Genomic DNA, 57,671 nt, shown 5'->3' on the forward strand with positions numbered 1-57,671 from the left:
GACGTTGTTGGCACTGGGCTGATCGGCCGTCAGCAGCTGATCAAAACTGTCTCGCGCCAGCGGTGCCTGCACTTCGGCAGGGGAGCTTGTGTCCCCTCCCCCAGGACTGTCGGCCCCCCCACCGCACGCGGACAACAGCAACGACAGTGATAACAATAAGATTGCGCGTAACGTCATGCCAACTCTCTGTTCCAGGTATATCTGCCAACAAAAGCACACCAAAATTAAACATGAGCACAAGTGACCTACAGATCCCGGATGTTTTTTCACCGGGTTCTGTCACTGTGCAATATGGACTTCATTTACAGAGATTTTCTGATATTTCATCCTTGAAAACTCTGGCATTTACGAATCCAGTTTGACTTTTAACGAAATGGCATTTTTTATGGTGTCATATGGGTAGATTATAAAAATCCTAGAATTGTTTTTGAATTGCCAACATCAATTCATTGATGCTTTTCCCATCCATCCATGATACCCGCCCCCCCAGCATCAGTTTGCTGGCAGGTGTCATTCCAAACGACATGGCATATTCGACAAAGGGATCAAGATCACTTACCCCTGCCGCCATGATGAAATCGATATCCTTGGTGACAAAGAATGGTCTGGCAAGTGACAATTCAAGCGCAGGATCGAACCGCATGTCATCATGCTTATAATAGCGCCCCCCTGCTCCCCACAATAGCACGCTATCATCAGCTTGATATTTCAGCGTCACGCCCAATGTTGTATTGCTCCCCGCATAGAGGGCAGGTTCGATAAACCAATTTTCTGCCAACGCACTCATGGGCATGACAATCAAAGAAAACAGGGTTCCCAAAAATAATTTCATAAATTCGGCTCAAACATCACAGTGAAAACATCAGTGTATGTACCAGACTCTATACTGGCTGCTGGAATATCATTGTAACCAACATCAAAATGAAATTGCAGCATGGTCACATTACGCCCAGGAACCGTATTATCTGCATTTTGCAGCATGCCATTGTTCACAACCTGCGGTGATTCACATTCAGGACAACTAATTGAGTATGGAATGGTAGCGGCCCCTCCTACTTGCTCTAATTGATAGTCATCGGTCACGGAGTGGTTATCAAACACCATGTGCAAGCCATTACTGAAGTAGCCGTTGGCAGTAATCGTATATCGCGTAGTGCCAGATACAGTCAGTGCAGCCTTGTCATATACGGGTTCAATAATGCCAAAACCACTCACACTGATCGATGTGAGCATAGCGGGACTATATTGGATAGAAACATCCAGAGGAATGGCACCATTTCGGTATGTCACAGCACCGGTTGGGCTGATATAGCCATAAACACCATTAACGATAACACCACCACGATAAGTTCCCTCACCGACGCCGGCACTCGAAAATGCAGCGGCCAAATCAGGCAGCTTGATAATCGGCCGTAAAAAGCTGAAGGGAGTATAACTGCCAGTATCACTATAAAAAGCAGTATCAGATGTACAGAAGCCACTGCCCGACTTCATCAACCTGATCACGCTACCCATCTCCTGCGTGATGCAATTACCGTAACCTACCCAGGATGGCTTTGGCTTCGCCGTGAATAACGAGGTAGAAGTACCCCGGTTGTATTCAAGTCCTTCGACCGAGAGCGCTACGGTAACCGATTCCCCACTGGCATTATTCAATACAATACTCGTAGGTGTTGCCCCCCTGAACAATCCAGGGAGCCATGCACTGGTTGGCGTCAGATTACTGAGCGGCTGCCAATAACTTGTAGAGATATAATCCCCTTGGGTGACAGCATTTCGCCAACGCAATTTATCCCCTTTCAAGTTGCCATTCAGGGTAAAAGCCGAGGCTTGGCTGGCAATGCACCACACCAGTAAAGTAAACAGGCTATTTTTTAGTAGTGTCATGAAGCGTCATCTCTTTACTATAACTTTCATCATGGTTCACAATCAGTAAATTAATGGACTCTGATGCCAACCCGGCAGGCAATTTGAAGTCACGGGTGACGCCGGCCAATGCATAATTGGTGCTACGGCATCCGCTCTTGTCTGCCAGCACTTCACAGCGGTTAACGTGCAACTTCAAAAATGTGTTCCCCTTGTTGTTGATGTGAATCGTACCCGCCCGATAACTCACATCATAATCAACCTTGGATACCGTTGCCGGAATGATATAGTAAGGAGAAAATCCAAATAGAAAGTTCACCTTGCTTGCTTTATCTTCAGTGTTCTTCTTATATGGCTGGGGAATGAAGTTAAGCTGATACACTTTATCCACAGGTGAATCACAATTCTTTTCACAGAGGCTTTTTACTGCAAAAGTCTTCGCCTCGTTAGACTTGAGTATTGTCTTGCCAGGGCTGACAGCCAGATCCCACAGGGGGAAATTGGCTTTGGTCAACGGGATTTTTTTCAATGTGTTATTTTCAACCTTGACTTGACTGACCGTCGCCAAGACAAAAATAGGTTCCCGATTGTCATTGTTTGACAAGACAAATGTCCCATTACCATGTTTGTCACTGGCAAGCATCATATCGCTAATGGCAAATGCATTGGCATAATTGCAAATCAGCGACATCAATATGAATGGTATATATTTACTCATTTTTTATCCTCTATCAATTAAGTACGTATGTTGAACCAGGCTTGGCTTCAATTGCATAGGCCTTCATCGCATCAAGTTTAGAACCTTGCTCAGCCGTCAAGAAGCCGTCCAGTTTCAGAAACAGAAACTCTCGATTCCCTACCGTCTTGGTAATAAATTCAAACGGTTCGTCCTGTAAACCGGCGATCAATTTTTTCATCAACCCTTTATCATCATACTCTCCGACATAATAGAAGTTTTTGTCACTTCCCTTGGCAATCTGATAGCCTTCATCATCTATATCAAACTGCGGCATACAGAAATTCTCGCCCAGGTTGTGATTCCCGACCATGTTGAGATTCGGGATCAGGCAGCGTTGATTGTTAGCCTGCAGCTCATAAGGCATGCCCATTCTGACTTTGAATTTGAAAACACCATCTGATAGCTCTTCTACACTGACACACCCGACACCTTTGCATGTCACTGTATCAATTGCACGCCCCTCAAGATCATTAAAGATGGAAATGTATGAACGCACCTCATGCAGGTCTACATCCAGATTGACCAGAGTGCCAGGATAACTGCTGGCAATAGTACTGGACTCACCATTGTTGTAATAATCTGAACTCTCCATATCCAGTGACACCTGATACTCTTTATATTTTGTTAATGGATATAACTTGACATCATCATCCAGAATTACATCAGCCTCAGGGTCTCCATTCCGCTTTACTTTCACTACAGAGGAAAACAGGCGATCACTCTTTTCAGATAATGATGAGTCCAACGAAGTATTTTTCACCAATAAATAAGAATCAGCTCTGTCTGCGGTGGAAAATATATTATTCGAGGTAACCACCTGCGTTGTATGGAGACCACCATTCAAGCCTGCCTCACCACGACTATCAACATAGGCATAAGCGTTACTGGTCAATAGTTCATTATTGTAGCTACCATTGACAGACAGGTCCGTGGCCATATTGGTACTCTGATATCCGTCGTAAGACACACCAACTTCTCCAGACAGCGATGCGTTTTTCGACGACATAAGCTCATCTCGTGTATACGCCGTTCTGAATGAAGATCCTCCGGAACGCCCCGTATAGGCATTCATGCTAATAGAGGCTTTCGTTGTGATTGGTATCGATACATTCAAACCAAATGTATAATCGCTCTCAAATGTTTCATTTTTGTTGTAGCCAACGTTAATATCAATCGTGCTGTCTGCCAGCCAATGAAATGTATAGCCAGCACTGTAACTTTCATAATTGCTGGCCAAGCCATTGTCTTCATTAAAGATGTAATCGGTGACCAATATCCCCTTGCCTTTCGTGTAAGTGACGTAAGCATTGCCTGTACCGATCGGCTGATAATAACTCGCTGATATGTCATTATTAGAACCAAAACCGAATAAGTAGTTATCCAGCTCATCAAGGGTGTTATCCCCTCGATCATTGTATTGCGACCAGTCGACAGAGATATTATATAGTCTGACCCCTGCCTGGCTATAATTGCTGCTATTATCAAATTGGCCATATAATGCATGCGTTGAAAAATTTTCATTAAAATCAAATTTCAATGCAGCTTTGGCATACCAGGAATTTCGGCTGTTCAATAATCCGGCGGCAAGCGTGGTACCTTCACTCAACTTATAGGCCAGATCGGAGCGAAGAAATACCTGCTCATCGAATTCATCACTGAATTGATGAATCATCTCATCAGAAGTATCACGAGAGTCCCCCCCCATAAACTTTCCCAAGGTGAATTGATAATCCATCTCACCAACGGCAAGATTGTAATCATTATTATTATAAATCTTGCGATGTTCTTCCAGAATAACTTTGTCACCAACATAAACACGGATTATTGCGTCATAATTCCCTTTGGGAAGACGATAAAAGGAAATAAAGTTTTGACCTGCAACCGCATTTTCACTCAGAATAATTTTATCACCCTTGAGGACTTGAACACGCCCTGCCGAGGGAGATGAAAAATAAAGTCGCTTACTATTTTCTTTATTGTCTCGCTCCAATTCATTGGATGAACCAATCTTCAATGCGAGCTGATTGTATCGGCTGTCATCGGCCAACAACAAAGTACTGTTGAAAGCATAGAGAGCATCTTCACCAAAATAACCAAGCTGAACTTTCGATTTTGGAATCGCATAGGTATAACTGAATTCATTATACTCAAGCTTGTTATCACCCGTGGTGGATGATGAAAAATCACTGAAGAATTGCCCCCCCATCATGTGAAGTGTGCTGAGGTTATTCCAAGTGAGACTGCTATTCGCCGAACGATCCAGTGATGCATATACATCGCTACTGGAGATCAGTGCAGAGCGCCCGACTTTATCGGATATATATTGTTTTTGTCCGTTCTGGGTGCTCATCAGTTCAGGTGAGATAAAAAGTCGAACAAATTGATCATCCTGACTATACACAATGTCAAAACGGGAGCTGATAAACTGGCATGAATCGGTACTACCGACGCACTTGTCAGAAGAAGTCATGCCATTGACCAGTTCCTCGGAAAAACGTTCTGCACTGGCCTCATCGACAAAATGCAGCTTCATAAATTCCGTGAGCTTGTCTTTTTCTGACGCAGCCAAAAAAACACTGTCAAATGTACCTTCTATACTGGCTTCAATGAAATCCGAGTCACCAATATAGAACTTGGCCACCATTTCCTGACGTTCATAAAGATCAGCAAACCCCGCTGGCGGCACAATATCATTTGCCAAGCAACTGGCGGATGTAGCCATTAACATAGCCAACATAACTGCAAGATATTTCATATGTTCAGCTCCGCCAAAAGCACTACGCTACCGCCACAACGCAGTCCCTGTGCAATAATCTCTTGACTGGTCAGTTTGACCATATTTTCATTTTTTAAGTACCCATCACCGGTTACCAATGGAAAACTGTCAAAATTTATATGTCCATTGACAAATGGTTGTTCATCGATGAGTACACTGATGAAGTTCTCCTGAATGACAGTACCATCTCGCTGGCAGGTTGAAATATTGCTATCCAATGTGAGCTGATAGCCAAATCCAGTCTCTGCCTCGGGGATATTTGTCTCAATAGTCAGGGGTATCATCTTGTCCTTGAACTTGTTCTGAGCCTTGTCAAACTCCAGCTCCACAAAAGAATCCTCTAACTCAAAACGGGTAATGGTGTAATCAAAGAAATTTAACTTATTGAGATGGGTGACAGGTCTGAAATCATGGTTCAACCCGGCTGATATAACTGGCTTGGACACCAGAAAAAAGCATACTAGCCATAGTAGTCTCACGATAAACCCACCTATTGTTATCCGAATATGTTTTACATTTAATCTTTTGTGTAACCATTGAATTGATTCAATGTAAAAATTCCCAGCCAAAATGAGTCACGATAATACTCACTTTGGTTTCAGAACCTTTATTTATACTCATGCCCTCAATCGAGGGCATGAGTGACTGACTTGTCAGCTCTGGAAATGTAATTACAGACCCAGCTCGGCAGACACGACAGCGCTAACCTGAACTCGCTCACCGGCCTGGATACCGGGAATAACAGCATCGTTGGACACGTTGACAGCCAGTGCATAATCGTCATTTACCTTGGTACCGATATCCAGAGCGTTGCCATCGGCAACAAACTTGACGTTGGCACCGCTCATATCGGTGGTAGAGGCATCGACTGCATAGGATTGCAGCGTCCAGTCGACAGAGGTTGCGGTAATCGGGAGACCCACGACCGGTGCGGTCGCATCACCATCATTTTCGTGAGCTTCGATATTGATCGCGGTGGAGGTGAAGGTACCGTCTGTTTTCACATTCAGAAAACCAGCACGGATCGGGCCACCCAGTTCACCGGTGATGACAATGTCGTCGCTCGCGACAGAAAACGGCACCAGGCCTTTCCAAGTCAGAGTCTCCGCAGCCTGAGTCGGCAGCAGGGCCGCATTGGCACCAGCAGACATGATCAACAGACCGGCGGCCATAGTGATGACGCTTTTTTTCATTATTACACCCTCTTTAAAATTAGATACATCCAAAAATATATTCACAAAAATAGTATCGAACAGAAACATGCATTCAATTTGCTGCCAGCGTTTCGATGGCAGTATTTTCTGTCATGATTGATTTTGATTCATGACAAAAAGCGAAAACATTAGGATGGTTTACGAAATCACTTATATGGATTGATAGCCAACAAAAAGCATGTAACATCATAATTTATATGACATTTATATGATGAAAAAGCCATGGGAGGTGACTATTTCTGTTGTTTTCAACATTGTATTTTAAGGATTCAAATTCAATACTACATTCCCATACACGGTGGATAATCAATGCATGAACCAGGGTAATCACCATGAAGTCAAACTTGCCACAAATCACTTTCACAATACATTTCATTACATTAAGCCTAGCCCTTTCAGCTTCTGGTTATCTGGCTCATCGGATTGCAGAAGATGACATCAGGTCTCAATTGAACAGTTTTTCTTCGCGAGCCTTGGACAGAGCAGAAAAAGTATTAATTGATGCTCAGGTGGCTCTAATACAGGCTGACAAGATCAGCGAGATTAAGTGTTCAGCACCGTATTCAGAAAGGCTAAGAAGTATATCGCTGCAACATAGATATGTTCAGGATATGGTATATATGAATAACTCCGTAGTAGAATGCTCTGCTCTCAGGGAAAGTATGCAGATTGCCGTTCCAAAAGCAGACTGGAAAAACGAGAAGCATTTCTCTGCTTGGTATACCATGCCTTTTCAGCTCTACCCGGCATTTAAAATGTTTGGTCTCGGCTATAATCAATATCTAGCAATAATAGATCTCAGATCATTTATAGATATCGCACCTATGCATGATGAGAATGAATTAATGATGCTTGATACCAAAAATAATGCTGTCATTGCAGCATGGTCTGGCATGGACAAAATAGCCCTTCAGAAAGTATTAAAGCATGGTGAGAGTTCATTGTATAAAAATGACAGGTATTATACTATTCAACGTAGCAATTTATTCCCTGTGGCAATAGCAACGTCTCTGCCCGTAGATAAATATCAATCCGTGTTGCTAAAGAAATTGAAGCTATGGCTGCCACTCTCCGTCTGTTTAAGTGGACTTGCTTCATGGCTTATCACGAGATTATTAAGATACCGCTGTTCTCTCACCTTTCAACTCCAAGATGCCATAAAACGGCATAAATTGAGCGTCAGCTATCAACCGATAGTAAACTTGTCATCTAATATACCCGTTGGCGCCGAAGCCTTGCTACGCTGGCGAAGAACAGATGGCAGCATGATGTCACCCGATGTGTTCATTCCTCTTGCGGAGAGAAAAAACCTGATCACAGATATTACTCACGAGTTACTTAACCTGGTTTTTCTTGAAATGGGTGACTACTTGATAACACATCGACAAAAATATATCTCGCTGAATTTTTCAACTATTGACATACAGAATAAAAAAACCATGAACCTGCTTGACATGTATCTGAAAAAATACGATGTGAAGCCGAAGCAAATATGCATAGAGGTGACTGAACGTAGTTTTATGAACGTTAGTGAAATGAGCGAGATCATATCAAAAACAAGATCGATTGGTCACTGTGTATATATAGATGATTTTGGCACCGGATATTCAAACCTATCCTATTTGCAAGACCTGAATGTGGATGTAATAAAAATTGACAAATCATTCATCGCCACAGTACATCTTGATGCAGCGTCCAGTCTGGTCGCACCACATATTATTAATATGGCGCATTCATTGAATGTAAAAATGGTCGCTGAGGGTGTAGAAATACCTGCACAGGCAGATTATTTGAGAGCGAAAGGCGTACAGTTTGCTCAAGGCTGGTTATTTGGCAAGGCTATGCCATCAACTGACATGATTCGCCACTTTGACGAAACTGACCTCGGCAACGCAAGCGCGTCATCCAATCTCTTTCAACAAACACTAAAACAGATTTCATAATATATACGTTTATATTTCTTGTATTTCCAATAAATAAAATACCCCACCAATAAAACATGATAGTTTTATCGATGGGTATATTTTAATTTTATAAAATCGTCTTCTATCCAATGACTGCCATCATGGGATCTGACACGCTATGCTTGCCGGTCTCGATACGCCCTGCATAACGGCGCATAAGACCAGCATCAGAATGAATGGTAAAGTCATACCATCCCGCCTGTTTGATACAGTCAATCCGTTCTTTCCGCTCCTCTCGTGGTGTCAATGTCAATGTCGATTGATTACCAAGATATACGCGGTTATCCAGTGTCAGTGTGAGCGGATTATCTGAATGATTGGAGAGAGTCAGTAACAATGCAGGCTCCGTCAGGTCGTAACAAACACTCACTTCCATATAATGATCAAGACTGGCGGTTCCTGCAAAAGCACGATGGTAACCATTGGGACCCAATAACCAAAGATCATAACCCAGCTCCGGATCGATCAGCCACTCATCTTCGAGTGTTTCCTGGCTATCGATGGCATAGCGCCGAGGCACGGCATCCAGCTCAAGCTTGTTATAAACATGAATAAGCATCCCTTGTGACCCAGTGTTACTCATCTTCAGCATCACCCTGTCTGCCGTCAACTGCTCAGCATTGACATGCAACTCGTAGGGCAATGCTCTGGAAGGTCGAATACCAATGGTCTGTATAGGGAGCTGCTGTTTTTCTACCGCAGGCGGCAAAACCTGAGCCATCGCTTCTTGTTGTTTTACTAACGCATTGGCTTGTGATTTTTCGATCATTGGCAGGGTGGGAATGGTTTCATCATTGGGATTGCTGAAATTGAGCGTCGACTGCATATCACCACAAATAGCACGACGATACGGGCTTATATTCTCTTCTGCCACACCAAAACGGGCCTCTATGAAACGCAACACAGAGGTATGATCGAATACTTGAGAGTTGACCCATCCGCCACGACTCCAAGGCGACACAACGAGTGCCGGCACCCTGGGACCCGGACCATAAGGACGGCCGTCGCCATGATATTCATCTTTTGCATCCAGATTGCAGATACCCTGTGCATTGTCATCGAGGATAGTGGGTGGTGTAGGCGGCGGCAGATGGTCAAAAAATCCATCATTCTCATCAAAATTGATGATCAGTACCGTTTTGCTCCACACCTCGGGCCGTTCGGTCAATGCATCAAGCACTTCTTGCATATACCAGCCACCTTGCACCGGGCTTGATGGCCCAGGATGTTCAGAATATTTTGCCGGTGCGACAATCCAGGAAACTTGCGGCAAGGTTCCCGCGGCAATATCTTCACGCAAAGATGCCAGAAACCCCAAATCAGGCATAGTGTTGCTGACACCTTTCAATAACGGGCTTATCCCCTCGTCATCTGGTTTCCAGCCAGGGTAGGGAAAACCGTTTGCCAAATTACCTTTTTGCTTGTTTGCCAAACGATAGTTAACAAACCCGGAAAGGGCATTATCTGTGAAGTTGTCGGGTAAATTTTGATATACTTTCCACCGGATCCCCGCATCTTCAAGACGCTCCGGATAAGTGCGCCACTGATATCCTTCATTTGGGCTTCCAAGAGAGTCAAAACTGTTATCTATAGCTGGTGGATTTGGATCATCGGCATGATGATTTATCCCTGTCCATAAAAACAGGCGATTAGGATTGGTACCACCATGGAAGGAGCAATGATATGCATCGCAGATTGTAAATGCATTTGCCAATGCAAACTGGAACTGGACCTCGGCCTCATTATAATAGCCCATGGATTGTTGCTGTTTATATGTTGGCCATGCATCCATCCTCCCCTCATGCCATGCTTGCTGAGCATCATTAAATGAGTGAGGTGTACCATCCACACGTTGAGCATTGCCAAGGCGACTGTCCAGATGATAAGGCGTGAGCAAGCGAGTATCTCCTTCTTGCTCAAAACGTTGCCACCAGATATCCCCATTGACGGTAGGTATCGGGTGGCGATCGCCAAACCCGCGAACCCCCGTCATAGTGCCAAAATAATGGTCGAAGCTTCTATTTTCCTGCATCAGGACAATAATATGCTCTACATCCATAATCGTCCCGCTTGAGTTATTAGCTGGGATACTCAATGCCTTGGCAATCGATGGATGAATAAAACTGGCTGTAGCCGCCATAGCTGCACTGACGCCGGACAACTTCAGAAATGCACGTCGACTCTTGTTTGTATCATCTTTCATTTAAAATGCCTCTTTGCAGACCTTTAGTAAATGTTATTATTGTGGTGGACAATGCACCTCATTTGGCTCAATAATTATTGGTGGTTCGATGGTTTCCGGTTGCTCAGTGCTATTTTCATTACACCCCCAAAAAAATAGCACTGAACCTACGACCACCAATAAGCGCAGTAAGATTAAAAACCTTTCCGTTACATATTTCATGCTATCCAATCCAATTATCAATTCACCCTCAATGGTGACAACAAACACTAGCGTCTATTTATGAATGGGCGATGACAAAAAAATTATCATTATGCAAACAAGCCTCTACCAACATAATCATCAATATCGAACCATGACTTTTATTTCATGTTTTATTTCAAGTCTTTATATGAAAAGAGCAGATATTTCAACTGTGGCATCAATGTGACAACCTGAATGCTAGCTGTATGAACATGATTATTTATTAAGTGAGGTAATTATAATTAAACTCGAGTGTGTAGTGCCATGCGCAACTGTGGAATAGATAATAGTGGCGGATGAGCAAACCAATACGCCTGGAAATCCAAAGGCGAATCTATCAAAAACACATCGAACAAGCATATCCCACGCACTATGGTTCACGATGCCCTGGGTTCCCAAATTCGGATGGCTTTAATGAGACAACTGAATGCTGGATTGATCTGAGCACGGCCTCCCCTTCCATAGAATGGGGCGATTGGAGTCGCACTCGGCAGGGATGTGAAGAATGATTCTCAGACCACGACAACCCAGAGGAAGATCCGCACACTGGCGTTACAGGTTGTAACGCCATCATATCTCGTTACCGCGAACACCATCTGGCCCATAGCCCCGAGCCGCAAAGACAGGCCCTCTTCTTTTATGATGGACCTTGTCAATTTCGTTGCCACGTCACATTTGAGCGAGGTATATCCTTGTATATTCGACATATTTACTTCGAAAAAGCCTGATTGGGCAGGTGCCGTTGCCACTTTCCCCAGTGACCTTTCAGCATGGAGCATGCCAAATGAAAATCACCCCTATCGCCATCGCATTGCTGGCGGCCAGTTCAGCCAATGCCGCCAGCCCAGCCAAACCCACCGCCCAGACCATTTATCTCGGTGGCGATATCGTTACCGTCAATGATGCGGCGCCGACGGCGCAGGCGCTGGCCATCAAGAATGGCCGGATCCTGGCGCTGGGCAGCGAGCGCGATATCCTCAAGCTGCGAGATGGTGAAACCCGCGTGATCGACTTGCAGGGAAAAACCTTGATCCCGGGCTTTATCGATGCCCATGGTCATGTCTTCAACACCGGGATCCAGGCGCTCTCCGCCAATCTGCTGGCCCCACCGGATGGGGCAGTGACCAGCATAGCGACCCTGCAACAATCGCTACGAAACTGGGTCGCCAAGCCGCAAAACAGGGAGCACGGGATCATACTGGGTTTCGGCTATGACGACTCCCAGCTCAAGGAAGGGCGCCACCCCACCCGTCAGGAACTGGATGCCGTATCACAGGATCTCCCTGTGCTCATCATTCACCAGTCTGGGCACCTCGCGACACTCAATAGCAAGGCACTGGCGCTGGCCGGATTCGAACCCGACAGCAAAGATCCGGAAGGGGGCAAGATCCGCCGTGAGGCGGATGGCAAAACGCCCAATGGGGTACTGGAGGAAACAGCCTTCTTTGGCACCTTGCTGCCGATGTTCGCCAAATTGAACGACAGAGAAAACGAGGCGATTTTCAAGGCAGGCATGACACTCTATGCCAGCTTCGGTTACACCACGGCTCAAGAGGGGCGAGCCTCTACCTCCGCAGTCAAGACCATGTACCAGCTAGCCCAGAAAGCCAAGCTGCCCCTGGATGTCGCGGCCTATCCCGATATCCAGATTGCGCGGGATGTCATTGCCCCGCCCTACTACTCCAACCACTACCTGAACGGGTTCCGGGTAGCGGGGGCCAAACTCAACCTCGATGGCTCCCCCCAAGGCAAAACCGCCTGGCTGACACAACCCTATTTTATTCCGCCTGCCGGGCAAAAGGCCGGTTACAAGGGTTATCCCAGCATGAGCGATGAGCAGGCCGCCAGTTATATCGAACTGGCTCAACGCAATAGCTGGCAACTGCTCACCCACGTCAACGGTGATGCCGCCATCGATCAGTTGATCAAGGGGATTGAAGCCAGCGAAAAGAAACATGGCAAACCGGATCGTGGTTTTATCGCCATACATGCACAGACCGCCCGCAAGGATCAGGTCGCCTCGTTCCAGCGGCTCGGCATCTTCCCCTCCTTCTTCCCGATGCATACCTTCTACTGGGGGGATTGGCACAGTGACTCCGTGCTTGGCAAAGATCGGGCACAAAATATCTCTCCCACCGGATGGGCTCGTGAACTGGGGATGATCTTCACCTCGCACCACGACTCTCCCGTGGCATTGCCTGACGCCATGCGGGTCTATTATGCGACCGTCAACCGGATCAGCCGCACCGGGCGCGCCATCGGGCCGGATCAGCGGGTCTCAGCTCTGGATGGGTTGAAGGCGCAAACACTGTGGGCGGCAACCCAATACAAGGAGGAGCGCAGCAAGGGGTCGCTGGAAGTGGGCAAACTGGCGGACATGGTGGTGCTCTCGGCGAACCCGCTCAAGGTGAAACCGGAAACACTGGCCGACATCCGGATCGAAGAGACGATAAAGGAGGGTGTCTCCATCTACCATCGTGACGGACAGACAGCTCAGGAGTCGACCGGCTGCACGGACTCTGCACGCTGCAGTGCGGTGGCCACGACAGCCATGGTGGCAGCAGGCCTATTGCATCATCAGCCACACTAGACAGAAGCATGGCCTGACACACCTATACGCCCACGCCAGAACAAGAAATGCAAAAAGCCCGGTCGAATCATCGACCGGGCTTTTTCAAAAGATGGCGGAGAGACCGCCCGCCATAATATAGTCTAAAACCAGTCATGCAATTTCAAATAATCACTTTAAATCAAAATGTTATAAATAAACACCGTTCAATCCATTTCAATCTCATATCATCAAAACGGCGTTGTTTCCTAAATCAGCAATCAGGTTACAACGCCCCCAGCCCCAGTGACAGCTACTCTCGGGGCTTTCTGACAGGCAGACCAAGGGTGTTCAGTTTGTTTATCGCGCTCACATACGCCATCACTTCTCCTACCTGGCCGTTGTATTTTCGCAGTCTGATTTTGCCTGCCATTAGCTGCTTGAACCACGACATCGCTGTTTCTGCCGACGAGCGACGGTGATACCCCGATATCTTCTTCCAGTGCGCTTGTACTTCCTTTCGCATCACCAGCAGAGCCTCATTTCTCGGATGTCCCTTTTCCCATAGCCCAGCGTTCTTGCGAGGCGGGATACAGGCTGCCGCCCCTTTACGCGCTATCAACTGATGGCTGGCTTTGCTGTCATAGGCGCCATCCGCATAAACACGGCCCAGCTTGCGACGAAGTGGGTTCAGTAATGTTGGCAGCACCTCAGTATCATGAACATTCTCCAACGACACTTCCGCCGCCACAATATCGTGAGTCTCCGGGTTTACCGCCAGATGCAACTTGCGCCAGACTCGGCGCTTTTCTGCCCCGTATTTCCTGACTTTCCACTCGCCTTCTCCAAATACCTTGAGGCCGGTCGAGTCGATAACCAGGCCTGTGATACGCCCCCTGGATGGCTGCCGATAGGCCACCTTCACTTTACGGGCCCGCTTGCTGACACAGCTACCGTCCGGGGCACACAGCGGCACATTCATCAGTTCGAACAGGGAGTCGAGTAGCCCCTGAGTTGCTCGCAGAGTGAGGCTGAAAATCCCTTTGAGCATCAGGAAGGTTGAGATGCTCTGGTCGGTGTAGAGCTGGCTGCGGCCCCGTCACCCATGATGGTCGTGGTGGAACCAGTTGTTCATGGCGGCGGCATCCACCCAGAAGGCGAGAGAGCCACGATAAATCAGAGACTTGTTATATTGAGACCAATTAGTGATGGGGTGAAGCGCCTTGCCCATGAATGCTGACTTGAAGGGAATGGTGGTGATCAGATCACCGCCTCCTCAGTTAGTTCCATTCAAGACATGTGGATTTGGGAAACAACACCCACCTTAGCACGCAGAACCCCATTTTGATCACCCACAATTATCCTGTTAACACCCTTATTATCTGCTGAATAACGAATAAACTCACCCTCATGAATATTAATTCCACTAGCCAATATATTGCAGCAAAACTATCAAAACCTTGGTACAACGCACCGATTTTTATTTTTCATCATTAATATAGATGACTACTGACATCAATATAAAATGTATCACAACCAAGCGGCAACAAACTCATCGATTGGGATAGGCTTTCCAATGAGGTACCCTTGCATCATGCTCACACCTTTAGAGGATAAATAATTTTTTTGCTCTATTGTCTCGACTCCCTCAGCAACCAGTATCATGTCCAAATTTTCAGCCAAGTCGATCAATGTATCCAACAGAGGCGATGATATGGCATTGGAGTCAATCATTGAAACAAATTGCTTGTCTATTTTTAGATAATCAAAAGAAAATTTCTGCAAGTATGCCAAACTCGATTGGCCGGTACCAAAGTCATCGAGGGCTAGCTTGATACCCATCCCCTTAACTAATGAAAAAAAATCTCGTGTCTTTACATCATCTTCCAGCAAGGTTCGCTCGGTCAATTCAAGAAATAATATGTTACTGTACCTTGGAAAGTGAGATATAAACCTTTTGCAATCAACTAATAAGTCACTACTATGACACTGCTGTGCGCTTATGTTGAATCCAATATGAAAGCTGGCAGGTAAATCGTCAACTCTTGTCGATAGCTTGGTCGATACCTGTTGCATAAGACTCGATGTGATTGTATTGATGAGCCCAGATGTCTCGGCCTGAGAAATAAAAAAGTCGGGAGTGATCAACCCTGTTTGGGGGTGCATCCATCTGACTAAAACCTCTGCTCCAACCAAGGCCCCCGTTTGGCCATCAACCAATGGCTGCAAGTAGGGCACAAACTCGTTATTTTTAACTGCTCGTTGCAGATCCTTCTGGAGTGACAGTGGCTGTCCTGTGCGATACCATGTATATGCAGATAACAAGGCAGAAATAAAAACAAGCAACATCACAACATATCCATTGTTTTTTATCAAATAATCTAAAAAATTAACTTGACCATAAGTTGCATATATTGAATATGGATATTTTTCGGATTTTTTGTTCATGCCAAACATGTCATAAATGTTAGGTTGTTCATCAAAAAATGCCCCTGACATATCTATCCATGCATCCTCGACATTAATGAGAAGAGCATTGTTATGCACTGCCATCCCAAGGAGAATTTTGATGTAGATGGCGTCAATAACACTGACAGCGGCCATGTCTTGAGCATGACTTTTGATGACCAACCCTCCCCTGGTTGGCATCATGGGAGTCCCTGACACCAGCTTGATATGGTAATCACCCGGCATATATATTTTCTTGTCACCTGTATACGACCCACAATAGATAAAATCATCTCTAATGACATTTACTGTTCTGACGTAAGGAGTGGTGGCCACTGCGTCTCGTAGAGTAGGTCTGACCTCATCACAACTTAAATTGCCAAGGCCTAACATTTTTTCATTGATACCGATGGAGTAATCCAGTGCTTGGTCAATAATTGAAATGGCTTGGGACACTGAGGTTTCAGACCAGCGTTTGAAGTCATATATTTGCTGATAATATAGGGCGCTAAAGCCCACTATCAAACATGATGCCGCTGTGGTGACGGATACTGATATTTGACGAAGCGTACAAATTGATGCGAGCATATAAATCTCATTTCATCGAAGTTATAACAATAAGAGAATGACGGCTCTCATGATAGAGAGCCGTTTATTACTGTTTCAGGTCGGGATATGTAACCGAAAAATGCTTATTGCGGCACGTTCAAGCCGGCTGAAGGGAGAGTGAAATAATCAGGGAAACCATCACCATTGATATCATCCAGGCCATCATCCCCTGTCACTTCATTACTCCCATTAAACACTGTGGTGTTGCGCTGCAAGGGATTTTGACCGAGGCGGATTTCAAGGCCATCCCACACCCCATCATTATCACTGTCCGGGCGGCCGGGTATGGTGCAGGGTTGCTGACCAACTGTGGAGTAGGGCACGACGCAGCCAGCCATTTCATCGCGGTTGCTGATGCCATCCCGGTCGGTGTCGATAGCCGCGTCATAAGGGACAAACTTGGCAGTCAAGATTTCATCGGCCACTGCCGAGCTGTCGCTGTAAGTGCTTTTTCCCCAAGTCACGACCGAGCCATCTTTGCGAATGGCGGCTATGGAATTGTAATTATTTTCAAAGGTATCAGTAACCGTCCACGCTGGGTTATCGCCGTTGAGCAGTTCGGCTACTGCTTCGCTCATATAGCCGTAACTGGAACTACCAATAGTCATCACTGAACCATCTTCGGCAAGAACACTGATATTTTTTGAAACGCCATAGAGCTTGACAGCTCGATGACTGGCATTAAATTCGCCCAACAGACCGGTGCCTTCACTACCCCAAGTGACGACGGACCCATCTTCTCGGAGTGCAGCTTTGATCCAACCTCCCCCAACTACCTCTACCACCTTGACTGAGCCATCCAGCAGATGGGCCACCGTAGAAATATCATTATCAAATCCCCACGCCACCACGGACCCATCCTGACGCAAAGCAACCGCGGATTGACTAGTCGAGATCAATTCAACTACTGGCACGGAGCCATTCAATTGGTTCGCTACCGCACTGCTATCACCTCCTTTGGTTGCATCTCCCCAGGTCACCACCGAGCCATCCTGGCGCAGGGCTGCAAAGGCAGTGGTGCCAACATGATGAATCGAGACTACCGGATTGGTGCTGTCATTCAGCTGAGCGCTGACCGCACTGCTGTTGCCTCCATTGGTAGCATCTCCCCAGGTCACCACAGACCCATCCTGACGCAGTGCTGCCATAGCATAAGCCGTCACGGTAAGTTGAGTCACCGGTATCGTGCCATCTAGTTTGCTGGCCACACTGCTACTGTCGCCTCCACGGCTTGCATATCCCCAGGTCACCACAGAGCCATCCTGGCGCAAGGCAGCAAAGGCGCCACCAAAGGAGTGATCAGTGGAGATGGAGACTACCGGGATCGTGCCGTTCAGTTGGTTCGCGACCGCGTTGCTGTTTCCTCCATTGCTTGAACTCCCCCAGGTCACCACAGAGCCATTCTGGCGCAAAGCAGCAAAAGAACTCTGACTGGGAGTGATGGAGATCACTGGGATGGTGCCGTCCAGTTGGCTAGCGACCAGACTGCTGTCGCCGCCACTTGAACTGCTGCCCCAGCTCACCACTGAGCCATCGGCCCGCAAGGCTGCCATCGCGTAAGCGCTCGCTGCTACCGATATCACCGGCACTGAGCCATCCAATTGGCTGGCCACTGCACTACTATCGCCACCAGAGCCTGCTGTGCCCCAGGTCACCACAGAGCCATCCTGGCGCAAAGCGGCTTGAGCAGTACTAGTACCGATGACAGAGACCACCGGCGGAGTGCCCTTCTCGGCGACGACCTGATCGCAGGCCATGGCACCGTAACTGCCGTTGTGGGCCACCGGGATGACGCAGGCATTAATGGTGCTGTTTTCCAGCGCGGGGGCCACGGTCAGCTCGCACGCGACGCCCGCCCCGGATGCGCATGGCAGGTAGTGCACCATGCCGCTGTAATAAGCCTGGCCGTAGTAGGCAAAGACCGACTCCCCTTCAGAGGTATCGCCGCCGGTACCCGGCGCATAGCTGTAACTGGCACTCAGGGTGTTGCCCAGCACCGGCACGCCACTGATGGTCACGGTGGCGCTGGGTGGTGTCACCCCAGAGGGGAAGGAGGGCGCCTGGGAGTTGAAGTCCGCACTGACGGTCGCACCGTCGGTGATGCCACTGATGGCGACCGGCGTTGCCTTGACCGTCAGGGTTTTCCCTACCATGTTGGGCTTCACATCCAGCACGGCATTGGTCGCCCCCGCAATATCCACCCCCTCCAGCTGCCATTGGTAGCGGCTGATGCCTTGCACATCCCCGTCTGCATCTTCGTATTGCGCAACGGCAAACAACTTGGCTTGGGTTCCCGAGGCGCCGCCATAGACCTTCAGGGAGGTAAAGGCTGGCGCCGTGTTGTAGTTCAACTTGAGCCAGTCGATATCGCCATTGCCATAAGCACCGTTGCTGTCGGCAGGGGCCACCGCAGCGCCCAGCTCATAGCCATCCATCGCACTGGTGACGGGCATCTCGCACGCCGCGCCGGGCGTGCAGTGCTTGAGGACTTGTATCATGCCGGCAGTATCCCGCTGCAACCAGACGAAGCGACTACTCCCTTCCGGAATACCAGTGGGGGAAAAATAGGTATAGCTGGCGGTGACCCACGTCGGGTTGAGCGGCTGGTCACTGCTGGCCGAGACATCCGCACTGGGCGCCTCACTGCCGGGGGCCTGTGTCTGGGGCACAAAGGCGGTGCACACTTCGCTGCCCACCAACTCCCCGGCCAGCGCCCTTGGTGTCACACACCCCTGAATATTGGTGGAGCTTGCACCGGTAAACTCCGCCAGCGACAAGCCCAAGGAAGCATGGGTCTCTCCCGGGATGGCCACGCCATCACGCAGCCAGCGATACAGTGGTTTATCGGGGGCATCACCTTCCGCATCGGCATAGCGCCCGGTCAAAAACACGGTGGGGATATCAAGCAATGCCGAATAGGTTGAGACATCCAGCGCCTGTGGTGCCGCGTTGACCGCTGGCGGGGTTGTGCCGCCGTCGCCAGTACCGAGCAACCCGGTGTCCCCATTGCCGCAGCCCAACAGCAGGGCCGAGAATGCGGAGGGTAACAGTACCTTGATGGTGTCAATTTTCATTACATCGCATCCTTATCTTGCAATACGGTGGTGGTAAAGGAGACCTCGACCCGACGGTTGGCGGCTTGCCCTGCTGGGGTGCGGTTATCCGCGACGGGTGCACGTTCTCCCATGCCTTTCACCGTTATCCGCTGGGGAGATACCCCTTTGCTGACCAGATAATCGGATACGGCCATCGCGCGAGCGGCAGAGAGTTGGTCGTTGTAGGTCGCAGAGCCGCGACTGTCGGTGTGACCGGTGATATAAATCCGGCCCGTATCGTAGCGGGTCAGTTGTGCGGCCAGCGGGGCGAGCGCATCTGGGTGGCTCAGCTCACTGCTGTTATCGGCAAAGGTCATGTCGCCGGACAGCGTCACTTCCCTAGAAGTAGGTGCTTTTTCCATCGCCACAGGAATGGTGGCCGCCACGGGCGCCGCCGCACCTTGCTGACCGAAGTGATAGCTCATGCCCAGCGAGGTGTAGTGCAGGTCGGATTGGCCCAGCAGGTCGGAGCCAGCCCCATCGATGTATTGATACTCGGCCCTTAGGGACAGCTCGCGTGACAGCGCCCACTCCATGCCAACGGCCAGCATCGGATTCCAGGCAATATCGGATTGATGGATTTGGCTGGTGCCGTGTTGGGTATCTTTCTCCATGTTGAGGTAGGAGACACCTAAGCGGGTATAGGCTGCCAGCGAGTCGGTCAGGCCATAATCGAAGCGCGCAGTCAGTTCACTCCCCCAGAGGGATGCAGCGGCGGTCTGGTCGCCATAGCGGGCATCCGGATTGCCGTAATCCGTCAATGCCCCTTCAATGGCCAACCAATGATTGAAACGGTAACCCGCCAATATGCCAGCCCCCAGCGTATCATCCTGACATTGGGTGGCATCTGCATTGCAGGCGTCCTGAAAATGGCTCCACCCCAGTCGAGCCCCAAGATAGGCATGTTCGTTGGACTGGTTTGTCGCCGAGGCGGAAGGGCTTATCAGGGCTGAGCTAAGCAATACCGTGCTCAACACACTGACCGCAGGGAGTGGGCTTTTTATCATATTTATCCTCTGTATCATCAATATCAGGGGTCATAAACACGATATGTGCTTACCCCATAAAGATGCATCTGTGATGCGAAGATGAGGATTATATGAGCTAACAATGCTCACTTATTGAGTAATTACGAATGGAGTTGGTGATATTTGACGTGGGTGAGGGTGATCACACTGGCATACAGACAGCATTCAGTTTTGCTTCATTAATGTTGCGTATTCTGGCGAACTAAGTTTTCCAAAATTGAACACTGCTCGTTGAGGGTATACACATTCAAGCCTCTGGATGAAATAGACAGCTCTGGGACAAGCAATGGTCTATGTATCAAGTTCTGAGCCAATAGCAGCAGAGACAGGAGATAAGGATACCCCCTTGTCTACTTGCCGATGGCGTTGTTACGTCAAGCTTTTCCATCCGATAGTGGGGATGCCTTGCACCACAAGGCTTCCGACAAGATGTAGCACTATCAGGAACAGTTATTTAGCATAGTCGCTGTCTGGCAGCGACCATCCAGCTGTCCACCTACAAGAGAAGAGCAAGCCACGGCCTCAAGTAGTAGTGGTGCCCATCAAGATAGGCCGTAACGAACCGAGCTCCTGTGGCAGCGGCAATAAATACAAGCAGTGTGTTTGCACTGACCTGCAAAACAAATAGCAAGAGATGGCCGTGGGCCCTCTCTAATTAGACAACGTGCAGAGGATAAACCCAACAAGGAGTCCAAAGCAGTCCAAAGAGATCGCAGCCAGCACCCAATGGCATACCAGGAAAACCACTAAAACAAAAAGCCCAACCAATTTAATTGGTTGGGCTTGGTATGTGGCGGAGAGACAGGGATTCGAACCCTGGGTGGTATTGCTACCACAATTGATTTCGAGTCAATCCCGTTCGGCCACTCCGGCATCTCTCCATGGGCTTCATTCTTACCGAACCCGGTCTGGTAAATCAACCTGAATCTCTTTAAAGATCAACCAACTGTCTATAAAACAGGCAAGGATCGCCATTTTTACCATCGACCAGCAATGGCACTTCAATGGCACTTCAATGGCGCTTTTATCGCAGAGCACAGAGTCCGAACCAAGCACAAGCCAGGTGAGTATGATGATGCGCCACCGCTCGGCTCACTGGTTTGCAGGTTGTGGCATGCCCCATTACCAATGGGGTTCATCCAAGATTATCCGGCACTGTATTAAAAAGGTGTAAGAAGCCGTCAAAAGGCCCCTTCTTCGTGACAAGACCCTTCTGTAGCCCTTGTGGGACGGACTGGTAATCAGGAGTGGATTGGTTAACAATTTCACCTCTCTTTTCAGGGCGGGCAGTGACCGGCCCTCACGCCATTTGACAGGAAGTACCATGTTCAATGCACAAATCGCCTCACTGCTGCTGATGACAACCAGCCTCTGGAGCGCGTCAATCTGGGCCACGGCCTATTCCTTGCCACCGGCAGACAGCCGTTTGATCGGCGAGCTCGAGGACTACATAGTCCAGCAGAATGAACACCTTGAACTGATCGGCAAACACACCCAGATTGGCTTTTTGGCACTGCTCGAGGCAAATCCCGGAGTGGACCCCTATTTACCCAAACCGGGTACGCGCTTGACCCTGCCGACCCAGATGTTGCTGCCGGATGTACCAAGAGAGGGCATTGTCATCAACCTGCCCGAACTGCGCCTTTACTACTTCCCCAAGGGGAAAAATGAGGTGATCGTCTTGCCCATCGGTATCGGCGACATAGGGCGGGAGACCCCGGAGATGACCACGACGGTGATCGCCAAGAACCCCAACCCGACCTGGGTACCCGGCCCCATGGTGCGCAAATCCTGGCTGGAACAGAAGGGGATAACCCTGCCTGCTGTCGTGCCGCCAGGTCCGGACAATCCCCTCGGCAAGTTCGCCATGCGTCTCGGTTACGGCAAGCAGGACTACCTCATTCACGGTACCAACAAGGAGTTTGGTGTCGGATTGAGGGTCAGCGCGGGCTGCATTCGCCTGCGCCCCGATGATATCGAGGCCCTGTTCAACATAGTTCCCCTCGGCACTCAGGTACGGGTGATCAACCAGCCGGTCAAAACCGCCAGCGAGCCCGATGGCCACCACTGGCTGGAGGTCCACTCCCCCCTATCCCGCACTGAGCTGGAGCTGGAACAAGGCGCCCCCCTGATCCTCTCAGCCGAGGTGGAAACCTTTATCGCCATGCCCGAGGTCGATGCTGACAAGGTGGCCAACGCGCTGAACCATAAGAATGGTATTCCACGCCCCGTCAGTGGTTAACGGCAACCCTGTGTTCATGAAGGATCTTCCATGAGAAACCGCGTCTGGTTCTTGCTCACCCTGTTGCTCAGCCCGCTGGCACTGGCCGACATCCTTTGGATGGACAACGGTGACCGGCTGACCGGCACCATAGAAGAGATAGGTGATGAGCAGGTACGCATCGCACTCCCTTACAGCTCGCCGATCACGGTCAAGCGCGAGGCAGTCAAACGTTGGCGTCTGGAAAAACAGGACAAACCGAAACCGACAGTGAAGACGGGTATCACTCTGCTCGCACTCACCCCGGATGATAAAAAAGCCTGGCTGTGGACAGGCAACAGCGACCTGAACGTGAAGCTCAAGCACAGCGACAAGCAGACCAACAACGTCAACCTGAAAGCCGCCACCGAGCTTGCCAACCTCGACTGGCGATACAGCCTGGATGGGGAATATATCTACGAAACCGCCAACAACGTCACCAACAGCCATGAGTATCGGCTCAAACCCATGCTGGACTTCTTCTTTGACCAGAACTGGTTCGTACGCTCCTCCATCGACTATGAATATCAGATGCTCGATGCAGAGTATCTGGATCTGGGTTATGCCTCGGGCCCGGGGTACAGGTTCTGGAACGACAAGAAACACCGCCTTGAGCTTATCTCCCAGGCGGGTCTGGAACGCGCCTATTTCAGGCCGGGTTACTGGGACAATTTTGTCATCGCAGACATATTCCATGACAGGATCATCAATTATCCCCTTCTCAACCTCGGCTGGGATTACCGCCAGCCGATCTCCTTGTGGTCAGAAAACATAGAGTTGTTCAGCAAAGGGAACTACAAGAAATATCTTTCCCAACCCTCCGCTTACCTGACCCGTGAGCAATCCGTGCAGGGAAGTCTGGGAGTTCGTTACTACTTCAACGACCATTTGCGCCTTTCCTGGTCAAGCGAGTTGGATTGGGAAGATGCCTGGCTGGACTATCAGGGCTTCCACCAACAACTGGCTGACAAGGAGTGGCGCCACCTGATAAGCCTTGGGGCCAGCTTCTAATCATCGGGGCAAGCCATTCATGAGCGAATGGCTGAGCTACAAAGCAGTACAACTGCCATAAACAAAGCAGGCTCACCGAGGCGAGCCTGCTTTGTTTCAATACGATTCATGCCACAAGGGTAATGGTCTTCACGGCATCAGAAGTAGATCCGGGTGACAGATTCAATGACACAGCCGGGGCGACGAATGCCTTCAATCTCGACCTTGATCTCCTTGAGCAGCTCAAGCCCCCCCTTGATGGGCGTCACTCGCAGCAGCTTGGTGCGTGCGCGGATATTGCTGTCCACCTTGATAGGATACGGGAAACGCACCTGATCCAACCCGAAGTTTACCACCATACGGGCGTTCGGAAACTCGGGCGTCGCCTCGTTGATACTGCCCGTCAGCCGCGGCAACAGCGCCAGAGTCAGAAAACCATGGGCTATGGTGGTCTTGAACGGCGACTCGGCAGCGGCACGCTCAGGGTCTGTGTGGATCCACTGATTGTCGCCGGTCACGGCGGCAAACTCATTGATCATCTGCTGACGGACCAGCAACCATTCCCCCACGTGGGTCTCCGCGCCTATGCTGGGCTGCAGAGTGGCAAACAGAGCCGCAGCCTCACCACTGAGCTCGACTGACGGCTCATCAGCCTGCAGGGACTGACCGTTGGCAACCTGCGCCGAGCCCGCTTGCCGCTGCACGGACTGACTGTCAGCTTGCAGGTCCAGCACTCGACCCAGCAGAGGGTGGAGGTGTGCCTTTTGCTGAAACTCACGCCAGTAGTCGCGGATCGCCGGAGAGAGCCAATCCTTGAGCTCAAAGGGGTGCTGCGCCAAAATTTCGCGCTTGCGCTTCAGAAAATCGACAACTTTCATCTACCGATCCCTATTCGATTCAAAGCCTGTAAAGAGGTCTAACCAGTCCTATTTTATGAAAGTTTCAACTGCAAGTGCAAAAAAATCTCAGCGTACAGCTGTACCATGGAGAGAAGTGGTCACTAACTTACTGGTTACAAGCCTGATGGCACAAGGGGGAAAACGATTGTTATGGCGCGTCAACCGGCAAGGAGCGCCGCGTAAATCAGGGCCCGAAACAGCGGCCACACCGTCTGAGTGCCGCTGTTTATACCCTGCTTGCCCCGTCAGTCGTCGTCACGCTGTGCCGGTTGCCACCACTGCCCACAGGCAGCCTCATCCCGAAAACACCAGGCCAGGATCCGGCTCACCTTGTTGCCCTGCGCCATGTCGATCACCCGCACCTGACGGGCCCCAACCTGGGTCAGCGCCCTCTTTGCGGCCGGCAGGTTTTCCTTCTTTGACACCAGCGAGCTGAACCAGAGGCACTGGTTTGCAAACTCCTTGCTCTGGGCAATCATGGTGGCGAGAAACGCGGCTTCACCTCCTTCGCACCAGAGCTCTGCCTTCTGGCCGCCGAAATTGAGCACGGGCGCACCCTTCACGGTTTTGCCCAGATTGCGCAGCTTGCGCTCGCTGCCCTTGCTGGCCTCATCGAGCGATCCATGGAATGGCGGATTGCACAGGGTCAGGGCGAAGCGCTCCTGCGGGCTTATGATGCCGCGAAAGACGTGTTTGGCATTGCCTTGATGGCGGCACTCGATCTGTCCGCCCAGCCCGTTGCTCCTGGCCAACAGGTTCGCCGCCTTGACCGATACCGGATCGATATCGGAGCCGATGAAACGCCAACCATACTCGCGAGCCCCCAACAGCGGGTAGATGCAGTTCGCCCCCACACCAATATCCAGCACCCGGACCCCCTTGCCGGTCGGTACGCGTCCCGCACTCTCGGCCAACAAATCCGCCACCCGATGCAGGTAGTCCACCCGTCCCGGGATCGGTGGGCAGAGATAACCCGCCGGCAGATCCCAATGCTGGATGCCGTAATGCAGGGCCAGCAAGGCCTTGTTCAGCGCCTTGACGGCGGCCGGTTCGGCAAAATCCAGGGTCTGGGTACCGTGCTCGTTGACGAATACGAAGGGTCGCAGCTCGGGGGTTCGCTGGCAAAGCGCATCGAAATCATAGGGAGCCTGATGGCGATTGCGTGGATGCAATCCGGATTTGCGATCGGAGTGGGTCTTCATGCTGGGCCTGCCGAGGGAAAACGGGCCCACACTATAGTGATTTGGCCCCGTAAAGTCTAAATTGCGGCCACAAAAAACCGGGCTTCAGGAGCCCGGTTCAAGTGAGGTTGGAAAAACAGTTCGTACTGCGAGCTGTTTGTCCAGCCTGACTCAGATGTCGATCCGGCGTGCTTGCCAGAACTTGCTGCGCCAATAGGAGCTATCCAGCTTGGAGCGCGTTACCCCGGCACTGGTCGAGGCGTGGATGAATTCGCCATTGCCTACGTAGATACCAACATGATTGAGACGACGATTGATCTTGAAGAACACCAGGTCTCCTTCGACCAGATCTTGCTTGGAAACACGAGTGCCTTCATGGACTTGGGAGCGAGTGTCACGGGGTAATTCGACACCGACGGCATTGCGGAACACTTCACGGGCAAAAGCGGAGCAATCTATGCCTCGCTGGCTGCTGCCTCCCATGCGGTAAGGGACGCCACGCCACTCTTTATATACTGTCAGGATTTCATTCACATCGGGTGTTTGCGAAGCTTCCGGTTCAATAATGGGTTCCATCATGGAAACTTCAATCTTGCTCGCGACCTCGGGCTGGGGTGCCGAGGCACAACCCACCATTCCGAGCGCGACCAGCAGTAGCATCAGGTGGCGCAATCCTTTATCCCCGCAAAATAGTAAAACTTGTTAAAATACGGCCCGGAAGGGCAATTTATAAGGCAACAGCACCCGACTATATCCAAGAATCCTATCGAGGCAAGCGAAAATCCCTATCGACATCACATTTCTGCAAGGAAATGCATTATTTTTCATGATTAATGTGATCATGGCCAAACAATATACAATCTCGAAAGCGACCGTCCTTGCTCGATCAAACTGACTTTTATCGCTGTTTCATCCCTCTTTTAAAGTGAAAAATTATGTTCTCAGTGGATCTCTATTTGTTAAAACCGGCAAATGTCAGCGCCGACCAGTTGGCTCGACTGCCGGACGCACTCTCCTCGGCAGAGCGGCAACAGTGGCAGGAGATCCACCACCCGGGACGCCGCCAGGAGTTCCTGATCAGCCGTGTGTTGCTCAGGTGCCTGCTGGCCGATCGCCTGCAATGTCAGGCCAGTGAACTGCTGTTTGGCACCAATCCCCACGGCAAACCCGAGTTGTGCGACCAGCGCTGGCAGTTCAATCTCAGCCACAGCGGCGACTGGCTGGTGATCGCGCTTTGTGCAAAGGGGCCCCTTGGGGTAGATATCGAAATGGGCCAGCGTCGCCGCCAGCCCCTGCCACTGGCCAAGCGTTTCTATGCAAGCAGCGAATATGAGTGGCTGGCCGCCCTGCCGGAACATGAGCAAGACAGCGCCTTCTATCGACTCTGGTCACGCAAGGAGGCTGTGCTGAAGGCCCATGGTGCCGGCATTGCCGCCGGGCTCGACAAGGTATGTTTTGTGCCGCAGCAGGGGTGGCGGCTCGACAACCGGCTCGATGAGCACGACTATCGGGTACAGGATTGGCCCCTTGGCGGCGGCTGGCTCAGCCTCGCCGCCCCGACCCTGGCCGTCAACGGCTGGCTGCTGGATGACAACTTGAAATTCACCCCCATCAACCCCATGTTAACTCACACCATTTTCCAAGAGTCAGCCTCATGATCGTCGACATCAATCCCCAGAATTTCCAAGCCGCACTGATCGATGCTTCCATGAAAAAGCCGGTCGTCATCTATTTTCACGCCCCCCAGATGCCCGAGTGTCAGGAGATGACCCCGCTGGTGGAGTCACTGGTTGGCCCGGCCAACCCCCAGGTGACCCTGGCCAGGGTCGACATGAACGATCCTCAGCTGCAACCGCTGGCTGGCCAGCTCGGCCTGCGCGCTCTGCCCGCACTGGTATTGTTCCATCAGGGTCGCCCGGACGAGCAGGCCATTCTGGAAGGGCCGCAGGACGAAGCCACCCTGCGCCACTACTTTGCCGCCTTCGCCCCCAAGGAGGAGGAACTGCTGTTCGAGAAGGCGCAGCAGGCGCTGACAGACGGCCAGGCCGATGTGGCCTATACCCATCTCACCAAGGCTCACCAGCTGGCACCGGAGCGCCACGACATCAGCCTGTGGCTCATTCAGGCGGCGCTGGATCTCAATCTGCTGGACGAAGCGCAGGAACGACTCGGCAAGATCCCCATGATCGCGCAGGATGACCACTATCAGACTCTGAGTTCCCGGCTGGCGCTGGCACTGCAGGCCGCAGACAGCCCGGAACTGCGGGCGCTGGAGGCGCGTCACGAGCAGGAGCCTGACAATTTCACTCTGACCCAGGAGCTGGCGGTGCAATACAACCAGGCGGGTCGACAGGAAGAGGCGTTGGCCTTGCTGTTTACCATTCTCAAGCGCGACCTGGCTTTTGGCGATGCCAAGAAGACCTATCTCGACATTCTGACCACCATGGGTACCCATCCGGCGGCACAAAGCTACCGCCGCAAGCTCTACAGCCTGCTCTACTGAATGATGAAATGATTAAAAACCGGGGTGATGCCGAGGGTTCGGCATTGCCTTGGCAAGGCGGGAGAATAGTGATGAAGTGCGGGGAATTGACGAATTTCAGGCAAAAAAAAATGGCGCATGAATGCGCCATTTTTTCGCATGGATTACTTCTTGTAGGAAGTAGCCATGTTGTCGATGCGCTGGTTAGCACGCATAGCTTCTTGCTTGGCTTCTGCAACATCAGCAGCGATCTTGGATTGATCAGCACGAACTGCGCTAACATCTTGAGCCAGTTGGTCAACTTTGTTAGACAGATTCTGAACGGAGGTTTCCAGTTCGCTGGTGTTTGCACAACCGCCCAGCAGAGCGGACAGACCAACAACACCTACCAACAACAATTTTTTCATTTTTAAAAGCTCCCTTTAACTCGCCAGACGTTTAGCAAGCGGCGTGATTATGGCACAAAAGAATCATACTTTGGATAGGCCCCATCACAGATAAATGCATTAAAACCCTCATTTTTTTTTAGTTGCACACTTTATGTGCAAACTTTAAGCAAAAACGAGTGCCTCTGGATGAGGTTCGCACAGAGCGTAACCAAATTTTGGGCTTATTACAATTTCGTATGAGGCTCAGGCTGAACGCTCTGACAACAATTGACGATATTGCACCAGATCTTCGATGGTCAGCACAGGCATCTGATGCCGGCGACCAAAGGCAATCAGGTCAGGCAGACGGGCCATGGATCCATCTTCCTTGGTCAGTTCACACAAGACCCCAAAGGGCTTGAGGCCGGCCAGCTGCATCAGATCGACTGTGGCTTCGGTGTGACCGCGACGGGTCAGCACACCGCCGGTACGAGCCCGCAGCGGGAAAACATGGCCTGGGCGATGCAGATCTGAGGGCTTGGCACCATCGGCGATGGCCGCGCGAATGGTGGTGACGCGATCGGCGGCAGAAACCCCCGTGGTCACGCCTTGAGCCGCCTCTATGGTGACGGTGAAGGCGGTCTGATAGTGGCTGGAATTTGCCTCCACCATCATGGGCAACTCAAGCTGGCGGACACGCTCGTCGGTCAGACAGAGGCAGACGATGCCGGAGCACTCGCGGATCATCATGGCCATCTGTTCATTGGTCATGGATTGCGCGGCGAAGATAAGGTCGCCTTCGTTCTCCCGATCTTCATCGTCGGCCACCAATACGCCACGACCGGCCCGCAGGGCCGCCAACGCCGCTTCGACGCGAGCAAGGGGATCACCGAATTCACTGAGTAGAGACTGATTCATGGTAAGACTCCTAAACAAGACAAGGACCAGAATCAGGGCATGGAAAGGCAGACAGAGATAGGTATGCAGCGGCCAGCCCAACGGGGGCCATGCCTGCAATATCTGTCTTATCCTCTTTCATCCGGACTATGACCGTCGGCTCCGGCATCTCACCGGATCTGCTGACCCCGACCCTGGTTACAAGGTCGGGCGCTCGCGGGCTCCCCGAGTCAGATCGGGATACCGCCGGTGGGGAATTTCACCCCGCCCTGAGAATAAGCGCAGACAGACTAAAGAAAAAAAACGCAGGATACCAGCCCAAAACCCATCGATGATGAATATCGAACCGACCAGCCCCCGCAGCCCGCGACTTGGCTCACGCACGCACGGCGCACTGTCTTTTCTGATTTTGTTTATGGCATAGTGCCTGAAAAAACGCGCAGCCTGCGCAGACTCAGGCGCCAACACCACAAACGGAATCATGACAGAGATGGAAAAAAAAATACTGCTGACGGACTGTCCGGACGCCAAGGGCCTCATCGCCAAGATCACCAACATCTGCTACAAGCACCAGCTCAACATCAACAAGAACGACGAGTTCGTGGATCACGAAAACGGCCGCTTCTTCATGCGCACCGAGCTGGAGGGGCGTTTCAATGACGAGACCCTGCTGGCGGATCTGGATGATGCCCTGCCCGCCGGTGCCCAGCGCCGTCTGGTCAAGGCGGGCAAGAAGCGCATCGTTATCCTGGTGACCAAGGAGACCCACTGCCTCGGCGACATCCTGATGAAGAACTACGCCGGCGCGCTGGACATGGACATAGTGGCGGTGATCGGCAACTACGACACCCTCGCCGAACTGACCGGCAAGTTCGACATTCCGTTCCACACCGTCAGCCACGAGGATCTGAGCCGCACCGAGCACGAAGAGCAGGTACGCGCCATCATCGACGGCTACCAGCCCGACTACGTGATCCTGGCCAAGTACATGCGGGTGCTGACCCCGAGCTTCGTCGAGGCCTATCCGCGCAAGATCCTCAACATACACCACTCCTTCCTGCCAGCCTTCATCGGTGCCCGTCCCTACCGCCAGGCGTTCGATCGCGGCGTCAAGCTGATCGGCGCCACCGCCCACTTCGTCACCGACGATCTGGATGAGGGCCCCATCGTCGAGCAGGACGTGATCCATGTCGGCCACGCTTTCAGCGCCGACGACATGGCAAGGGCCGGCCGCGACGTGGAAAAATCCGTGCTGAGCCGGGCGCTGGAGCTGGTACTCAACGAGCGGGTGTTCGTCTACGGCAACAAGACGGTGGTGTTCAAGTAACCCGCCTCTGGCACCACGCCAGAAACAACAAAGGCTCCCGCGGGAGCCTTTGTTGTTTCTGCATTGCCTGTTGTTGCACTCGGCTTACAGCGGCAGACCATTGATGGTCATGGCACCCTTGTCGAGCTTCAGCTCGGCGGTCAGCTGGGCCTTGTCCGCCTTGAGATAGCCCATGGCGGCAAACTGCTCCAGCATGGGAGCCAGTTGCGGTACTGCCTTGCCCAGCTTGTCGCTGAGGTTGGCGTGCAGCAGGCCGGAGAGGGCGTGCATTCCCTGTTCGCGATTGAACAGCTGTTCCAGCGAGGTGGCCGCCAGCTTGACGTCCCCCTTCATGGAGACAGGCTCGCCGTTGAGCTGGGCGCTCAAGTCCACCAGCTCCAGTGTGGCGCCGCGCTTGAGCAGCTTGTCCAGCGCCTGCTGGATGGCTTGATCTTCCACCCCCTGGCCACTGGAGGCCTGCAGCGCCTGATAGCCTTCCAGATCCAGTCCTTTGAGATTCAGGGCCAGCTTGCTCTGGGTCAGCGCCAGGCTGTCAGTCTCGTTCTCCAGATTGAGGGTGTTCACCTTCATCTGATAGCTGCTGGACAGCGTCTGGGCATCATCCCCCACCAGCTGGGTCTCGGTGGTCAACCCCTGCAGTGACACCTTGGCGCTGTCCGGCAGTTGCACCGACAATGCAGAGAGGGTCATGTCACTGCGGGGAGATAGCCAGATCCCGCTGATCTTGGCCATGTCGGCGCTGCCCTTGAGCTCAGCCAGCACCATGTCCATCTTGCTCTGCTCTTCGTGCAACGTCATGCCCTGCCAGTTGAAGGTGACGTGACCATTGCCTTCCAGATCGCCGTGATAGTCGCCCTTCATCGGCAGGAAACTGAACTCGTTGAGCCCCTGTTTGACCTTGAATTCGTTGGCCCAGAAGCGGCTGCTGTTACTGGCGGTCCACAGGCTGCTGATGGACTCGATGCCAAATTGCCACTGCTCCATCTTGAACGTGCTGAACACAGGGGCCAGCGAGCCCTGTTTGGTATCGAGCAGCATGTTGCTCTTGATATAGAGCGGCAGAATGCGACTGTTGACGATGAACTGCGCCTCAACCGGTTCGCTCCCTTCCAGCTGACCATCCAGGCTGGCCAGGGTCTGTGGCGTGACCACCACCTTCAGCACGCCATCGCGGGTGAACAGGTTGCGGGAACCTGGCAGCCAGGTCATCTCGACGCCGCTCTCCTGCTTCACCTTGGCAATCTGCTCGGCCATGATGCGATCGAAGGTATTGCCCGTGTACCAGCAGGCACCCAGCCCACCCACCATCAAAGCCGCACCGACGGCTAGCGCTACTCGCTTCTTCATCTTTATATGATTCTCCAAAGGCTCATTGCCGCACTCTACGGGGCCATATCGGGGCGAAGCAAGTCCAAATCGGCATCGGAGGCAATTAAGTCATGTCACAACAAGGGACTGAACAGATAGAAGATGTTCTCCATCACCTTCTTGTACCAGGGGCGGGCGCGCCACTTGGCCAGCGACATGGGGGTGGCCTCTATCATGTAGCCCTGTACCAGCTGGGTCATCTCGGCGACAAAAACCGGGTTGTCGATGAGCAGGGTCACCTCGAAGTTGAGCCACAGGCTGCGTCTGTCCAGGTTCACCGTGCCCACCAGCGCAAAGTCGTCATCCACCAGCACACTCTTGGTGTGCAGCAGTCCGGCATCGTAGCGGTAGACCTCGACCCCGGCCCCCAGCAGCTCCTCCATGAAGGCGTTGCAGGCATGGTTGGCCATCAGGGAATCGTTGCGGGCGGGCAACACCAGTTGCACCTGCACCCCGCGCGCCGCCGCCGAGGAGAGCGCCGCCGCCAGCGGATCGTCCGGCACGAAGTAGGGGGTGGTCAGCACCAGATGGTGACGGGCCTGATAGATGGCCAGCAGCAGGCTCTGTTGGATGCAGTCACCGCCGACGAAGGGGCCGGACGGAATGAGCTGGGCCCGATAGTTGCTCTGAGGCCAGGCCTCCGGCTCGTGCTGCAGGCTGTCGAGCAGCCGCTCGCCGGTCTCCATCTCCCAATCCCAGACGAAGATGGACCACATCAGCGGCACCATGGGTCCCTGCACCCGGATCATGATGTCGACCCACTGGCCGACCCCGGCGTTCTGCTTGAAGAAGCGGGGATCCACCATGTTCATGGAGCCGGTGTAGCCAACCCTGTCATCGATCACCACCAGCTTGCGGTGCATGCGCAGATCCTGGCGCTGGAACGGGATGCGCCAGGCACCGACCGGCAGCACCTCGACCAGCTTGACCCCCGCCTTGCGCAACTTTTTAGGCCAGGGCGAGCGGAAGAAAGTCTTGCTGCCCATGGAGTCGAGCAGCAGACGACAATCCACGCCGCGCGCCGCTACCTCCATCAGCGCTTCGCACACTTCGTCGGCATCGCCACCCGGGTGCCAGATGTAGAACTCCAGATAGCAGGACTGGGAGGATTGGCGGATGTCGCGCACTATCTCGCGCAGGATGGCTTCCGGCTTGCTCAACAGCGTCATCCGGTTGCCGGAGAGCATGGGCATGGCCAGCCGACCCTGAATAAGATCGTGTAGGGGTTGTGCCTTGCTGCCCACCTCGCAGCAGTGCTGGGGGAAGAGGCGGGCCAACTGGCGGATCCAGATGGCGTAAGGGCGATACATGGCTTGAGCCCGTTCGGCACGACGGCGACCGAGCCGGATCTCGCCAAACAGCACATAGAAGCCGACCCCGGCAAACGGGATGGCATAGATGAGCGCCAGCCAGGCGAGCGAGACCCCGATGGGGCGCCGCTTCATCACCACCCGCAGGGAGATCCCCGTCACGATCACGGTATGAAATAGCAACAGCAGCCAACCAAGGAACTGGGAAAACAGCAGCTGGATGTCGTGCTCCAAACCATTGATCAAGAGGACTCCTTAGTACATCAGGATGAAATGCGGTGGGCAGACCCCACGGGGCCAGGATGGTATGCTGTCAAACACATCCATTCTATCAGGTCGTTAGCATGATCTTGCAATCTATGCTGCTCAGTCTGGCCATGCTAGGTCAAGGCTCATATGACATCAATGAGCAACAGATAAACCAGTACCTGCAATCCCAGGTGCAAGTGAACAAACAGCTGGAGCTGCCCGGCATCATCAAGGCCCATGTTCAGCTCGAGCAGAGCGACGTCCAGATCGGGCGCCAGAGTCCGGATACCGCCCGCGTCTATGGCAAGGGCAAGCTGAAAATCGCTCTGCCGGACAAGACCGAATACGACGCGCGCCTGAACATGACCTACGAGGCCAGACCACGCTACGACAAGGCCCAGAGCGCACTCTTTCTCGATAACATGAAGTTGATTGAGTACAAGCTGGAGCCGGAGGCGGCACAGCAGAAGTTCGGCTTCATGCTCGGCATGCTGCTACAGAGCATGGAGAAACGGCTGGAGACCCAACCTGTCTATCGTCTCAACGACAAGGATCCGAATCAGGCCTGGCTGAAAGAGAATCTACTGGGGCTTGAACTGTCACCGGGCAAGATCCACCTGCTGACCAAGCCCCAGTGACCCGTCAGTTATAGACGGGGGCCTTGGCCTGACGCACCAGCAGCTCGATCTGGTAACCCTGTTCGCGCTGCTGGTCATAGAGGGAGAAGAGCGGGCCATCCAGCTCGTGCAGGGGCAGGTCGGCAAAACCGGCTTTGAGGTAAAACGGCTTCTCGAACGGCAATGCCTGGCACACCACCGGCTTGTCCAGCAGATCGTTGCAGGCGTGCTGCAACAGCCGGGAACCCAGTCCCAATGACTGGTAATGGGGCAGCAGGCGAAAGCCGCACAGGTGGTAGTAATCCTGTTCGTCGCGCAGACGCACGGCGCCCACCAGCCAGTGAGCGTCGCGCACCACAAAGATACGCTCGGCCAGATCCGGCACATAATGGGAGAAAGTGGTTTCGTAGTAGTCCCTGATCAGGGAAAGATCCGCATCACAGTACTCTTCGAACGTGAGCTCCATCGCCCGCTTGCTTATCACACCCGTTCCATCCTTGGCCACTCGGCCCAGTCCTCAACATTCAGTCGCAGATCGGCAAGAGATCCGACCAGATTAACCAGCAAGATATCATGCCTTTTAGTAACAAAAAAGCCAGTAACAGCCCCCGCTTGCGCACTTTTCAACAGACAACTGGCCACAGGAACCCGGGGCAATCCTATCACGCTATCCCCCGCTCGGGCACTGCTTGTGCGATCCGCTGGATTTTACGGCGAGGCACAGCTCAATCGTTAACAAATGGCTGATTTAGCATCAGAAACTTGTTTTGTAAACATTTGTTAACAATTGATATGAACCACCCTTTGCAGAAAAAAGCCTCAATCGAATAGCATTTTTGGCCGGCCACCCTATGGTGAAACCTCGGTATAGCGTCGCGCTGTCGTTGCCTGAGTGGGCTCACTCCCACGCTGACACCTCACCACTTTGCCAAGGAGATACCATGTTCAGACCCATTCCCTCACTGTTGATGCTGGCCTTGTTCCCCACCACCAGCTGGGCTGGCGACATCCACACCCCGCTTGCTCCCTACCACTTCACCCGGCAGCAGCTCAACGCCACTGACGCCATCACAATACCGCTGGACGAGGCCCACTTCGTGTTTGGCGAGGCGGCCATGGCGTTCGATCTGCACGACTTTCTGCTGCAACAGGCGCCCCACCTGCTGCCCAAGGAGGAGGTGATCCTGCACTGGAGCGGCATCACCAGTCTCAACCCCCAGCTGCTGCTGGCCCTGATGGAGGCGAGCAGCCAGCTCATCTCGGCCCCCTCGGAGCAGGCCATGGCGGCCCCCTTCGCCAAGCGGGTCAAGGCCCGGGGATTCGATAACCAGCTCGAGCAGATGGCCCGCCAACTGTCGGAGCGCTTCTATCAGGCCCAGGCCCAGTTGCGGCTGAGCCCGCGCAGCTCACCCGCCCTGCCCCCGCTTGCCGCGCATCAGGCCGCCCTGGCCAGCCTGCTTGGCCCGCACGAGCGGCAGCAGCTGAGCGAGCAGTGGCAGACCCTGTTTGGCAAGGAGACTATGATCTCGCCCAAGGGAGAGGCCGCCGCCCCCTCGGCCAGACTGGCCGGTGGCCAGTTCCAGCTGCCCTGGCGCCAGGGCTACAGCTGGAAGGTGAACGGGGCTCACTCCCATTCCGGCTCGGGCTACCCCTACTCCTCCATCGACGTCTCCTATGACTGGCCGGGCTGGGGCGGCACCACCTATACGGTCACCGCCGCCAACAGCGGGACTGTCACCGTCTTCTCCCGCTGCCAGCTGCGGATCACGGCCCCCAATGGTTGGGCCACCAACTATTACCACATGAGCGGTATCTCGGTGCGCAGCGGCGACTACGTGGCCGCCGACACCCCCATCGGCACCTACGCCAGCAATCGCAACGAGGCCCTGTGCGAGGGCGGATCCTCCACGGGCCCGCACCTGCACTTTTCCCTGCTCTACAACGGGGTATTCCAGTCCCTGCAAGGGCAACGCCTGAGCAGCTATGCCGTCAACGTCGGCACCAGCAACTACGACGACAACTGCAACCGCTTCTGGCTTTACAACCAGCGCAATGGCCAGCGCCACTGCGCCTGGCAGCCGCTCTACAACAACGGCCTCGACTGAGTTTTAAGTCAACCGATAAAATGATGAAAAAGTCAGTAATAACAAGGGCTCAACGGTTTTATGCCGCCGTCACAGATCCGTATACGCCCCTTTGAAAACGCTCACAAAACGGCCAAAAGGAGATTGCCGGCCCGGAGGGCCAATGTGAGGCTCTGGGTGCCCATCTGGGCACCCAAACAAGGACTGACAATAATGAAAAAAACAGCGGGAATCTGGGTGGTCGCAGGCATGCTGATCGCCCCCTTGGCGCACGCCGACGTCATACTGCACGCCTTCAACTGGAAATACAGTGAAGTCACCGCCAAGGCCGATCTCATCAAGGCCGCCGGCTACAAGCAGGTGCTCATCTCGCCGCCCCTCAAGTCATCGGGCAACGAGTGGTGGGCACGCTATCAACCGCAGGATCTGCGCCTCATCGACACCCCCCTTGGCAACAAGCAGGATCTCGAGCAGCTGATCGCCGCCATGCAGGCGCGGGGTATCGCCGTCTATGCGGACGTGGTGCTCAACCACATGGCTAACGAGAGCTGGAAGCGCCAGGACCTCAACTACCCCGGCAGCGAGCTGCTCGGCCAGTATGCGGCCAACCCCGCCTACTTCGAGCGCCAGAAGCTGTTTGGTGATCTGGGCCAGAACTTCTTGGCGGGATCGGATTTTCACCCCGAAGGCTGCATCACCGACTGGAGCGATCCGGGCCACGTCCAGTACTGGCGCCTGTGCGGCGGCGCCGGTGACAAGGGGCTGCCTGATCTTGATCCCAACAACTGGGTGGTGAGCCAGCAGCAGGCCTACCTCAAGGCGCTCAAAGGGATGGGGATCAAGGGTTTTCGGGTCGATGCGGTCAAGCACATGAGTGATTACCAAATCAACGCCGTGTTCACCCCCGAAATCAAACAGGGCGTGCAGGTGTTTGGCGAAGTGATCACCACGGGGGGCGCCGGCAGCACAGATTACGAGCGCTTCCTCAAACCCTATCTCGACAGCAGCGGTCAGGGCGCCTATGACTTCCCGCTGTTTGCCTCCCTGCGCGGGGCGCTCGGCTATGGCGGCAGCATGAACCTGCTGGCGGATCCGGGTGCCTACGGCCAGGCCCTGCCGGGCAGCCGCGCCGTCACCTTCGCCATCACCCACGACATTCCCACCAACGATGGCTTTCGCTACCAGATCCTGAACCAGACCGACGAGAAGCTGGCCTATGCCTATCTGCTCGGTCGCGATGGCGGCTCGCCCCTGGTCTATTCCGATCACGGCGAGACCCAGGCCAAGGATGGGCTGCGCTGGCAGGATTACTATCAGCGCAGCGACCTCAAGGGGATGATCCGCTTCCACAATAGGGTGCAGGGCCAGCCGATGCAGCTGGTCGGCAGCGGCGACTGCTTCGTGCTGTTCAAGCGCGGCAAGCTGGGGCTGGTCGGCATCAACAAATGTGACTACGAGCAGGAGTACTGGCTCGATACCGCCAAGTTCGAGATGAACTGGTATCGCAACTACCGGGACGTGCTCGACAGCAGCGCCCTGATCAATGTGCAGAGCCAGTGGGTACGGGTCGCCATTCCCGCCCGTAGCGCCCGGCTCTGGCTGCAAGAGTAAGGAAGCGACACCCGACAGGGGCCGCCACTGTGCGGCCCCTCTTCTTCCGGTTTATTTCAGGCGCGGTGCTCATCGGCCGCTTGTTCTGCCGGCGCCATGATGCTTTACTCAACAAGGCTAACGAGGCTAAGGGAGCAAGCCGTTGAAAGCATGGATGTTGATGGGATTGATCCCGCTGTTTTCCCCGCCCGGCTGGAGCCAGACTCCCCCGCCGGCCGAGGTGGTGATCCTGACCACAGAGGCGCAAGCTCCCCTCCCCGTTCCCCTTGCGGCGCCCAAGACAATACCCGTCCCCAGCGCACAGCCCGAACCCACCCGGTTGACCGCCAGCCTGCCACCCGGCACACGCCAGATCCAGGTCTACAAATCGGTACAGAAAAACGGCGTGATACGCTACTCCGACATGATGCCGGAGCAGGGCCACTACGAGCTGCTGCTGTTCAACGACTGCTACGCCTGCGACCCGGCCTCCAAGGTCAACTGGCGCACCACCGGCCTCTTCCTCTACGACTACGCCAGCACGATACAGGCGGCGGCCAAGGCCTATCAGGTGGAGCCCGCCCTCATCCGGGCGCTGATCCACGCCGAATCCGCCTTCAACCCGCTGGCGGTCTCCCGCAAGGGGGCCATGGGGCTGACCCAGCTGATGCCGGCCACGGCGCGCGAGCTGGGGGTCGGCGATGCCCTGATGGCCGAGCAGAATATCTTTGGCGGGGTGAAATACCTGGCAGGCCTGCTCAAGCAATATGGCGGCAACGTGGCGCTGGCGACCGCAGCCTACAATGCGGGGGCTGGCGCGGTGCAAAAACATGGTGGTATTCCGCCCTATGCCGAAACCCGCGCCTATGTGGAGCGGGTGGAACTGTTGCATCAACGCTATAAAGAGATGCTGAACGCCCGGGGGCTGTGACCACACACCCGTGGCGCAGCAGCCTGGCCTGAAATCCCCCCAGCTCCCGCCCCCCGTACCTGTCCAACCCGTGCACAACCTCTGAATCCATCCTCCTGAAACGAAAAAACACGCCCGGGGGCGTGTCGATACCACACTTTTTCGTCACGGATCACGCTTTAGGGGCGATCACGCGATAGGCCAATGCACCCAGAATGGCACCGACGATGGGCGCAACCCAGAACAGCCACAGCTGGCTGAGCGCCCAGTCACCCACGAACAGAGCAACCCCAGTGCTGCGCGCCGGGTTGACCGAGGTATTGGTCACCGGAATGCTGATGAGGTGAATGAGCGTCAGGCACAGACCGATGGCGATGGGGGCAAAACCGGCCGGGGCCCGGCTGTCGGTGGCGCCCATGATGACGAACAAGAAGAAACCGGTCATCACCACTTCGCACACCAGGGCTGCCAGCAGGCTGTAGCCGCCCGGCGAGTGCTCGCCATAGCCGTTGGAGGCAAAACCGGCGCTTAAGTCAAACCCGGCCTGACCGCTGGCGATCACATAGAGCACGGCCGCAGCCGCAATCCCGCCCAATACCTGAGCGACTATGTAGGGCAGCACACCGGAGGCAGGGAAACGACCACCGGCCCAGAGCCCGACGGTCACGGCAGGGTTCAGGTGACAACCTGAAATGTGGCCTATGGCATAGGCCATGGTCAGCACAGTCAGACCGAACGCCAGCGCCACGCCCAACAGGCCAATTCCCACGTTCGGGAAGGCGGCGGCCAGCACTGCGCTGCCACAGCCCCCCAACACCAGCCAGAAGGTACCCATAAACTCAGCTGCAAAAGGTTTCACTCTCAACTCTCCCAATGATGGATGGAACATGAGCCAGGGCTCATGAGGTCGCCGTTATTAAACGGCGCCACATTATGGGAGCGTGACATGGCGAGGCGAAGTGAGCCCGCCGGCCAATAAAACGTGATCAAGGTCACAAGTGATTGATTCATCAAGAGGATTGTCGTCACTCCCCAGCCAGCCTCGAATGGCGTCCCGCCATCTGGTACGACAACTTGTGACTCTGTTGAGGCTTTTAACAACAGCGCAGCGCGCACCTGAGCGGCAAGCGGCAACGGATAAACAAGGAGGGCGCCCGGGCGCCCTCCTCTCACATTGCTCCTCCGACGCAGTCAGCGTCGGCAGGGTTCAGCGATAACGGCCGCGCACCGAGCTGGTGGCCCGCCCCGCCATCTTGATCAGGCTCTGGCGGGTATGGAAGTGGCAGAGTGCCACCCCGAGCGCATCCGCCGCATCCGCCTGGGGCGTGGCCGAGAGCTTGAGCAGATGGGTCACCATGTGCTGCACCTGCTCCTTGGCCGCGCCGCCCGTGCCCACCACAGCCTGCTTGATCTGGGTCGCCGAGTATTCGCTCACCGGCAGCAGGGCATTGACCGCCGCGACGATGGCGCTGCCGCGAGCCTGGCCGAGCTTCAAGGCAGAATCCGCGTTGCGGGCCATAAAGACCCGCTCTATGGCGAACTCGTCCGGTTTGAACTGGGTGATGATCTCGCTCACCCCGTCATACACCTGCTTGAGGCGCGACGGCAGCTCGCCCAGGTCGGTGCGGATACAGCCCGAGCCCAGATACTCCGCTTTGCCTGCGACTATGCGGATGACGCCGTAGCCTGTGATGCGCGAACCCGGGTCTATCCCCAGAATAATGCTCATGGCCGCTTCGCCATGCTGGCCTGGGGACGGCTCACAGCCTCATCACCCGTGAGCCGGTGGCCCGGCTCCATTCCCAAAACAATGCTCATGACACTCTGTTGCTCTGAAGGCAGTTCATGGCCGCCAAGATAGCAAACAAGCGTCCGCTTGGCTCGCGCGGCGGCGCCCTCGCCGGCTGACTGCGCAGGGATCCGCCATCTTGTACAGTGGTCTGCCCGTTTCCTCACCCGTGCGGGCCCGCCCAATCAGGTGCCACAGGCGCAGGAGAAGGATCAAGTCGCCAGCGCTACCAACCGCTCGGCCAGTCGGTGGCTCTGCAGATAGCTCTCGATGAGTGCCCCATCGGCCTTGCCCACCCCGATCTGTCGATACCAGTGATCGAGCATCGCCACGAAGCCCCGCTGGGCCAGCACCGGCTGCCAGTCGTCCGTCGCCAGGGTCTGCAATGTCTTGTCTCGGGCAATCGTGCCCCGGGTGCAGTTCTCAAGGTGCAGTGAGAGGTTGTCGCCATAGGCATCGATGCGCTCCTCCGTGATACCGGCGCTGCGGTTCATGCTGCCGCTCACCGCCGTCTGCCCGCTTTGCCAGGCGACGCTCACCCCGGCCAGCAGTTCGGGCTGCTGGGCACTTCGCCGCAGCACCGCATGCAGATCCCCGCTCGGAGCGCCGCCATAGAAGCAGAGGCTGTCGAGCACATGGATACAGTCGTCGAACAGGAATTGGCGCGGCAGCCCCGGCAGGGCGTGTCTATGCTTTTGCCAGTTAAGCTCGGTGAGCAACTGATTATCTGTCCGGGCCGCGCTCATGGCGGGCAGATAGCGGCGGTTGAAGCCGACAAACAGCGGGCAATCTTGGGAGATAGCGAGATTGGCGAGCACCTCCACCTCGGCAGCGTTGTCGCAGAGCGGTTTGTCGACAAAGGTGGGGATACCGGCGCGCAGGCACTGCTCGGCAATCTCGCGGTGAACGGCAGTAGCGGCATGGATCATCACGGCGTCCGGGCGGCTCGCGAGCAGCCCATCCACCTCGGTAAAACACTCGGGGATCCGGTACTGGCGGGCCAGCTTGCCGAGCACGTCCTGGCTCCGGGTACAGAGCAGCGGTGTCACCCGCTCGTCGCTGGCAATCAGCGGCAGATAGGCTTTCTGGGCGATATCACCCAGGCCGATCAGGGCAATGCGCATGGGAACTCCTTGTCACTCGATCACTGGATAAGTGGATAACCGGCTAAGTGCCCGCACCATCTCAGGATTTCCCCCGCAGATCCAGCCTTGCCGCAACCCGGGCTACCTCGCCCCCTCTCAGCCTCCCCCTTCGCAAGGGCGAGGAACCCTCCCTTGCCAACCGAAGATCAGGCGGGAGTGGCTTTACTCCCCCCTGCCAAGGGGAGGGTCGAAGTGATGCACATCGCCAGCAAAACGGGTTTCGTATTGCACCCATTTTGGCTAACATGCCCCACTTCAAGGAGACATAGGGGCAAGGAACCGATGAGCAACAAGACGCTGCAATCCCTCTTTCACTACAAGCGTTGGGCCGATGGCGAGCTGCTGGATGCGATCGCCACGCTGGACGCGCAGCAATATGCCGAAGCCCACCACACCTGCCTTCGGATCTTCAACCATATCCATGTGGTCGATGCCATCTTTAAGGCCAATCTGCTGGGGGAGACCCACGGTTTCAGTGCCACCAATACCCCGGACACGCCGACACTGGCGGCGCTGGGCAGCTCGGTCACGGCACTGGATAACTGGCTGGTGGATTACGTCGCTACCTTGAGCCCGCAAGAGGGTGAAACCTCGCTTTCATTTCGCTTTGTCGATGGCGACAGGGGGCAGATGAGCCGCGAGGAAATGCTGCTGCACCTGGTGACTCACGGCGGCTATCACAGGGGGGCTGTCGGGCGCATTCTGGCGCAGTGCGGCATCACGCCCCCGCGGGATACCCTGACCACCTTTTTGCATCGCAGCGAACCCAAGCGGCGCGGTGATGCTGCCCTTGCAGATGGCGAGGCCCGTCCATGATGCCCGCCTGTCTGCGGCTCACACCGCTGCTGCTGATCGGGCTGCTGAGCGGTTGCGCCGCCGCTATCGATCACTACTCGGGGCGCTTTCGCAACACCCTGGTATCGGGGGAGACACGCGCGACCATTCGCGCCGAGCTGGGCGAGCCCCAGCTTTGCCAGCAGGCCGCCTTTCTGACCGAGGATAAGGTGCAGGGTTGCGATCGCTTTACCGTGCTCGGCAAGATCCACAAGCGCGCTGACGGCAATGGCCAGGCCACGGCGAGCGCCGTGACTATGGGGCTGGGGGAGCTGGTGCTGATCCCCATGACGGTGGCTGGCGTGGCGGCGGATTACACCCAGCGCCACACCCTCACCGTCTATTACGATCGGGACGATCACTATCTGTTTCACACCCTGCTCAATGCCAAGGGGCAGGAAGTGTGGCAATAAGGGGCAATAAAGCGGAACGCTTTGCTGCCCCGTGGCCAGGTGACAGCCATTTGCAGGGTGACTCGGGAAATCCCGCTAAGATAGCTCTCTGCGATCCAGCCACTTGCCTATCCTGGCCCCCAGCTCGGCGCAGACCAGCGCCGTCACGGCGGCCCAAAGCATCTGATTGCCATCAAAGCCCGCCTGCTTTTCAAAGAAAAAAGGCACCAGCAGATTGAAACCGATGATCCCGAGCAGCAGCCCAAGGCCGCTGCCCACCTTCTCCCTGCGGGATCGCACCTTTAACGCCATCTGATTGCTCCTGTTGAGATGAGATAAGGGGTACCTATCGCCCCAGCCGATCTACCCGGCAAGATAACAAAGCCTCCCCCGATAGGGACAGCCATCTTTTGGGGCGATAGAAATAGCCACATATGCTCCTTTCATATCCATTTGCTGATCCAGTTCAAAAAACGATGAGATTCTGACGGGTGTGTCATTTAAAGGCTCGCCTAGACAATTTCGTTTGGCCTACCATAGCCATCCAGAACCTGTTGAGCTGCGATGGGTTGCTGCTAGCGCGGGTCAAGGGAGCATATTGGAAGCTGTAATCCATGGGCGGTAGCGTACGATTCTGTAGCGCTATAACTTGCTCAGAAATGTGGGTGTCCCAGATTCCATGCTGGGAGCTAACCCCGTGCGGTAACTATTTTGTCTGCAGAAGGGAGTTAAGATGCCTGTGAACTATTTCCGGATGAAAGGGATACTGTTTGTGTGAACCAAATAGGATTATGTAGATATAAGATGGAAATTATTTCGACCATGCTTCAAAAACTTCATTATTTATAGCATAAAAAGAACATATGTTTTCAGCATGGACATCAACAGCCTTATCACCAAGGTAATGACAAAAAGCACAAGAGAGCTATTTATAATATGAATCTGAACGATGGCGAAATCCTAAAAGTACGTCAGGTTAGATGGAAGTCACCATTATCTCGAAAGATTGAAGATTTTTCAAAATTAATAAGCGCTGATGAGGTATTTCATCAGTACTTTGGTGAAAAGTACATAAATGAATTGACGGTTAGATCAAAAGCTATTACCCAGTTGATTTTTAAATTGGGATTAATATATACATTATTGATGTTGTCATTATATGCTGCTCAAAACATTAATGATTCTGAATTTGAGTTTTTTGGGTATGGTTTTAAAAATTTAAGTAATTACAAAGAAGTTTTACTGCTGCTGGCTGCTATTACCTCTCCCATATCCGCGATCTATAGCGCATATCAAAATTACTTGAATGCCTTGGTAAATGAGTGCATTAAAAAACTGTACCCAGATGCAGCAACCCGAAAGTATTATTCCATTCAATTTGTAGATGGGTATTTTGAATGGCTGCCAAACCATCCTAGGGAAAAGAATGTATATTGGCACAGTTTTACATTATTCTTAATGATTTCTTTTGTTATAATATTAATGTTGCTTTTTTTCACCCTGTTGGCAGGCTCGTTTTTCATTCAACTCGCTGTAATTTATGATATAGCTGTTAATCCATCATCATCAAAATATTTCAACATGTTTGTGCTGTTAGTTTCAATTTCATCGATTCTGCTCTCTTGGTTGATAATAATCATACAACTTCCAATGCCTGAAGTAGACAATAACAATCTCTTTAAATTAGAAGAAATTAAAAAAAGTGATCCTGAAAAATATCAAGTAATTATGGAGAGGATGGCTGATGAAAGTTCAAGGAAAGATGCTATATCAATAATGGTATTATCTTCACTAATATATATCATCACGTTTACATCTATATCAGTGATTTGCTTTTCGGAATCGCTAGACAATCTAACACTTTTTTTATCTAAAGCTTTACCAGGGGTTTTTATTGTTCTATTTTTGTCAAGGATAGTGATTAGGTTTTTTAGGAGAAAAATACTAAATGCATTTTTTGAAAAGCACCCTAACGAGACCCCACATAGATTGCAGGATTTTATTACTGTCACTAAAGTTCTCAATCTAAATAGATTTATAATCCCATTAATTTTCTCTTTTATATACTCTTTTTATGCATTAAATAAGATGCTACTTTGGTAAATAAAATTCGTAATTCAGCAAGTGGATTCATCTATCTCAAAAAGGAAGTGTCGGATCTCGCCTTTCAGAGTGAGCAATAGCTATAGCAATTTGAACAATTTGCTTCACGACCTTGTGATTAGATGTTTGATGGAAGTGTAATTTATGGAAGAGAGATGCCACCATATGAGGGTTAATTTACACTGTGAGAAATGAGCTTAAATAAATTTACATTGTCGATCCATTAATAACTTAAAAGAGGCGTTAGGTTAATGTTAAAAATAACACTCACTCTGCTGCTTATAATGATAACTATTTATTGGATTGGCGAAAAAGTCAGGAAAAATAAAAAAATTGATGCATTTATAACAGCACTAGAAGAAAATTATTCAAAACTAAATAATCATCTTGAGGACTCCAGTATTATAAATGGTTTACGCTATCTTCGTCGTGCATATGGTTGGCTAAGTATTCTGATTTTCGCCTCCCTTTTTATCCTTCAAAGATTATCTCAACCAAACTCAGCAAACTATCAACCTATATTTTGGTTGTTTGTGTTTGCCTTTATGGGATGGTTCTCTATCAAATGGGTTGTTGACCACAAAAAAACAGTCACTGAATTTGTAAGAGATAATCTATTAATAGTTTTTGGCCCTCTTATTATGGGGGTGTTTGATTTAGTTTTTAATACACCATTAACGAGAATTCTGTTTACAATTGTTAAAGATATTGCTGTGGTATTCAATATTCAAACTGCGGAGATATCAAACCCTCTTGCTATAGGTGGTACTATATCACTGGTACTTATTGCATTCTTCAGCATTTATTATTTGGTCACTTGGGCCGTCACAGCTCCTGTGTTTTTAGTTTCAGTATTCGCAGTGTTGCTTCCTATTCAATTTGCGCGCTTTTTGGCTCGTATCGATCGAAGTAATACTTTTCTTTGGTTTACTATATGTCTGATGATTATCATTACATTATGGCTGTCACAATTATAATTTTAACTATCGAACCTAGCTGATCCGATATTGGAAGTATCGAAAGATTAAAAAAAGGCGACCATCTGGTCGCCTTTTTATTTCTATCGATTTCCAATCAGGAAAACTCACCGAGCCGGTCGCTTGGCGCCATTCCCTTTGGCCGCAGGCTTGCCGCCCTGAGTGGCGGGTTTGGCAGAGCCAGCGCGGGTCGGGGCCTTACCCTTATGGGCGGGTTTCCCGGCCGGTTTGCCCTGACCTGCGCCTTGGGAAGCTGGCTTGCCGTTGCCGCCCGCCCCTTTAGGGAGCTGGGAGCCTACTGGCTTGCCATTGCCCGCCTTGCCGCCCTTGCTGGCGGCAGGGGTGTCGTTACGAGCCTTGCCTTGCGAGGCGGCAGCCACTGCGCCCTTACCGCCAGCAGCCTTGTTGCCAGCGCCATTGCCACGCTGATGAACGATATTGCTGTGGCGGGTCAGGGCCGGTTTCAGCCCCTTGTTGATGCTGCGCGAGGCCACCGCCTCGCCGCGCCCTTCCGGCGGCACCAGGCAGTTGGGGCCGTTGCCGATCAGGTGACCCTTGCCCATTTCCAGCAAGGCTTCGCGGATCATGGGCCAGCCGGCCGGATCGTGGTAGCGCAGCAGCGCCTTGTGCAGGCGACGGCGGCGCTCCCCTTTCACCACGAACACGTCCCCACCCTGGCGGCTCACCTTGTTGAGCGGGTTTTTCTCGGTGTAATACATGGTGGTGGCGTTGGCGAGCGGCGACGGGTAGAAGTTCTGCACTTGATCCAGCTTGAAGCTGTTGGTCTTGACCCAGAGCGCCATGTTCACCATGTCTTCATCCGTGGTGCCCGGGTGGGCCGAGATGAAGTAGGGGATCAGGTACTGCTGCTTGCCCGCCTCTTTGGAATACTTGTCGAACAGCTCCTTGAAGCTGTAGTAGCTGCCCATCCCCGGCTTCATCATCTTGGAGAGCGGGCCCTCCTCGGTGTGCTCCGGTGCGATCTTCAGATAGCCGCCGACATGGTACTTGGCCAGCTCCCTGATATAGCGCGGATCTTCCACCGCTATGTCGTAACGCACCCCGGAGGCGATCAGGATTTTCTTGATGCCCTTCACATCCCGCGCCTTGCGATAGAGGTCGATGGTCGGGGTATGGTCGGTGTCCATGTGCGGGCATATGGTCGGCCAGACACAGGAGGCGCGGCGGCAGGTCTGCTCGGCCTTGGGGCTCTTGCAGCGCAGCTTGTACATGTTGGCGGTGGGGCCGCCGAGATCCGAGATGACGCCGGTAAAGCCAGGCACCTTGTCGCGGATCTCTTCGATTTCTTTGATGATCGACTCTTCCGAGCGGCTCTGGATGATACGCCCCTCGTGCTCGGTGATGGAGCAGAAGGAGCAGCCCCCGAAGCAGCCACGCATGATGTTGACCGAGGTCTTGATCATCTCGTAGGCCGGGATCTTCTCCTTGCCATAGGCCGGGTGCGGCACCCGCTGATAAGGCAGGCCGAACACGCCATCCATCTCGTCGGTTTCCAGCGGGAAGGCGGGCGGGTTGACCCAGATGATGCGATCGCCGTGAGCCTGGGAGAGCGCGCGGGCGCAGCCCGGGTTGGTCTCGTGGTGCAGGATGCGCGACGCATGGGCGTAGAGCACCTTGTCCTCTTTGACCCGCTCGAACGCCGGCAACTTGACGTAGGTCTTCTCCCACGGCTTCTGCTTGGGCGGCTGCACCAGCACGGGCTTGGCCTCCTGCTCCACCGGCGCCGTGCCTTCGTCATCCGAGCAGGGCGCCCCTTCCATATAGGGGTTCATGATGGGATCGATGCGGCCGATCTGATCCAGCTTGCTCGAATCCACCCCGCGCCACTCGGGCAGCGGCTCCTTGCGGATCACGGCGGTGCCGCGAATGTCCTGCATGGTCTCCATGGTCTCGCCGTTGGCGATGCGGTGCGCCACCTCGATCAGCGGCCGCTCGGCGTTGCCGTAGATAAGGATGTCGGCCTTGGCGTCCAGCAGGATGGAACGGCGTATGGTCTCGGACCAGTAGTCGTAGTGGGCGATGCGGCGCAGGGACGCCTCTATGCCGCCGATGACCACAGGCACCTCCTTGAAGGCCTCCTTGCAGCGCTGGGTATAGACCAGAGTGGCGCGATCGGGCCGCTTGCCGCCCACATCCCCCGGGGTGTAGGCGTCGTCGTGGCGCAGCTTCTTGTCGGAGGTGTAGCGGTTGATCATGGAGTCCATGTTGCCCGCGGTCACCCCGTAGAAGAGGTTGGGTTTGCCCAGGCGCATGAAGTCATCCTTAGATGACCAGTCCGGCTGGGCTATGATGCCGACCCGAAAGCCCTGGGATTCCAGCATGCGGCCTATGACCGCCATGCCGAAGCTCGGGTGATCCACATAGGCGTCACCGGTCACCAGGACGATGTCGCAGCTGTCCCAGCCGAGCTTGTCCATCTCCTTGCGGGACATGGGCAGGAAGGGCGCAGTGCCGTAGCACTCGGCCCAGTAGCGGGGATAGGAGAAAAGGTGGGTAACCGGCTGCATTTTGAACACCTGGAACAATTCGGGTCGCGCATTATACCGGCAGAGCGAAGCGGGGGCGATGGCTTTTTGCCCCCACAGAGCACGAGGAAAAGGCGAGCCAGTGACGGGCTCGCCTCAATAACGCGGGTTGAACGGGATCAGGCCAGCACGCGGGCCAGTACGATACGGCTGTAGTGGCGCTGCAGCAGCTGATACCCCCCGAGCAGACACCAGACCAGGGCCGGCGCCAGGAAGATGGGGTGGGTCGCGAGGCGCAGCATCAGCAAGCCCAGCAGGATCAGTGCGAATGGGCGGCTCTCGTAGAGCCAGAGCGGCCAGCCCTGCTTTCGCGCCATTCCCTTGTCGGGGCGACGGTAGGCACTGCGTCTGAACCAGGCCAAAGCGCCGGCCAGATAAAATGCCAGACCGGCCAACAACAGGCCCGGATGATCGGCAATCCCCAACAACAGCAAACCGCTGCCCATATAGGCAAAGGGCAGCGGCTCATAGATAGCAGATGGCAACATAGCTCACCTCGACGTTAGTTGGCCATATATTAACCGGCCGCCCGGGAGGCGCCATCTGCTTTTACGCCTTGCACCTATATGGGTGAAGGTATCAGGCGGCCGGTTTGTCCTCGACGATGCTCACCGGCGGCGCGGCCAGTGCCTCGTCCACCATCAGATCCCGTTCCCCCGTCATGCCGGCACGCTTGGCCAGCAGGTGATAGATGGCAGGCACCATCACCAGAGTCACCAGGGTTGCCAATGAAAGACCGAAGAACACCACAGTGCCCACCGCCATCCGGCTTTCGTAACCCGCCCCCATGGAGACCATCAGCGGCACGGCCCCTATGATGGCGGTGAGCGAGGTCATCAGGATCGGGCGCAGACGGCGCACCGAGCCGGCGATGATGGCGTCATCAAAGGCCACACCACGCTGGCGCAGCTGGTTGATGAACTCCACGATCAGGATGCCGTTCTTGGTCACCATGCCGATCAGCATGATCATGCCGATCTGGCTGTAGATGCTCATCTCCTGCCCCGTCAGCCAGAGTCCGAGCAGCCCGCCGAAGATGCCGAGTGGCACAGTCACCATCACCACCGCCGGGGTCAGCAGGCTCTCGAACTGGGCCACCAGCACCAGATAGACCACCAGCAGGGCCAGCGCGAATACCATCACCATCTCGCCCTGATTGTCGCGATAGTCCTTGGACTCGCCGGCATAATCCACCGTCATGCCACTCGGCAAATTGGTATCGGCCCAGCCGTCGAGGTAATCCAGCGCCTCGCCCAGGGTATGGCCCGGCGCCAGATCGGCGGTGAGGGTCACCGCCTTCTGCCGCTGGTAGTGATTGAGCCGCTGCGGACTCGCCACCTGGGTGACCGTCGCCAGGGTGGAGAGGCTCACCATCTCGCCACTGGCAGCCTTGAGGTAGATGCGGCTGAGATCCGAAATCCCGTTGAAGTCATGCTGATTGGCGCGCAGATAGACGTCATACTCTTCGCCCCTGTCCACATAGGTGGTCTCGCTGACGCCGCCGAGCAGTGCCTGCAGCGAGCCGGCCACGGTCGACACGGGAATGCCGAGTTGATTGGCGCGATCCCGCTCGATGGTCACCTGCAACTCGGGGGTTTTCTCGGCGTAATCGAGATCCGGTGTCGCCATCAGGCCGCTTTGGGCCGCCGCTTCTTTCAACGCCAGCCCCCGCTGATAGAGTTCGGCATAATCGGAACCCTGCAGCACGAACTGGACCGCCGCGTTGGAGCCACCGTGAAAGCCCGGTTGGAAGGTGCGGAGCATCACATCGGGAATACCGGCCAACCGCCCGCTCAGGGACTTGCCGAACTCGGCCGCCGTCTCGTCTCGCGCAGCCCAATCAGTCAGCTGAATGATCACCATGCCGGTCTGATCACCGCCACGACCAAAGGCCGGGGTGCTGAAACTCATGGCCTGCACCACCCCCTTGCCCAGCAGCGGCATGATGGCCGCCTCCACCTGCTGCATGTTGCGCTTCATCCGCTCGATACTGGTGCCCTCGGCCCCTTTGACAAACACGTAGAGTACGCCTCTGTCCTCGTTCGGGGTCAGACTGGCGGGCAACTGGCCAAACAAGGCGCCGATCCCGCCAAGGCAGAGCAGCAGTACCAGCGGGGTCCAGGCCGAGCGGCGCAACACCCAGCCCAGCAGATCGCGATAGTGCTTCTCTACCCAACCAAGGCCGCGATCGAGTGCCGCCGTCAATACATTGGGCTTGTCGATGGAACGCATCAGCCAGGAACCCATGGCCGGGGTCAGGGTCAACGCCACCAGGGAGGAGAAGAGCACGGCGAGCGACAACAGGATGGCAAACTCGGTAAAGAGCCTTCCCACCATGCCATCCATGAAGGCGATGGGCACGAACACCATCACCAGCACGGCTGTAGTTGCCACCACGGCAAAGCCCACCTCGCGGGTGCCGTGCCAGGCGGCCATCAGTGGGGGTTCTCCCCGTTGCAGATGGTGGTGGATGTTCTCCACCACGACGATGGCGTCATCCACCACCAGGCCGATGGCGAGAATGAGCGCCAGCAAGGTGATGAGGTTGATGGAAAAGCCGAAATACCAGGCGCCGATGAAGGCCGAGATGAGTGACACAGGCACTGTGATGGCCGGGATCAGGGTGGTTCGCCCCTGCCCCAGGAACAGATAGAGCACGGCCACCACCAGCACGGCGCAGATGGCCAGCGTTTCGTACACCTCGTTGATGGCCTGCTTGATGAAGATGGTGGAGTCGTAATCGATCTCGAGGGTGGCCCCCTCAGGCAGGAAGCGCTGCATCTCGGCCATCTTGCGCTCGACCCCCTGCGCCACCGCCAGGGGGTTGGCGGTGGACTGCGCCACTATGCCTATCCCCAGACTTTCGCGACCATTGCGCTGGTAGGCACTGTCTTCGTTCTTGGCCCCCACCTCCACGTCGGCGATATCCGCCAGATAGATGCTCTGGCCGTTGTCGGCGGTACGTACCTGCAAGGCCTGAAAATCGGCGGCCGTGTGATAGAGACGGGCTATCTGTACCGCCATGGTCATGCTGTTGTTACGGATCTCCCCGCCCGGCAGCTCTATGTTCTCCCGCTTGAGGGCATCCTGCACGTCCGCCACCGAGATGCCGCGGGCCGCCATGTCGGCGGGGCGCAGCCGTACATACATCACCCGGGTCAGATCGCCGGAGAGGGAGATCTCGCTCACCCCGTCCACCAAGCTCAAAGGATCGACCAGTACGCGGTTGGCGTAGTCCGTCATGGCGGTACGGTCCATCTGGGTACTGCTGAAGTTGAGCCAGACCGCCACATCACCGTTGCCGTTGTCCTTGGTGACCATGGGTTCGTCCACCTCTTCCGGCAACTTGGGACGGGCGCGGGAGATGGCGTCACGCACATCCGACGTTCCCTCCACCATGTTCCAGCCGAGTTTGAACTCCACCGTGATGACGGATCGCCCCTTGCGGGTCACCGAGTTGATGTTCTTGATGCCGCTGATACCGGAGAGCTGGTCCTCGATGGGTTTGGTGACCTGACTCTCCATGACGGCAGGCGCCGCCCCCTCATAGGTGGTGGTGATGGAGACGGATGGCGTCTGCACATCCGGCATCTCCCGTACCGTCAGCTTGCTGAAAGCCACCAGACCAAAGACGGTCAACAGGGCGCTCACTACCACCGCCACCAAGGGGCGGCGCACAGACATATCGGAGAGCCACATCAGCCTTTGACCTCTGCCAGATCGTTTACGCTGGCGCCGTCACGCAGATTGACCAGCCCCTCGACCGCGATGCGATCGCCGACCTTCAGCCCCTCAGTGACCCACACCTCCTCGCCATGGGTATCCCCCAACACCACGGGCACCCGCGTCACCCGGCCATCGGGCTCGAGACGGTAGACGAAACGCTGCTCGCCGACATACTCCACCGACTGAACGGGGATCAGCGTCATCTTCTGGGGTGGCAGGGAGAGTTCCACATTGAGCAGCATGCCAGGGCGCAGCTGACCATCGGGATTGGGGATAATGACGCGGGCCTTGATGTTCTGGGTATCGTTGGAGATGCGGCTGTCCAACGTCTCCAGCACGCCACGGAAAGATTGATCCGGCCAAGCCGAACTGGTTGCCGTCACCGCCATGCCGGGGCGCAGCAGGGAAAGATAGCGCTCCGGCACCGCCAGATCGAGCCGCAGCTTGGCCAGCTCATCGAGATGCAGCAGGGTATCGCCACTGTTGACCAAGGCGCCTTCACTCAAGTCGATGAGGCTGACGGAACCGTCGAACGGGGCTTGCAGGGTGCGCAGTGACAACTCGTATTTGGCGGCATCGGCGCGGGCCTGGGTCTGGGCGACGATGGCCTCCTGCCCTTCCAGCTCGGAGGTGGTGATGGCACCGCGAGCCACCAGCCGACGCATGTCCCGCAGCTTGCGTGCCTCGTCGCGCATGCTGGCGCTCTGTTCGGCCAGCTCCGCCAGCTGCTTGCCCGCATCCAGTGCGATCAGGGTGTCACCCCGCTTGACCTGCTGACCGGAGCGCACCGCGATCTTGACGATGCGGCCTGTCACCTCGGGGCTTATCACCACGGAACGATTGGCGGCCAATTTGCTCACCAGCTTGATGGAAGGCTCGGCCAAGCCCTGCTTGACCGTTTGCGCCCTGATATTGATCTGTCGGGGCTGAGGTTTGTGGGCGGGTTCGTTGTTACGGTAATACCAGACACCCAACATCAGCAGGGAGAGGCAGGCGATCGACAGCCACATACGCATTTTCATCAAGCAATCCATGAAATTAAGAGAAAAAAAAGGGGACACTTCATCAATGATGGTCGCTATGTTACCCCCTGACTATGCCGCGACTATGTATAAATGTGACAAAACGTAACGGAAGTGACGAAAGATCACCGAAATTGCATCGGCAGCAGACACCGTTCAGCGTTCTGCCCTACACTGGCGAGCAGAACCAGCACAGACTCGGCCCGCCTATGCCTGCACCCTGCGCCCATTTTGTTAAGTACCGTCTTCAATGGCTGCTCTGCGCCGTCGTCACCCTCCTGCTGGCACTCACCCTCCAGCTGACCCTGAAGCAAGTCACCGAGCTCTACGAAAGCAACACCCTCAGCACGGCCGCCCGCTTGCGATCCCAGTTTCAGCAGATGGAGACCTTTCTCGAGGCCATGCGCGGCCAGGCCGAGGAGCGACTGCGCAGCAACCCGCAGTCGGCACTGACTCACCAACTTTATCGTGCTCTGCAAGATGATCCAGAGACGGGATTCTCGCTGGATCGGGTGCCTGCCAACCTGCCCAGAGGACTCAGTGGCAATCTGACCGGACAGGGACCACTGCCGTCCCCGAACAGCACGCGGGAAGCCCGCCTGCATCTGGCGCTAAGCCTTTCGCCTCTGCTTTCCACCGCCAGCAAGCTGCTGGGAGACAAGATTGCCTGGATCTATTTCACCGGAGTGGATGACTTTGTCTACCTCTATCCCTGGGTCCACTCCAGCAAGTTCCGCTTCCAGCGAGCCATCTACCAGAAGTCCTACTGGCAGGATGTCCTGAAGCAACCGAATCCCAACCAGCATGCCATCGTATCGCGTCCCTACGAGGACTTTGCCGGCGCAGGCCGGATGATCTCCCTGTCACAACCCATAGTGAAAGATCAGCAGCTGGTTGGGGTCATCAGCATTGATGTGCTGCTCTCGCGACTCAATCTGCTGCTGCGTGATCCCGTTCCCGAGGCCGGGACTCTCTTTTTAATCAATCAGCACCAGCAGATCCTGGCGCGCAGCGGCCAAGAGGGAGAATTTAACCCCAGCGACCGCACCGAACGGGATAGCTACCAATGGCGGCAAGGGGTCTTTCAGTTCACCCATGCCATTCCGGATACGCCCCTCACCCTGATCCACCGCATCCCCCTGTTGTCGTTACTGCAGGCACTGTTCTGGCAATCTGCACCCACCCTGATCGCCATCCTCTGCATGGTGCTGGCGACCCTCTCCAGCCTCAGATCCCGCAGCCTGAACCGACAGCTGGACTACCTCTCCCGCCACGATGCCCTGACCGGAGCCTTCAATCGCCACTATTTCGACGAGTTTGAACGCACGCATCAACATGCCAGGGCCTCTGGGGTCGGGGTAATCATGTTCGATTGCGATCACTTCAAACTGGTCAATGACCGCTTTGGCCACGAGGTGGGTGATCAAGTGCTGATCCGGCTGGTCGAGCTGTGCCAGCGGCAGCTTAGACGGGAAGATGCCCTGATCCGTTGGGGGGGCGAGGAGTTTCTGTTGCTGGTCGCCAAGGGATCCGAACCACTGGATCAACTGGCCGAAAGGTTGCGCCTGCAGATAGCACACCATCCGTGGGAAGAGATAGCGCCGACCCTGGCGGTCACCGTCAGCTTGGGCTATCACCACTGCGCCCCCGAGGCGCAGTTGCAAGAGGCAATCCGCCAAGCCGATGTGGCACTCTATCGAGCCAAGGCCAACGGCCGCAATCGCAGCGAGCGCTGGCAGGATGACGGCGCAAAAAACACAAGGTAAGCTGAACGCCTCACTCACCTCAGGAGAGACAAAGTGTCACGAAAACCCCGTGTGGGATTGGCTCTGGGCAGTGGCGCAGCCCGAGGATGGGCGCACATCGGCATCATACGGGCGCTGGAGCGGCTCGGCGTCAAACCGGATCTGGTGGCAGGTTGCTCCATCGGCAGCTTCGTCGGCGCCGCCTATGCCTCGGGCGAGCTGGACAAGCTGGAGTCCTGGGTACGCGGTTTCAGCCGCTTGCAGGTGGTCGGCCTGCTCGATCCCGCCCTCTCCGGCGGCCTGTTTCGCGGTGAGAAGGTGTTCGGCATCGCTGCCAGTCACCTCGGCGATCCCGCCATCGAGAGTCTGCCTCTGCCCTTCGCCTGCGTTGCCACCGAGCTCGATACCGGTCGCGAGATCTGGTTGCAACAGGGGCCGCTGCGTCAATGTGTGCGCGCCTCCTGTGGCATGCCGGGCATCCTGACCCCCACCCTGGTCGAGGATCGCTGGCTGGTGGATGGCGCCGTAGTCAACCCGGTGCCCATCTCGCTGGCCCGCGCCATGGGTGCCGAGGTGGTGATCGCCGTCAACCTCAACGCCGACATGCACCAGCCCTGGACCGACGAACCGGACGAACCGGACGAACCCGTCAGCGGCAACCGCTTCAGTCAGTGGTTCAACCGCGGTGAGGGCCCCAACACACCCGGCATGTGGAGCGTGATGACCGGCTCCATCAACATCATGCAGGAGCGCATCACCCGTGCCCGGATGGCGGGGGATCCCCCCGAGATCCAGCTCTGCCCGCGCCTTGGCAGTTTCTCCATCATGGATTTCCACCGGGCAGGAGATGCCATCAACGAGGGAGAGGCCTGCGTCGAGCGCAACGTGGAGCAGCTCAAAGAGGAGCTTTCCCGCCTCGGCTTGATATGACGCCAGGTACCAACCTGACGAGCCCATAAAAAAAGAGCGCCAACGGCGCTCTTTTTGCTTTCTTGCGGCGGGCAAGCCATCAGAATAGCGCCAGCCCCTTGAGCATCACGACCAGGATCAGCAACGGCGACACATAACGGATGATAAAGAACAGCGGCTTGAGGATGGCCAGCTCCAGTTCGCCACCATTGGTCAGTGCCTCCTTCATCCGCTCGAAGCCCCACACCCAGCCCACGAACAGGCAGAGGAAGATGCCGCCAAGGGGCATCAATACATTGGAAGAGACGAAGTCGAACAGGTCGAAGAAGGTCTTGCCGGCGATCTGCACATCAGCCAGCGAGCTGTTGGAGAGCGCACAAGTCGAGCCGACGGCACCCAGCACCAGCAGGTTGAGCAGGGTGGCCTTGGGACGGCTCATGTGGAAACGCTCGGACACCACGGAGACCGGCACTTCCAGAATGGAGAGCATGGCACCTGTGGCCGCGATGGCGGAGAGCACGAAGAACAGCACCATGAACAGGTGACCGAACGGTATGCTGGCAAACACCGCAGGAATGGTGATGAACAGCAGGGAGGGGCCTGCCGAGGGCTCGAACCCGAACGCAAACACGGCCGGGAAGATGGCGATCCCCGCCAGCATGGAGACGAACAGATCGGCGCACATCACCCGGAAGGTGGTCAGCGGAATGTTCTGATCATCCCGGAAATAGCTGCCATAGGTCATCATGCAGCCCATGCCGATGGAGAGCTTGAAGAAGGCCAGCCCCATGGCGGTCAGCACCACCCCGGCGGTGATCTTGGAAAAGTCCGGCGAAAACAGAAAATGCAGACCCTGGCTTGCCCCAGGCAGGGTCAGGCTGCGGATGCCGATCACCAGCAACAGGATGAAGAGCACCGGCATCAGCTTCTTGGTGACCGCCTCGATCCCCTTGGAAACCCCCATCAGCAATATGCCCCCCATCAGCGCCAGCACCAGCCATTGCCAGAGCAGGCTCTGCAGCGGGTTGGTGATGAGCGCATTGAAGGCCGCCCCCGTGACCGCAGGGTCGGTCGACAGTATCTCGCCGCTGATGGCCTTGAAGATATAGGCAAACACCCAGGCCGCCACTTCGGAATAGAAGGACATGATAAGGAAGGCCGCAAGCACCCCCATCAGGGCGATCAGCCACCAAGGCTGCCCCTTGGGACCCAGCTTGCTCAAAGTGGTCACCGCATCGG

Annotated in this window: 44 protein-coding genes, 1 tRNA gene, 1 pseudogene and 1 riboswitch (1 of these 47 running past the window's edge); of the genes and pseudogenes, 17 read left to right on the forward strand and 29 right to left on the reverse strand. The window is 54.5% G+C overall.

Going from position 1 to position 57,671, the window contains the following annotated elements; translation table 11 throughout:
- Positions 1-415: 415 nt before the first annotated feature.
- The 6 genes from ACW5XD_RS12920 to ACW5XD_RS12945 form a co-directional block, all read right to left on the reverse strand.
- Entirely contained in the window at positions 416-832 is a 417-nt protein-coding gene (locus ACW5XD_RS12920; RefSeq protein WP_456495233.1) for a hypothetical protein, read from the reverse strand.
- Complete coding sequence (locus tag ACW5XD_RS12925) at positions 829-1,887, reverse strand: hypothetical protein (protein ID WP_456495234.1); 1,059 nt, start codon at positions 1,885-1,887, stop codon at positions 829-831. Before ACW5XD_RS12925 ends, ACW5XD_RS12920 begins: the two co-directional genes overlap by 4 nt.
- On the reverse strand, positions 1,868-2,584 hold the full coding sequence (locus ACW5XD_RS12930; protein ID WP_456495235.1) for a hypothetical protein: 717 nt from the start codon (positions 2,582-2,584) through the stop codon (positions 1,868-1,870). The genes ACW5XD_RS12925 and ACW5XD_RS12930 overlap by 20 nt, the downstream gene beginning before the upstream one ends.
- A gap of 13 nt (positions 2,585-2,597) precedes the next feature.
- Positions 2,598-5,360 (reverse strand): CS1-pili formation C-terminal domain-containing protein, encoded by a 2,763-nt coding sequence (locus ACW5XD_RS12935; protein WP_456495236.1) that lies wholly within the window; start codon positions 5,358-5,360, stop codon positions 2,598-2,600.
- A complete protein-coding gene (locus ACW5XD_RS12940; protein WP_456495237.1) occupies positions 5,357-5,860 on the reverse strand; it encodes a hypothetical protein in 504 nt (167 codons plus the stop codon). Before ACW5XD_RS12940 ends, ACW5XD_RS12935 begins: the two co-directional genes overlap by 4 nt.
- Before the next feature lie 192 nt (positions 5,861-6,052).
- Positions 6,053-6,643, reverse strand: a complete 591-nt coding sequence (locus ACW5XD_RS12945) for a hypothetical protein (protein ID WP_456495238.1) — start codon at positions 6,641-6,643, stop codon at positions 6,053-6,055.
- A 284-nt stretch (positions 6,644-6,927) separates the two neighbouring features.
- Between ACW5XD_RS12945 and ACW5XD_RS12950 the strand changes: the two genes are divergently transcribed.
- Positions 6,928-8,538 (forward strand): EAL domain-containing protein, encoded by a 1,611-nt coding sequence (locus ACW5XD_RS12950; RefSeq protein ID WP_456495239.1) that lies wholly within the window; start codon positions 6,928-6,930, stop codon positions 8,536-8,538.
- 103 nt (positions 8,539-8,641) lie between these two features.
- Here the strand turns inward: ACW5XD_RS12950 and ACW5XD_RS12955 are convergent, their stop codons facing one another.
- Positions 8,642-10,762 (reverse strand): phosphocholine-specific phospholipase C, encoded by a 2,121-nt coding sequence (locus ACW5XD_RS12955; protein ID WP_456495240.1) that lies wholly within the window; start codon positions 10,760-10,762, stop codon positions 8,642-8,644.
- 1,006 nt (positions 10,763-11,768) lie between these two features.
- On the opposite strand from ACW5XD_RS12955, the gene ACW5XD_RS12960 reads away from it, so the two are divergent.
- Positions 11,769-13,574: an amidohydrolase gene (locus tag ACW5XD_RS12960; RefSeq protein WP_456495241.1), complete on the forward strand. Its 1,806-nt coding sequence runs from the start codon at positions 11,769-11,771 to the stop codon at positions 13,572-13,574.
- Between the two features lie 271 nt (positions 13,575-13,845).
- Here ACW5XD_RS12960 and ACW5XD_RS12965 read toward each other — a convergent pair.
- From ACW5XD_RS12965 to ACW5XD_RS12985, 5 genes and pseudogenes are all read right to left on the reverse strand, one after another.
- A pseudogene (locus tag ACW5XD_RS12965) lies at positions 13,846-14,763 on the reverse strand (IS5 family transposase).
- Positions 14,764-15,062: 299 nt separating this feature from the next.
- Positions 15,063-16,568, reverse strand: a complete 1,506-nt coding sequence (locus ACW5XD_RS12970) for an EAL domain-containing protein (RefSeq protein WP_456495242.1) — start codon at positions 16,566-16,568, stop codon at positions 15,063-15,065.
- A gap of 104 nt (positions 16,569-16,672) precedes the next feature.
- Positions 16,673-19,663, reverse strand: coding sequence for a hypothetical protein (locus tag ACW5XD_RS12975; protein ID WP_456495243.1), 2,991 nt, complete (start codon positions 19,661-19,663; stop codon positions 16,673-16,675).
- Positions 19,663-20,691, reverse strand: a complete 1,029-nt coding sequence (locus ACW5XD_RS12980) for an OmpA family protein (protein ID WP_456495244.1) — start codon at positions 20,689-20,691, stop codon at positions 19,663-19,665. Before ACW5XD_RS12980 ends, ACW5XD_RS12975 begins: the two co-directional genes overlap by 1 nt.
- Positions 20,692-21,503: 812 nt before the next feature.
- A tRNA-Ser gene (locus ACW5XD_RS12985) sits at positions 21,504-21,593 on the reverse strand.
- A 443-nt stretch (positions 21,594-22,036) separates the two neighbouring features.
- On the opposite strand from ACW5XD_RS12985, the gene ACW5XD_RS12990 reads away from it, so the two are divergent.
- Positions 22,037-22,954, forward strand: a complete 918-nt coding sequence (locus tag ACW5XD_RS12990) for a L,D-transpeptidase family protein (protein ID WP_456495245.1) — start codon at positions 22,037-22,039, stop codon at positions 22,952-22,954.
- A gap of 30 nt (positions 22,955-22,984) precedes the next feature.
- Complete coding sequence (locus tag ACW5XD_RS12995) at positions 22,985-23,983, forward strand: DUF481 domain-containing protein (RefSeq protein ID WP_456495246.1); 999 nt, start codon at positions 22,985-22,987, stop codon at positions 23,981-23,983.
- A 137-nt stretch (positions 23,984-24,120) separates the two neighbouring features.
- Here the strand turns inward: ACW5XD_RS12995 and ACW5XD_RS13000 are convergent, their stop codons facing one another.
- The 3 genes from ACW5XD_RS13000 to ACW5XD_RS13010 all read right to left on the reverse strand — a co-directional run bounded on the left by ACW5XD_RS13000 (position 24,121) and on the right by ACW5XD_RS13010 (position 26,702).
- The gene (locus tag ACW5XD_RS13000; protein ID WP_456495247.1) at positions 24,121-24,840 is read right to left on the reverse strand and encodes a MaoC family dehydratase; all 720 of its coding nucleotides are present in this window, start codon (positions 24,838-24,840) and stop codon (positions 24,121-24,123) included.
- A 266-nt stretch (positions 24,841-25,106) separates the two neighbouring features.
- On the reverse strand, positions 25,107-26,063 hold the full coding sequence (rlmF, locus tag ACW5XD_RS13005) for a 23S rRNA (adenine(1618)-N(6))-methyltransferase RlmF (protein ID WP_456495248.1): 957 nt from the start codon (positions 26,061-26,063) through the stop codon (positions 25,107-25,109).
- Positions 26,064-26,213: 150 nt separating this feature from the next.
- Positions 26,214-26,702, reverse strand: a complete 489-nt coding sequence (locus tag ACW5XD_RS13010; protein ID WP_456495249.1) for a C40 family peptidase — start codon at positions 26,700-26,702, stop codon at positions 26,214-26,216.
- A 275-nt stretch (positions 26,703-26,977) separates the two neighbouring features.
- Between ACW5XD_RS13010 and ACW5XD_RS13015 the strand changes: the two genes are divergently transcribed.
- Complete coding sequence (locus tag ACW5XD_RS13015) at positions 26,978-27,700, forward strand: 4'-phosphopantetheinyl transferase family protein (RefSeq protein WP_456495250.1); 723 nt, start codon at positions 26,978-26,980, stop codon at positions 27,698-27,700.
- The gene (locus ACW5XD_RS13020; RefSeq protein WP_456495251.1) at positions 27,697-28,545 is read left to right on the forward strand and encodes a tetratricopeptide repeat protein; all 849 of its coding nucleotides are present in this window, start codon (positions 27,697-27,699) and stop codon (positions 28,543-28,545) included. Before ACW5XD_RS13015 ends, ACW5XD_RS13020 begins: the two co-directional genes overlap by 4 nt.
- Positions 28,546-28,688: 143 nt before the next feature.
- Here the strand turns inward: ACW5XD_RS13020 and ACW5XD_RS13025 are convergent, their stop codons facing one another.
- On the reverse strand, positions 28,689-28,931 hold the full coding sequence (locus ACW5XD_RS13025) for an Lpp/OprI family alanine-zipper lipoprotein (RefSeq protein ID WP_005334342.1): 243 nt from the start codon (positions 28,929-28,931) through the stop codon (positions 28,689-28,691).
- Positions 28,932-29,156: 225 nt separating this feature from the next.
- On the reverse strand, positions 29,157-29,810 hold the full coding sequence (ribB, locus tag ACW5XD_RS13030; RefSeq protein WP_456495252.1) for a 3,4-dihydroxy-2-butanone-4-phosphate synthase: 654 nt from the start codon (positions 29,808-29,810) through the stop codon (positions 29,157-29,159).
- 105 nt (positions 29,811-29,915) lie between these two features.
- Positions 29,916-30,070: riboswitch (FMN riboswitch) on the reverse strand.
- Between the two features lie 209 nt (positions 30,071-30,279).
- Here ribB and purU point away from each other — a divergent pair.
- Positions 30,280-31,116, forward strand: coding sequence for a formyltetrahydrofolate deformylase (gene purU / locus ACW5XD_RS13035; RefSeq protein ID WP_043134635.1), 837 nt, complete (start codon positions 30,280-30,282; stop codon positions 31,114-31,116).
- An 84-nt stretch (positions 31,117-31,200) separates the two neighbouring features.
- Here the strand turns inward: purU and ACW5XD_RS13040 are convergent, their stop codons facing one another.
- Positions 31,201-32,463, reverse strand: a complete 1,263-nt coding sequence (locus ACW5XD_RS13040; RefSeq protein WP_456495253.1) for a DUF945 family protein — start codon at positions 32,461-32,463, stop codon at positions 31,201-31,203.
- Between the two features lie 95 nt (positions 32,464-32,558).
- Positions 32,559-34,040, reverse strand: coding sequence for a cardiolipin synthase (cls, locus tag ACW5XD_RS13045; RefSeq protein WP_456495254.1), 1,482 nt, complete (start codon positions 34,038-34,040; stop codon positions 32,559-32,561).
- 98 nt (positions 34,041-34,138) lie between these two features.
- Here cls and ACW5XD_RS13050 point away from each other — a divergent pair, with 98 nt between their 5' ends.
- Positions 34,139-34,681 carry a DUF1439 domain-containing protein gene (locus ACW5XD_RS13050; protein WP_456495255.1) on the forward strand — a complete coding sequence of 181 codons (543 nt, stop codon included), beginning with the start codon at positions 34,139-34,141 and terminating at the stop codon, positions 34,679-34,681.
- A 4-nt stretch (positions 34,682-34,685) separates the two neighbouring features.
- On the opposite strand, the gene ACW5XD_RS13055 is transcribed toward ACW5XD_RS13050, so the two are convergent.
- Positions 34,686-35,126 (reverse strand): GNAT family N-acetyltransferase, encoded by a 441-nt coding sequence (locus ACW5XD_RS13055; RefSeq protein ID WP_456495328.1) that lies wholly within the window; start codon positions 35,124-35,126, stop codon positions 34,686-34,688.
- Between the two features lie 475 nt (positions 35,127-35,601).
- On the opposite strand from ACW5XD_RS13055, the gene ACW5XD_RS13060 reads away from it, so the two are divergent.
- The 3 genes from ACW5XD_RS13060 (at position 35,602) to ACW5XD_RS13070 (ending at position 39,265) form a co-directional block, all read left to right on the forward strand.
- Positions 35,602-36,765 carry a M23 family metallopeptidase gene (locus ACW5XD_RS13060; RefSeq protein WP_456495256.1) on the forward strand — a complete coding sequence of 388 codons (1,164 nt, stop codon included), beginning with the start codon at positions 35,602-35,604 and terminating at the stop codon, positions 36,763-36,765.
- 192 nt (positions 36,766-36,957) lie between these two features.
- Positions 36,958-38,355 (forward strand): alpha-amylase family protein, encoded by a 1,398-nt coding sequence (locus tag ACW5XD_RS13065; protein ID WP_456495257.1) that lies wholly within the window; start codon positions 36,958-36,960, stop codon positions 38,353-38,355.
- Between the two features lie 154 nt (positions 38,356-38,509).
- Positions 38,510-39,265 (forward strand): lytic transglycosylase domain-containing protein, encoded by a 756-nt coding sequence (locus ACW5XD_RS13070; RefSeq protein ID WP_456495329.1) that lies wholly within the window; start codon positions 38,510-38,512, stop codon positions 39,263-39,265.
- 151 nt (positions 39,266-39,416) lie between these two features.
- Here ACW5XD_RS13070 and aqpZ read toward each other — a convergent pair whose 3' ends face one another.
- The 3 genes from aqpZ to ACW5XD_RS13085 all read right to left on the reverse strand — a co-directional run bounded on the left by aqpZ (position 39,417) and on the right by ACW5XD_RS13085 (position 42,157).
- Positions 39,417-40,103, reverse strand: coding sequence for an aquaporin Z (gene aqpZ / locus ACW5XD_RS13075; RefSeq protein ID WP_456495258.1), 687 nt, complete (start codon positions 40,101-40,103; stop codon positions 39,417-39,419).
- A gap of 348 nt (positions 40,104-40,451) precedes the next feature.
- The gene (gene ruvC / locus ACW5XD_RS13080) at positions 40,452-40,973 is read right to left on the reverse strand and encodes a crossover junction endodeoxyribonuclease RuvC (protein WP_043134627.1); all 522 of its coding nucleotides are present in this window, start codon (positions 40,971-40,973) and stop codon (positions 40,452-40,454) included.
- Positions 40,974-41,245: 272 nt separating this feature from the next.
- Positions 41,246-42,157 (reverse strand): Gfo/Idh/MocA family protein, encoded by a 912-nt coding sequence (locus tag ACW5XD_RS13085; RefSeq protein ID WP_456495259.1) that lies wholly within the window; start codon positions 42,155-42,157, stop codon positions 41,246-41,248.
- Between the two features lie 303 nt (positions 42,158-42,460).
- Between ACW5XD_RS13085 and ACW5XD_RS13090 the strand changes: the two genes are divergently transcribed.
- A complete protein-coding gene (locus ACW5XD_RS13090; protein WP_456495260.1) occupies positions 42,461-42,994 on the forward strand; it encodes a DinB family protein in 534 nt (177 codons plus the stop codon).
- Entirely contained in the window at positions 42,991-43,425 is a 435-nt protein-coding gene (locus ACW5XD_RS13095) for a hypothetical protein (protein WP_456495261.1), read from the forward strand. The genes ACW5XD_RS13090 and ACW5XD_RS13095 overlap by 4 nt, the downstream gene beginning before the upstream one ends.
- 75 nt (positions 43,426-43,500) lie before the next feature.
- Here the strand turns inward: ACW5XD_RS13095 and ACW5XD_RS13100 are convergent, their stop codons facing one another.
- Positions 43,501-43,716, reverse strand: a complete 216-nt coding sequence (locus tag ACW5XD_RS13100; RefSeq protein ID WP_456495262.1) for a hypothetical protein — start codon at positions 43,714-43,716, stop codon at positions 43,501-43,503.
- Between the two features lie 624 nt (positions 43,717-44,340).
- Between ACW5XD_RS13100 and ACW5XD_RS13105 the strand changes: the two genes are divergently transcribed.
- Together ACW5XD_RS13105 and ACW5XD_RS13110 are read left to right on the forward strand one after the other, a co-directional pair.
- A complete protein-coding gene (locus ACW5XD_RS13105; RefSeq protein WP_429064049.1) occupies positions 44,341-45,507 on the forward strand; it encodes a hypothetical protein in 1,167 nt (388 codons plus the stop codon).
- Positions 45,508-45,758: 251 nt separating this feature from the next.
- Positions 45,759-46,484 (forward strand): hypothetical protein, encoded by a 726-nt coding sequence (locus tag ACW5XD_RS13110; RefSeq protein WP_275908483.1) that lies wholly within the window; start codon positions 45,759-45,761, stop codon positions 46,482-46,484.
- 107 nt (positions 46,485-46,591) lie between these two features.
- Here ACW5XD_RS13110 and ACW5XD_RS13115 read toward each other — a convergent pair whose 3' ends face one another.
- The 4 genes from ACW5XD_RS13115 to ACW5XD_RS13130 form a co-directional block, all read right to left on the reverse strand.
- The gene (locus tag ACW5XD_RS13115; protein ID WP_456495263.1) at positions 46,592-49,012 is read right to left on the reverse strand and encodes a YgiQ family radical SAM protein; all 2,421 of its coding nucleotides are present in this window, start codon (positions 49,010-49,012) and stop codon (positions 46,592-46,594) included.
- 137 nt (positions 49,013-49,149) lie between these two features.
- On the reverse strand, positions 49,150-49,518 hold the full coding sequence (locus ACW5XD_RS13120; protein WP_456495264.1) for a hypothetical protein: 369 nt from the start codon (positions 49,516-49,518) through the stop codon (positions 49,150-49,152).
- Positions 49,519-49,609: 91 nt separating this feature from the next.
- Positions 49,610-52,729, reverse strand: a complete 3,120-nt coding sequence (locus ACW5XD_RS13125; RefSeq protein ID WP_456495265.1) for an efflux RND transporter permease subunit — start codon at positions 52,727-52,729, stop codon at positions 49,610-49,612.
- Positions 52,729-53,778, reverse strand: coding sequence for an efflux RND transporter periplasmic adaptor subunit (locus tag ACW5XD_RS13130; protein WP_456495266.1), 1,050 nt, complete (start codon positions 53,776-53,778; stop codon positions 52,729-52,731). The genes ACW5XD_RS13125 and ACW5XD_RS13130 overlap by 1 nt, the downstream gene beginning before the upstream one ends.
- Before the next feature lie 209 nt (positions 53,779-53,987).
- On the opposite strand from ACW5XD_RS13130, the gene ACW5XD_RS13135 reads away from it, so the two are divergent.
- Positions 53,988-55,544 (forward strand): sensor domain-containing diguanylate cyclase, encoded by a 1,557-nt coding sequence (locus ACW5XD_RS13135; protein ID WP_456495330.1) that lies wholly within the window; start codon positions 53,988-53,990, stop codon positions 55,542-55,544.
- A 33-nt stretch (positions 55,545-55,577) separates the two neighbouring features.
- The gene (rssA, locus tag ACW5XD_RS13140) at positions 55,578-56,453 is read left to right on the forward strand and encodes a patatin-like phospholipase RssA (protein ID WP_456495267.1); all 876 of its coding nucleotides are present in this window, start codon (positions 55,578-55,580) and stop codon (positions 56,451-56,453) included.
- A 79-nt stretch (positions 56,454-56,532) separates the two neighbouring features.
- Here the strand turns inward: rssA and ACW5XD_RS13145 are convergent, their stop codons facing one another.
- Positions 56,533-57,671: the 3' portion of a sodium-dependent transporter gene (locus ACW5XD_RS13145; RefSeq protein WP_456495268.1), read on the reverse strand. 223 nt of this gene lie beyond the right edge of the window; 1,139 of the gene's 1,362 nt are visible here — the last part of the coding sequence; its start codon lies off the right edge, out of view; it ends in the stop codon at positions 56,533-56,535.

It is taken from the genome of Aeromonas enterica (assembly GCF_054052465.1).

What these genes read in the sequence shown, in the direction of transcription:
- ACW5XD_RS13015 (WP_456495250.1), top strand. Translation starts at nt 26,978, where the DNA reads ATGTTCTCAGTGGATCTCTATTTGTTAAAACCGGCAAATGTCAGCGCC.
- ACW5XD_RS13070 (WP_456495329.1), top strand. Translation starts at nt 38,510, where the DNA reads ATGTTGATGGGATTGATCCCGCTGTTTTCCCCGCCCGGCTGGAGCCAG.
- ACW5XD_RS12975 (WP_456495243.1), bottom strand. Translation starts at nt 19,663, where the DNA reads ATGAAAATTGACACCATCAAGGTACTGTTACCCTCCGCATTCTCGGCC.
- ACW5XD_RS12960 (WP_456495241.1), top strand. Translation starts at nt 11,769, where the DNA reads ATGAAAATCACCCCTATCGCCATCGCATTGCTGGCGGCCAGTTCAGCC.
- ACW5XD_RS13055 (WP_456495328.1), bottom strand. Translation starts at nt 35,126, where the DNA reads ATGGAGCTCACGTTCGAAGAGTACTGTGATGCGGATCTTTCCCTGATC.
- ACW5XD_RS13000 (WP_456495247.1), bottom strand. Translation starts at nt 24,840, where the DNA reads ATGAAAGTTGTCGATTTTCTGAAGCGCAAGCGCGAAATTTTGGCGCAG.
- ACW5XD_RS12950 (WP_456495239.1), top strand. Translation starts at nt 6,928, where the DNA reads ATGAAGTCAAACTTGCCACAAATCACTTTCACAATACATTTCATTACA.
- rlmF (WP_456495248.1), bottom strand. Translation starts at nt 26,063, where the DNA reads ATGAAGACCCACTCCGATCGCAAATCCGGATTGCATCCACGCAATCGC.
- ACW5XD_RS13090 (WP_456495260.1), top strand. Translation starts at nt 42,461, where the DNA reads ATGAGCAACAAGACGCTGCAATCCCTCTTTCACTACAAGCGTTGGGCC.
- purU (WP_043134635.1), top strand. Translation starts at nt 30,280, where the DNA reads ATGGAAAAAAAAATACTGCTGACGGACTGTCCGGACGCCAAGGGCCTC.
- ACW5XD_RS12935 (WP_456495236.1), bottom strand. Translation starts at nt 5,360, where the DNA reads ATGAAATATCTTGCAGTTATGTTGGCTATGTTAATGGCTACATCCGCC.
- ACW5XD_RS13020 (WP_456495251.1), top strand. Translation starts at nt 27,697, where the DNA reads ATGATCGTCGACATCAATCCCCAGAATTTCCAAGCCGCACTGATCGAT.
- ACW5XD_RS12945 (WP_456495238.1), bottom strand. Translation starts at nt 6,643, where the DNA reads ATGTTTCTGTTCGATACTATTTTTGTGAATATATTTTTGGATGTATCT.
- ACW5XD_RS13105 (WP_429064049.1), top strand. Translation starts at nt 44,341, where the DNA reads ATGAATCTGAACGATGGCGAAATCCTAAAAGTACGTCAGGTTAGATGG.
- ACW5XD_RS13135 (WP_456495330.1), top strand. Translation starts at nt 53,988, where the DNA reads ATGCCTGCACCCTGCGCCCATTTTGTTAAGTACCGTCTTCAATGGCTG.
- ACW5XD_RS13025 (WP_005334342.1), bottom strand. Translation starts at nt 28,931, where the DNA reads ATGAAAAAATTGTTGTTGGTAGGTGTTGTTGGTCTGTCCGCTCTGCTG.
- ACW5XD_RS13100 (WP_456495262.1), bottom strand. Translation starts at nt 43,716, where the DNA reads ATGGCGTTAAAGGTGCGATCCCGCAGGGAGAAGGTGGGCAGCGGCCTT.
- ACW5XD_RS13010 (WP_456495249.1), bottom strand. Translation starts at nt 26,702, where the DNA reads ATGCTACTGCTGGTCGCGCTCGGAATGGTGGGTTGTGCCTCGGCACCC.
- ACW5XD_RS13125 (WP_456495265.1), bottom strand. Translation starts at nt 52,729, where the DNA reads ATGTGGCTCTCCGATATGTCTGTGCGCCGCCCCTTGGTGGCGGTGGTA.
- ACW5XD_RS13110 (WP_275908483.1), top strand. Translation starts at nt 45,759, where the DNA reads ATGTTAAAAATAACACTCACTCTGCTGCTTATAATGATAACTATTTAT.
- ACW5XD_RS13120 (WP_456495264.1), bottom strand. Translation starts at nt 49,518, where the DNA reads ATGTTGCCATCTGCTATCTATGAGCCGCTGCCCTTTGCCTATATGGGC.
- ACW5XD_RS12930 (WP_456495235.1), bottom strand. Translation starts at nt 2,584, where the DNA reads ATGAGTAAATATATACCATTCATATTGATGTCGCTGATTTGCAATTAT.
- ACW5XD_RS13095 (WP_456495261.1), top strand. Translation starts at nt 42,991, where the DNA reads ATGATGCCCGCCTGTCTGCGGCTCACACCGCTGCTGCTGATCGGGCTG.
- ACW5XD_RS13050 (WP_456495255.1), top strand. Translation starts at nt 34,139, where the DNA reads ATGATCTTGCAATCTATGCTGCTCAGTCTGGCCATGCTAGGTCAAGGC.
- ACW5XD_RS12990 (WP_456495245.1), top strand. Translation starts at nt 22,037, where the DNA reads ATGTTCAATGCACAAATCGCCTCACTGCTGCTGATGACAACCAGCCTC.
- ACW5XD_RS13040 (WP_456495253.1), bottom strand. Translation starts at nt 32,463, where the DNA reads ATGAAGAAGCGAGTAGCGCTAGCCGTCGGTGCGGCTTTGATGGTGGGT.
- ACW5XD_RS12980 (WP_456495244.1), bottom strand. Translation starts at nt 20,691, where the DNA reads ATGATAAAAAGCCCACTCCCTGCGGTCAGTGTGTTGAGCACGGTATTG.
- ACW5XD_RS12970 (WP_456495242.1), bottom strand. Translation starts at nt 16,568, where the DNA reads ATGCTCGCATCAATTTGTACGCTTCGTCAAATATCAGTATCCGTCACC.
- ACW5XD_RS12995 (WP_456495246.1), top strand. Translation starts at nt 22,985, where the DNA reads ATGAGAAACCGCGTCTGGTTCTTGCTCACCCTGTTGCTCAGCCCGCTG.
- ribB (WP_456495252.1), bottom strand. Translation starts at nt 29,810, where the DNA reads ATGAATCAGTCTCTACTCAGTGAATTCGGTGATCCCCTTGCTCGCGTC.
- ruvC (WP_043134627.1), bottom strand. Translation starts at nt 40,973, where the DNA reads ATGAGCATTATTCTGGGGATAGACCCGGGTTCGCGCATCACAGGCTAC.
- ACW5XD_RS13065 (WP_456495257.1), top strand. Translation starts at nt 36,958, where the DNA reads ATGAAAAAAACAGCGGGAATCTGGGTGGTCGCAGGCATGCTGATCGCC.
- ACW5XD_RS12920 (WP_456495233.1), bottom strand. Translation starts at nt 832, where the DNA reads ATGAAATTATTTTTGGGAACCCTGTTTTCTTTGATTGTCATGCCCATG.
- ACW5XD_RS13130 (WP_456495266.1), bottom strand. Translation starts at nt 53,778, where the DNA reads ATGAAAATGCGTATGTGGCTGTCGATCGCCTGCCTCTCCCTGCTGATG.
- ACW5XD_RS13115 (WP_456495263.1), bottom strand. Translation starts at nt 49,012, where the DNA reads ATGCAGCCGGTTACCCACCTTTTCTCCTATCCCCGCTACTGGGCCGAG.
- ACW5XD_RS12925 (WP_456495234.1), bottom strand. Translation starts at nt 1,887, where the DNA reads ATGACACTACTAAAAAATAGCCTGTTTACTTTACTGGTGTGGTGCATT.
- ACW5XD_RS13060 (WP_456495256.1), top strand. Translation starts at nt 35,602, where the DNA reads ATGTTCAGACCCATTCCCTCACTGTTGATGCTGGCCTTGTTCCCCACC.
- ACW5XD_RS13085 (WP_456495259.1), bottom strand. Translation starts at nt 42,157, where the DNA reads ATGCGCATTGCCCTGATCGGCCTGGGTGATATCGCCCAGAAAGCCTAT.
- ACW5XD_RS12955 (WP_456495240.1), bottom strand. Translation starts at nt 10,762, where the DNA reads ATGAAAGATGATACAAACAAGAGTCGACGTGCATTTCTGAAGTTGTCC.